Here is a 56912-nt window from a genome sequence, read left to right on the forward strand (position 1 = left end):
CTCCGAGTCGACAAATCGAATTGGTCGATATTGTGATACGGATTTGTACGATTGTGCCAAAATTCTGAGCATCAACTGCGCCCCCGGCGTCCGCAAGGAACATGAGGACCTGAACGTGGCATCTCCGTTGGAAGTTCAAAACGCCATACTCAACGGCTCGACTGCCTTTGGCTGGTCGTACAAGGGCACTGGAAAGGTAGACCTTGAGCAAGTCCCTCTGCGGGGATACGTCCGTCGTCATGAAGAAGGGCATATTGAGTTCGAGGCGCTCGATGAAAATCCGATCAAGGAGGGCCCACTGCTATTGAACGCCGAGGCCCCTCCGATGCTCGTTCTGTCGACGCCGCACGGCGCCGCCATCTTGCTGGATGTTCACCCGCAAACCGGTGGCTCCTTTAACTTCGGTGGAGGGAGTGCTTCAGTGGTCCGGTTTCGTGCGGACTCGGTCGCTTCGGGAATCGACATTTATGAGATTAAGACGGCCCGGATGAAGTCGTTGGCATTGCGATTCCCAGGCTTCGGAGGATGGGCAGGGATGAACTCGTTCACAAGACCGACCACCGCGTCGGCCAGGCATGGCGGTGCAACACTTGAACTGCGTCCTACTCGGCGTGAGGTCTCGAAGCGCAGTCTCCACTCCAGCCTGGCGCTCTCCGTCGAGGGCTATTGGGACTTCGTTGATTCTGGACCATCCGCGGTAACCGTGCACACTGGGCTGGACGTGGAGGTCTCGGCAGTCCGAGCGCGCGCCTTTGGGCAGTTCATCGAACCTCTACTCGATTTTCAGGACCTGCTAAGCCTGGTCAACCGCGGATTCGTCGCATCCGCACCCGCACCGACCGGCCTGCTTGGGGTCGGTGGAGGAAGCCCCCTTCTGTGGAATCGGCGGGCAATGTACACCCCGAAAGGGGCAATACTGGCGAGCGGCCGACCCCGTCCCTTGGTTTCTCTAGCAGATCTCGGAGGAGTAGCCGGCCTGGCGCGGTGGTCCAATCTCCGGCGAGATCATCGTGTCGTTGTCGATACTGTGTCGACGCCCTACCGCAACGGCCCGGACACGATCGAAACTGCGATAATTCGAGTGGGTTCTGCCATCGAATTGTGGGTTGCTGCACACCGGCGAGTTGCGGCTTGGGCGGAGAAGGGAAGGAGCAAGAGCTTCGCCGAGGCCCTTGCGCTCCATGTCGGAGGTCCATTCGAGAAGTGGGTCGGCTCGACGGCCAACTGGGCCGAACAGTTCACGCTTCACTACAATGGGACCAAGCATCACACGCCGCACGTCATCGATCCCGAAGCGCTTCGCGCCTTTGCGACGACTGGCAGGTGGCTTCTCGTTTGCGCTCTGCTGAATCGCATCGCCGGAACGAAGCAGCCGAGTCGTTCCATTCTCAATTCGTACCAACTTGAGCACACCGGCGAGTCTGTGCGCCAAGTCCTTAGTCGCATCTAACATGCACGCCGAATAGACGCGTAGTCAGTCACGAGATGTTGACGACGTATGGCTTGAGGGCCTGTCGAGGCCGTCGGCCGAAGGGGGCATTTGCGACGGAACCATACTCGCCCCGACTGCGTCCAACCGGGCATGGACGAACTGATCGACATCACGATGTGGAACTGCGAGATGGTCGAGTGCTTCTTCGACCACGGCATTGAATATCTTGAGGACTTGTGGTGTGTGCGGGGGGAGCGGCCTGCGTACTCGGCCTGGCCGTACGATCGCTAGATGGCCAGGGGCAGAGCGGATATTGCGAACACGGCATTGCGGATCTTCCTTCAAGAGATGGGCGCCGAGTATGACCGGGAACGCGAATTGCTGCCATACCGGGGGCCAAGGATTTCGCGACGGTCAAGGAGTTCTTCGGTGGGCGCTGTTGCTACTGCGACGTCGAGCCGGCGACAGCTCAAGATCATCTGATCCCGATGAATAAGAGTGGGCTCGGACTACACGCGTGGGGGAACGTCGTTCCCGCGTGCGGCCCGTGCAACGCGAAGAAACAGGGCGGCGACTGGCGCGAGTTCATCCTTCAGCGGGCGGGTGAACATGCGTCCGAGCGGCACAGGCGCATGAAAGCGTTCCTCGAGCAGTACGGCTATCGGCCCGAGGGAGATCTGCGAGAGGTCGCTGAATCGTTATACGACGAAGTGGGAGCAATCGCCATGGCGTTGATCGATGCGAAGATAAAGCGGCTTCGGCCGAAGCTGTAAACAATGGCGGTGGCGGGACTTCAGGGGGCTACGGATGGTGGGCATTGCTGCTATCACGCGAGAGTTGACGAGGGCCGGCGTGCTCGCGGCCATCGCGGAGTGCGACCGAGTGGGGAGGGATGCCTTCCTGAAGATGCACGGCTTCAGTGAAGCGTACGACTACTTCTTGCTGTATGGGGGTCAGGCGTACGACTCGAAGGCGATCGCGGGTATTGCATACGGCGATGCCACGGGACACGAAGTCCGTTCGGGTGACTTCTCGGGTGGAGTTCGCATCGCGAATCGACTCCGTGAGCTTGAGTTCGAGGTCACTGGCAAAGCCGATTGGGAATGGGACGAAACGGTCCTCGCCTGTGGCCTGCTTTACGAGAACGCGTGGCGTGAGATCAAGGAACACGATCCGCGGGTCTCCGAATTGTCAACCTTCTTGCGATCGCAGTGGGACTACGCGATCTATGTGCCCAGATTCCGGAGCACCAGCAGTGTGCACCGTAAGTTGGAAGACCTTCGGACCGTCCATCCGGAGTACGCCAGAACCGCGACTAGGGGTGGCGGACTCGCTCCGCGCGTCGTCGACGCCTTTGTTGCCGACCCTTACAAGATGCACTCGTTAGCACTGGCCCTACGCGGCAGCGGTACCCTTGCCCGGTCTGGCGAGGTTGGAGACGCGGACCTGAATGACGAGGATCTGAAACGAACCGGAATGAGCGAGTTTGTCGCCGCTGTGGAGGGCCGTGTCCTCCAGCGCCTGGTCAAAGTGCGCGAGCGCAACCCGCGTCTTCGTGCCGACAAAATTGCACAGTCGAGGAGGATCCGCGGTGACATCTCATGCGAAGTCTGTGGCTTTGACTTTGAAGCGACATATGAGTCGCTCGGCGATGGCTATATCCAGGTCCATCATGTAGTTCCATTGCACTTTTCGGGGGAAACCGAGAGCAGCCTCAATGACCTCGTGCTGTTGTGCGCAAACTGTCACCAAATGATCCATCGCGCTCGTCCCGTCTGGCTCACTCCAGACGAACTGCGAATAGTCGTCAATCACCGAGGGGGAGCTTCAGCGGCGTCGCCGTAGTCGACGCGAGTCAGCTACATCGATGGAGGTGGTCTCCAAACCTGCGAGGCGCCACCTGGTGGACTGCAGCGAGCGACGCATGCGGCCACGAGTGGGCGGGAGCATCAGTAGCGAGGAGGTCGGATCGTCCGTCTACTGGAAAGTTATCCGCGTCCCATTCGAGAACATCGAGTCGTGCACTTCTAGAGCCACTGGTACGGTTCCGACTGGAATGTCGAACACGACTCGCGTCGAGCGTGTGATGCCTGGGTTGATATCCCCGTCGCCTTCGTCGTCGCCGTCGAGACTGAACTCAGCCGAGCTGTCGTTGGTGAACTCGCGTCCCTGGTCGTCGACCAATACCTGATTCAGGCTGGAGTAGTACTGGGGCTGCTTCGAGATATTCGTGACGTCCACGTGCACGACCACGAACTGGCCCTCGGCCTTCTCGCTGAACATCGACGATTCGCGTCCGATGGTGGACAGCCCAGATTCCATGTCGGTCAACACAAACGCGAACTTGCCATCACGGACTTCGGTTCCGAACCCGTGCGCGGGCGCAGCCGTCGACGTCGCTGCCCCGGTAGTCGGCGGGATGGCATCCGTACCAGCTGGCTGGACTTGAGTGGTGGTTGATGTGCGCGCCGAATTGGACGAGGGTTCATCCCCTCCTGTGAGGGCTGTGCCGATGATGACAACACCGACCAGAGCCCCCGACACACCAAGTACTGCGTTTCTAAATGGCTTGGGGTTCTTCGGAGGCGTAGCAGCGAAAGGCTGCGCTTGCATGCGCGGTGGAGCAGGCTGCGTAGCCCCGGTCCAACGGAATCCATCCCAGTACCGAAGGGTCGCTGGATTCGAGGGATCCGGATACCAGCCTGGGGGAGTCGGAGTCGTCACCCGCGCATCATCCCAGGCGAACTGGAACCTCGGTATCGATCGTTTGAATGTATCGCTGCGTACGACCTATCCGCACGCTATCAACTACTCCGTAACCACTGTCCAAGTCTTCAGCTCTGCGGTAGGCGACGGTTTGCCGTTCCAGAGATGGAGCTGGAAGTCGGGATCCTTCACTTTGACCTCGCCAACTACCTTGTCGTTCTCCATGTAGTAGCTCGCGACGTAGACCGCGAACAGCGATTCGGAAATCGGCGAGGCCTTGAGCGCCTTGGCGTACAGCGTTGCGATCTGCCGGATTCCATCTGCTGACTTGACCGAGGGATCGCAAATGTCGATCGCGGCAGCCTGCATTCCCGGGTGACCACTGTCTTTGCTCAGTCGTCCGGTCGTGACGCGCGCACCGTTCGGAAGTTGAACCGACGCAACCGCTGAGGCGAATACTGGGTCAGTGATAGCCAGCGGGTTGGGGCATTTGTCGACTGGCGCTGCCTGCACAGTCGTGGTCGATGTCGACGCTGCCGTCGACGCGGCCGGGGCAGCCGATGTGACCGACGAACTCTGCGTCGAGGAGCCGTTGCTTGAACTACATCCGGCCACAGCAAGGGTGCACATGGCGGCACCGACCGTAATCATCTTCCTCACTCGCGCATCAAACCAGACGAACCGGACGCGCGGTATAGGTTGTCTGAATGTATCGGCGAGTATCGCGAATCCCACGACGATGCGACCCGACTACGTACTCCGAACATGAGTGACGAACGACTCAAGCTAGTTGAACCCATCGGTGGCACTCGATCATCTGCTAGTACAGATTGTCTCGTGAACGGCGACAACGACACAGCGCGTCGCGGTGATCAGTCTCGCTATCGGTGATCTAATCTAACGCCCAGCGAAGCGTCGAGCGGAGAGGGCCAGGCACACACAGTGGATCAGTTTGACGAGGGATTGCGGTGTCAAGACGTTCATGCTGGACTCCGGAATGTCAATCCGAACTCGGGAGTGCTGGTTCCACTCGCCGACACCCAAATGATCGGAATGGCTGCCAGCGTGGCCGCGCTCGTTCGTGGCTTGGACGTCGTTAGCGACGCGCAGGCACTTCGAGCAGTCGCCGCGGAGCAGTTGGATGTGAATCCGTACGCGTTTGACAAAGTGGTCAAATCCCTTGCGGACGTCGGCTTCCTTCAGGGCGTGGTGTACGACTCCGACAGGGTTGTCCGATTTACTGAAACGGTTCCGTTCTACGATGACTTGTATGCGCGCCTAGGGGAGGCTTGGCGAGACAAGAAGCCGACGGACTTAGAGCAGCAAATGGTAATCGCTGTGGATCGCTTGGCAGACGCTCCAATCCCCGTTGAGGAGCTTGCGAGCCGAGCTGGCCTCGATTCTGCGGACATCCCGAAGCTCATTGAAATCGGATCTCAGTCGCAGTTGATAAAGACAATCGAAGTTTCGGGAGGATTAGTTGCCTACTCGCCCTTCTTTGGTTTCGAGAATCCGGCGCTGCTGGCTGAGTTGATACGCGACCACGGACCCGCGCTGATAGCGGACGCTTTCGCGGCTGTTGGTGGCGAGCAGGGCCTCCCTGTTGACGCGACAAACACAGTGCTGATTGATGCGGTTAGCAGGGGGCTGATACTCGCGCCCGCCGTCGAATTGCCGGGAGGGGCATTGCAGCCCTTTGCGACCCTCCCCTACAGCCTCGACCCAAAGTTGTTGAAGTCGAGAAAACCGGTTCTAGAGAAGGCTCTCGCGGTAGTCGCATGCCTCCGTTGTGGGCAGTATTTCGGCGGTTACAATAACCTTTCGCTGAGCGGCTTGATCGATGTTATTGATAAACTTCTCGATCCAAATAGAGGGTTCCTCCAGCCACACTCAGGGCACGAACGACAGTATAGACTCATGCACCGCGCCGGCCTTATCGCTTTCGCGCCGGACTTGAGGCAAGGGGGAAGTTGGGTGACACCCATGTTTATCGACACCCCTGATAATAGGGAGGCGTTACTAATCGCACGAGACCTACTATCTAAAGGCCAGCAAATAGCAGGGCGAGGGGGCGGGGAAGAAGCGCGGAGGACTTTGGAACTGGGCCTTCCCTACACTGCGCCAATGCAGACACTCAATCACATGAAGGGTAAGCCGAAAGTCAACGATAAGTCATGGCAGGGCGTAGTTGACAAGGCTTTGGGGAGAGGTGCGCGGTGAGTGAACTCGATTTGGGGCTCAAAGTGGCGGCGCGTCGGTTGCTGTGGCGAATGGGGTATACGACGCGCATCGATGTTCAACTCCGCAGCGTAGGCGGGGTTGCAATTGCAAACACGTCGAACTCTCGTCGGTCGGCGGCTGCGGAGTCGTTTACGGATCTTGACGTTCTAGGTCTTACCATATCCGGTGGCTACCGAGTTGAAAGTGCCATCGTCGATTGTAAGACCACCGCGAAGGGGTCCACGGGTCGGATGTTTTGGGTCCGTGGAGTGGCGGATTTCTTCGCTGCCGATGCCGCATACATGTTGCGCGAGACTGATGTTACGCAAGCGGCGAAACAGCTCGCGAATCGCCTTCATATAACGGCATTGAATAGCAAGGAATTGGCTCAGGTAGAGGCGCTCCATCCCAGCGAATTTCCGCTGGATTCCGAACCGGTCGCATGGCTATTCGATCGTGACAAGACTGCAAAGGTGCTTCACGCCTTTAGTGATCTTGATGGACGACTGAGGGAATTGCGCGACTATCGAGAGTTTGACTATTGGGTTGGCGAAGAGTATCGAAGTCTCACGCAGATTGTGGAGCAACTGCGCCTGGCAAATAAACTGCTCTCACCGAGAAATCCTCGCCACGTTTCCTTGGTTATAGATTTCGCCTGGTTGTATACTCTAAGTCTTACTCATGCGATCGAGAATATTCGCAAAGCCTACATCAGCGATGTTGACCTCGGACTATCGCAATACATCCTGGGTGGGCCGATCGGGTTTGCTGAGAAGAAGGATTTGTCGGCGATGCTGAAACATCTGCGGCAGGAGGGGGCGATTCCGCAGGAGGTCTACGTTGATCCGCTTCCCACTTACTATCCCCGTTTGCTTGAACTCACTGCTCGCTTGCACCGTCGGCCTGCGCATTTGATTTCTGCAATGCGTTTGCTTGAGGTGGGTGCTTTTTCCACCGCTCTGAAGGAGAAAATCTCAGCGCCGACCGACACGGGTGCTCTATATGACGAACTCGCTGCTAAATTAGCAGCAGACGTGGTGGAATTTCTCGTGACTACTTCGGACCTCGATTCGGGATTTACCGCGCGCGCACGTTCTATTCTCCTCGGTGAGGAGTTCATCGATCCTGAAAGCGTCAAGTCGAGTTAGTCGTCGTGAGTGAGGGTTAGGCGATCTACGTCGTATCCAGACGGGCCTCCGAGGATGAACTCGCATCCCAGTGTTTGGAGATGAATTGCTCCTCGGCGCGACGCTCTTCTTCGGCGCCACGCAAAAGGGGCAAGTATCGCCGTACTGTCTCTAGGGCATTGTGCTGGCGGGCGATGATCCTGCCGAAAGCATCGTCGATCTCCCGCTTAGCATCGATGCTTCGAACCTCAGGAAGGTTATGCAACCGCTCACGCAGCGCATCGATCTGCGCCTCGAGAATTCTTAACTCCGCGATTAGGTGCGGTTCAAGAGCGATCGCTTTGGCATAGAAAAGTTTGGCCTCAAAGGACATGAATGCGTCGTCCAGACGAAGCCTGGCGTCATGCTCCTTGTCGTGTCCGGTCTCAATAAGTTCCATGAGGGGTTGACCTGTCAGCACCTGGGCGGAATATCTTGAGAGTGGCGCATCTAGCGCCCTCGTGGTTGCCCAAAGCTCCGCTACCGCCTTCGTTGTTTCGCGGCGATGACTATACTTCCTTTCTTCCTCGGCGCGATCATCAGCTGTCGTGATTGCTCGCTCGGACGAGATCCTGGCGACGTGGCTACTTCTTAACGCCACCACAACAGCCGCAGTCGTCGTGATCGCGGCGAACCAACTCGACGCGGATCCGATTTCTGAGGCACCCCATCCATTCGATATCGCCACGACGGCGGCCAGAACGAAGATTGCCACTACTAGGATGGCGGTCGCTGTATATGTCACCTTGCGTGTTTATGGGACCCGGATCACGGGTGCTTCATACCACGCGACGCTCTAGACAACAAAAGGGCCCGCGTAAACATCGAACAGGCTTGAAAGTGCCGGCACCCTAGAGCTTCGAGCCCACTGTCCGGACCGATACTCCAACGGCGCCGGCTCTCCCCGGATGCCTACCGTAAGGCCAGCGAGTTCTATGGGAGCGCGACCGCAGCTTGTGGTGGGCACCCGCACGCACTGTCGCCACGTATAGCGGAAACAATCCCAGTAGGAAATATCAATGATCAGTGGCGCCGAGTCCAAGTGCCCACCAAGCCCGGCCTGCGGCACGAAGGTCCTCCACGGCCACCTCGCGAAGGCGGGGTATCAGCACTTCTACTATCGCGGCATCGAAACCGAATGCAGGCGCCGATTGACGCTCACCGGCTTCAATTTCGTCACCTCCTCGCCGAAGTAGTCGACGGATAGCCTCTCCGGCGTGACCACCAAGAGTTTTTCCAGTTCCTCACGCGTGTATCCGAACGAGTCTTCGTACGTACCGAGGATGTGCCGGAGGAGCCGGGGCTCTTCGGCTGCGAGTTCGCCGGGTTCGTGACGCCGACCGCCAGGGAGCGTGGAGAGTTGGATGTTGAGATTTCGATATCGGCGTTCGTCGACCGCGCCTATCTCGTGTGCCCGATAGATAAGCGCGGACATCGCCACCCGCCACTTCATTTTCAGGCTCCCCAAGGATGAGAAGCGAAGATCGCGGAGGTCGTGCCTTATGTCGTCGCGCGGCATCAGAAGTGCACCCGCGAAACGATCCGCCTCACGCTCCATTTCGTCGCTGGATAGGCCATTGTGCATCGTGAGGTGGCCCAGTTCGTGTGCGAGCGCGAACCGCTGTGCAGATGCTGGAAGGCGATTATTGATGACGATTACGTGGCGGCCGACGGTGCCGGGCATTGACATTGCGAATAACTTGTCGTGACCAAGATCGACGGTATACACCGGTACGCCCGTCGCCTCGATCAGCGAAATCAGATCTGGAAGCGGTCCCGCTGGTACTCGCCACAGTGCGCGCGTTGCGTTCGCGACGTGTTCGGGTGAGCCGAACTCGTCAACACTGAACTCGGGAAAAGGTGTTGCGTCCTCGAAGTCGACAGTGTGGAGAAGTCTGATTGCCTCCAGTCGACAGATATTGGCGGTCGCGTTGGCCTTCTTCAGCGGTTTGACGGGGAGCGTCAGTCGCTTCTTGTGGTAGAGGTCGACAAGTCCTTCGCCGAGAGTGTGCTCCTCCTGTTGAAAGAAAGCAGCGGGGACGCCACAGGCATCTGCGAACCGTTCGAGCAACTCGTCGGTCGGGATTTCGAGACCGTTCTCGATCTTCGAGATGAAGGCTTGAGAAACACCGACCTGGTGGGCCAGAGCCGTCTGCGTCAACCCGACGGCGTCTCTCGCGAGGGTCACCATGCGGAAGTTGAACGTCATTAGCCCTGGTCACCCTCTTCCCTGCGACGCTGCGGACGAATTGTCGGAAGTGCACGTGGGACGGCCACACCGGGATCGATGTCTTCGAAGATCGGCGATGCGGGGGCGAGGACGCCGGCCGCGAGTTCCTCGAGGTCGATGCTCCACTCCAGTGCGTTATTCACGTGGCGAACCGCACGGATAGTGCGAATCTCCGATTCGGTTGCATCGAGCCGATAACCGCACGTGACGACCGCGAGATCTTCTGGCATGTCGTCGAAGTAGCCAGACTCCGCCAGGCGCTGTCGGGTTCGCGTCTGGATATTCCGCGGCCGGAAGTTCTGATCGAGCAACTTGAATTGGAGGAGCAGGCGTTCCTTCAGGACAAACGCCTGTGACTGGTTTCTCGGAACGATTCGAACATCGTCTCGCGCGGCGAACCCAGACTCGGCGAGATCCATCATGTTGTCCCAGACAACGTTCGCACGGGGCGTCGACCGGCGTGCGCGTCCGTCCTTGATGTACTCCTTCCATCCGCCCTGAATGATCTCGATGAGTTGCTCGGCACCATCAGATCCGATGATGCGACGAGCTTCCGACTCGCTGCACATATAGCCTCCAATTTTCGGCGGAAAATTATTATAACCTACCGATGCGACTGTTCGGGCGAACGGGCATCATCTAGGAGGTTGCCATGTTCGTACCGCGTTTCGTGGTGTCGATCTGGCTGACCATGCCCTCTGGGCTGGAGGCGGGAGACGGTGGCGCCCCGGGCGGCTTCCCTCCGCGCCGGGGCAAGGCGCACCGTATCAAGTTTCGAACGCGTGTGCGAATGATTGCCAATGTGATCGACTGAGACTGCACCGTGCAGGTACCCCGAACGGGCATACGCTTGGGGTGAACGCGAGCATCGCCGGGTGGGAGGTGTGTGCCTGTGCCACCGCGATCAACGGTGGCCAACGGACGCACTATTGCCGAGAGTGTGGCGAGATGGTTCGAACGCCGCCATGCACGTGCGCCGCGCTGCAGACGGACCGTTGGTCTGGTCGTCCGTGATGTCTGGGGTGTAGGGGCGGGGGGTGCCCGGGAGGATCTCGGGTGCGCGCACGGCGCGCCGGAGACATGCGCCGCCAGCCCCCGACCGTATGCGGTCGGGGGCCAAGTGGCAACGCGTCGGGTTTACCGGCCGGGCGGTTTCAAGCGGCGGCGAGCAGCTCCTCGTCGGTCTCCTCTGAGATCGGCTCGGGTGCCGCGGACGTCATGGGGGTGCGACGCGATTCCTCGTGCGCGAGCGTGATGGCGAGGTGGATGCTGGCGAGCTGGACGAGCGGCGGGATGACGGAAATGGCGACCGCGATCGGGCCACCTCCGTTGGTGACGGCGTGTGCCGAGTTCCCAGCGACGGAGACCGCGGTGCCGAGCACTAGCAGCATCCACGCGTAGGCCTGCGGCCAACCTTTGGTGAGGGTGGCGGCGGCGACGGTCGACACGATCGTGAGGCCGTCGACGATCAGGGGAAATGCTGCGCTCTGGTTGTCCGCGATTCCGTTGTGCGTGGCGAGATCGGACAGCGCGGTGAAGCTCATCCACGATGCGAGAGCGGTGACGGCGACTGCGCCAACGGCGGTAGCTCGCGCGGGAGTGGCGTCAGGCAGGCGTGAAAGAATTCTCATGGCCGGGGTGATCTCCTGGCTGGTAGATCCCCTCGTTGGTCTGACCACCTTCGAGGGGATTTCTGCGCGCGGGAGCTGGTCGCTCCTCGCCGGACGGCGTGCGCACAATTTGCCCACTTTCTGCCCACAATCGCCCGTGAAGTACGGGTGAATCGGGGTGAAGGCGGTGGACGTTATCCCAGTTCAGAGTGGGTCAAGCTGGGAAACTGCAGGTACGTAGGGTGCGGGAAGAGGGTTCGAAACCCTCCGCGCCCACCGAAGAATTCAAACCCCGATCTGCATGTCGATGCAGATCGGGGTTTTTCGTTTTCGACAACGAATTGTCCGCGATACGACATTCTGGACGTATGTCCAGTTCTGTGATCGAAGTAGCCGTCGACCCGACGCGCGTGCATCCCACCCGTCCGCACATACACATCGCCGAGATGCCCAGTCTCAGTGTTGCGTTGTTCGCGGGGCAGACGATCCGGGTTCGTTCCCAGAGCGACGCACTCGCGACCGGGATTGCCCGTGTCTGGGAAATCAACCGAATGCACCGCTTGATCTACCTGACGATCGACTGGGACGGGTAGAGATCGGCTCGTGCAGACACGTGACGGTTGGCCAGAGAACGAGCGTCGCTGCTACAACTACGCTCGTGCAGATTTCGGTTCGTTCGTCCCAGTCTCGATTCAATGCGCGAGCTGCCGGGCTTCTCCTCGGCTTCGTCGCGGATCGGGTCTTCGCCGATCCGGGGCGGTTCCATCCGGTTGCCGGCTTCGGAACCGCGGCTATCGCGCTGCAGAAGATGTCCTACCGGGACTCGCGCGCGGCCGGAACACTTCATGTTGCCGTGCTCTTGGCCGGCACCGCAGGACTTGGGCTCGCAGCCGAAAAAGTGTCGCGCCGGGCCGGTTGGGTGGCCGTCACGGGTACGACAGCGATGGCTACCTGGGCTGTGCTCGGCGGGACGTCGCTTGCACGCACCGGCATCGACATGGCCGCTCGATTGGAGGCGTCACAGGTCGATCGCGACCTGACGAAAGCGCGCGAGCTTCTCCCTTCACTGTGTGGACGCGATCCATCGGTACTGAGCGAGGAGGGCCTCACGCGTGCAGCGCTGGAGTCGGTCGCCGAAAACACCTCGGATGCAAGCGTCGGTGCAATGTTCTGGGGTGCAATTGCGGGCGTGCCGGGTCTGTTCGTCTACCGCGCCGCCAACACCCTCGACGCGATGATCGGCTACCGCTCCGAGAAATACCGCAGATTCGGGTGGGCTGCGGCGAGGTTCGACGACCTGGTCAACATCGTCCCCGCTCGGCTGACCGGTGCGCTGACGGCTGCGTGTGCACCGGTGGTAGGCGGCTCGGTTCAGGAATCACTGGCAGCGTGGAAACGCGACGCAGCGGCTCATCCAAGCCCCAATGCGGGCGTCGCGGAAGCGTCGGCGGCAGGGGCGTTGGGCATTTCGTTGGGTGGTCGGACCGAGTACGCGCACGGGGTGGAGATGCGTCCCGTCCTCGGCCGCGGGGCTGTGCCGACGCCGAACGATCTGCGCCGCGCGTCGAGGCTTTCGTCGGCGGTGCAGATCAGTGCAGTTGTGGTGTCAGCGGGTATTTCAGCGGGTGTTGCCGTATCGATCGGCAAGTTTGGCTTCCTGCGCCGTCAGCGGCACTGATTCCGGCTCCGGCTTCTTGCGACGGCTGAAGGTACGAGTCGGTTCGGCGGGGGGTGCGGCAGGCGCGGATACCGGCGCTTCCGGGGTCGTCTCGGTAGCGGCGTCGTCCGCTGCGAAGCCGTCGACAGCTGCTTGAGCTGCCTTCTCCTTGCGACGTTCGCGCCACTCCGCGCGAATGAAGTAGGCCAGTCCGAGCGGCGCCATGATGCCGAACGCCAGCCACTGGAACCCGTACGAGAGGTAGGGGCCTGCATCGAGTTGGGGGAGAGGGATCGTCCCCAGGCCGCCGGGCTGGTCGGGTTCGAGTTGGATGTACGCGTCGATCAGGTCCGTTCCGATGAACTCGCCGATAGGTTGTGCGTCGATCGAGTAGACCTGTTTCGCGCCGTTCTCGAACATCGGAACTCGGCCGGGCGCGGTGCCTTCCGACAGACGCACGCGACCGTTGAGAGTGACCGGATCGGTCGGCGGCGCGGCGATGGGCGGTGCCTCGGCGCCGTTGATCGGCCGAACGTATCCGCGATTGACGAGGATCGTGCGGCCGTCGTCGAGAAGGAAAGGCGTCAGGATCTCGTACGACGGTGCGCCCTCGATGGACTGCAGTCGAACGAGGATGTCGGCGTCGGGCAGATAGGTGCCTGCCGCGGTGATGTTTCGCCATTCGTCGTCCGGTGCGATCGTCGAATCGGCGATGACGTCACCGATCGGCACGGTCTCCGCGTTGATCGAGTTCGAGATCAGATCATTGCGGTGCTCGGTCTTTGTGTTCTTGCCGAGTTGCCATGGGGCGAGCACGGTGAAGCACAGGTAGGCGAAGAGCCCGACCACAGCTGCCAGTACCAACCAACCGGGCCGCAACAGGAATTTCAGTCTTCGCACACGTCCACGGTATCCGTTGCCCGAACGGGAGTGAATTTTGCTCCGGGTTCAGGCCCGCTCGCGGATCCAGTCGAGTATGTCGGGAATGGCTGCTTCGATCTGGTCTCGCACCAGTTCGAAGTCCTCCTGATCCCCGTAGTACGGGTCCGGAACCGATTCTCCGTCAGCCTCGGGGTCGAACGATCGCAGTAGGCGCCGACGCTCGGTGGGCACGCCGAGATGAGCAAGCTCACGTTCATGGCCGGTGTCGAGGGCGACGACCAGATCGGCCGCGAGATGATCTGCATTGACCTGCGCGGCACTGTGGCCCGTCGGATATCCGGCCGCTCGGAGCACGACGTTGGTCCGCTCGTCGGCCTCGCTACCGGTGTGAAACCCCTCGGTACCTGCACTGCTGACACGGACTCGGTCGGCGAGGCCTTCACGGTCCAGATGCGCGAGCAAGATCTTTTCGGCCATCGGTGACCGGCAGATATTGCCGGTGCACACAAACGTCACATGAAGTGGTTCAGTCACGTGGAGTGGTTCAGTGGCGGCCATCGAGAAGTCCTCCCAGTTCGGATGCCGACGATACGGAGCGAAACGCTTGCCGCGCTTCCTCGGCGGAACCGTAGCCCCATTCGACGACGACGGTGGGGATGCCGTACTTCGCGGCGCCGAGCACGTCGTGATCACGGTCGCCGATCATGAGAACGTCGGGGGTTCCGCCGTCGGATGCGAGGACGGGAGTGATCCCGAGTGAGGTCAGCGAATGCGCGATCACATCGGGTTTCGCCCGACGAGTTCCGTCGTCACTCGCGCCGCCGATGAACTCGAAGTGCTCGGCCAGGCCGAAATGCTCGAGGATTCGAATGGCGAATCGCTCCGACTTGGAGGTGGCGACGGCCAGTCGGGTGCCGCTCGCGCGAGCCTTACCCAGGACGACGTCCATGCCTTCGTACACCGAGTTCTCCTGCCACCCGGTCGCGTCGTAACGCTCGATGTACGCGGCGATCGCCCGATCCACGTCCGCCGGGGCCATACCGAGTGACCTGAAGGTATCGACCATCGGCGGGCCGATCACCGATGCCAACATCGCTTCCGTCGGCTCCGGATGGCCGACAGTTGCCAACGCATGTCGGAAGCCGCCGTGAATGCCGGGAGCGGAATCGGTGATGGTGCCGTCCAGATCGAACAGAACTACAGGAAAACGGTCGAGGGGTGGTGTCGTCACGGCACTCATTGTCCCGGACGGCAGGGGTGATGTCCGCGCACGGTGCTCGACCGTAGGCTGACCGGGTGAGTACCGGAACGGTTGACCTGGAGAGCTTGCGACATCACGGCGATGTCGAAGTGGAGCCCGGGTTACTCGATTTTGCCGTCAACGTTCAAGGCTCGGGCCCACCGGAGTGGTTGCGGGATCGGCTGGCCGCAGGGCTGTCGACGCTCGGTTCGTACCCGTCGGCCGCAGCGGAACTGAAGGCCCGCGAAACCGTCGCGCAGCGGCACGGGCGCCGGCCCGAAGAGGTGTTGTTGCTCTCGGGCGGTGCCGAGGGATTCGCGATGCTGCCGCGCCTGGGCGCTCGTTCGGCAGCGCTGATCCATCCGTCGTTCACCGAGCCGGAACTGGCACTGCGAGAGGCCGGAGTGCCGGTGACGCAGGTGATTCTGGAGCCGCCATTCGAGCTTCGGACCGCGCAGGTACCCGAATCCGCGGACCTTGTCGTTCTGGGCAATCCGACCAACCCGACGTCCGTGCTTCACCCCAAGGCCGATGTGTTGGCATTGCGTCAGCCGGGCCGGATCCTGGTGGTGGACGAGGCCTTCGGCGACGCGGTCCCCGGCGAAACGGAGAGCATCGCCGGTGTCGAGTCGGCGGATGTACTGGTCCTTCGGAGCCTGACCAAGACGTGGGCGCTCGCCGGATTGCGGTGTGGATACGCGATCGGCTCTCCCGATCTTCTGGCTCGACTCAGTCACGGCCGAGCCCACTGGCCATTGGGCAGTCTGCAGATCGAGGCCATCACGGCGTGCTGCGAACCGTTCGCCGTCGAGCAGTCGAGGATCAAAGCCGACGCGATTGCCGCAGACCGCCAAGACATGTCCCGGCGACTGACCGAGATCGGGATTGCCGTGCACGAACCCGCTGCGGGGCCGTTCGTGCTCATCGACGTCCGCGACGGCGCCTCGATGCGAGAGCACCTGCGTGCCCGCGGTATCGCCGTCCGCCGGTGCGACACCTTTCCCGGACTCGGGCCCGATCAGTTGCGCGTGGCCGTCCGTCCAGCCGAGCAGGTCTCGGTACTGATCGAAGCGATGAAGGAGATCTTGTGAGCGGCCCAATTCTTGCGGACGTCATAGCCGTGCTGGAATCTGCTTATCCGCCCGCCCTGGCGGAATCGTGGGATTCGGTCGGTCTGGTCTGCGGCGATCCTGCGGACGCGGTGACGAGAGTGGTTTTCGCGGTGGATCCGACCGAGGCAGTGGTCGACGACGCCATCGCCTCCGGTGCCGACCTTCTGGTCGTTCACCATCCACTTCTGCTGCGTGGGGTGGACACCGTCGGTGCTCACACACCCAAAGGTGCGTTGGTCCACAAGCTGATCAAGGCGGGGTGCGCACTGTTCTCGGCGCACACCAATGCGGACTCCGCCGACCCCGGAGTTTCCGACGCGTTGGCGCAGGCTCTGGGCCTGACCGTGCTGCGCCCGATCGAACCCAAGCCGACGCAGCCGCTCGACAAGTGGGTCGTCATGGTTCCGGTGGAGAATGCATCGGCCGTGCAGGATGCACTTTTCGAGGCCGGGGCTGGGCGGATCGGTGACTACAGCCAGTGCAGTTGGACCGTCACCGGTACGGGTCAGTTCCTGCCCGCCGACGGAGCGAATCCGACGATCGGGACCGTCGGCGCTGTGGAGCAGGTTCGCGAGAATCGTGTGGAAGTGATTGCCCCTCGCGGAAAGCGAAGCGCAGTGCTGGGCGCATTGCGTGCCTCCCATCCTTACGAGGAACCGGCCTTCGATGTCTTCGAACTCGCAGCGTTCCCCAGTTCACTCGGACTGGGGCGGTTGGGTGAGCTCGACCACCCCGAAACCTTGCGGGAATTCACCGCGCGAGTGGCGCGCTCACTGCCCTCGACCGAGTGGGGTGTTCGCGCGGCCGGAGATCCAGACGCGACCGTTCGTACCGTGGCGGTGTGCGGCGGTTCCGGCGACTCGTATCTCGACGTGGTGGCGGCACTGGGCGCCGACGTCTACGTCACTGCGGACCTGCGGCATCATCCCGCGGACGAGCATCTACGCTCCGGTGGCCCGGCTCTGGTCGATGTCGCGCACTGGGCGAGTGAATACCCGTGGTGCGCACAGGCGAAATCGGTGCTCGACGCCGCGTTTGCCGACAATCCGGAGTGGGAAAGCCGGGTTTCGACAATTCGCACCGATCCGTGGTGTTTGAGTGCGCATTAGTGCAGCGCTCTGCAAGGTACGGTTGCACGAACAATTCAAGAGCAGTTCTTCGAGAGCCGTCCTTCGCGAGCACTGCCGACATCGGACTTACAGCAGGAGTTATACAGCGTGAACGTCGAACCACAGGTGCAATCCAAGCTTCTCGACCTCGCCGGGGTGGATGCTGAGCTCACTCGGATCACCCACCGACGCGGAGCGCTTCCCGAGCAGCAGGAAGTCGAACGTCTCGAGGCCGAGCGAATCAGCCGTAAAGACGCGTCCGTAGCCGTCGAAATCCAGATCGACGACATCGATCGCGACATTCGCAAGCTCGAAGGCGAGGTCGACGCGGTTCGTCAGCGCGAGGATCGTGACCGCACACTCTTGCAGAGCGGGTCGGTCGGGGCGAAGCAGCTCACCGAACTCGAACACGAACTCGGCAGCCTGGTCCGGCGTCAGGGGCTTCTCGAAGACGAGTTGCTCGAAGTGATGGAGCAGCGTGAGGCGTTGCAGGCCGATCACGATCACGCCGGTGCCCAGCTGTCCCAGGCCGAAGAAGAGCTGGTCGACGCCAAGCGTCGCCGCGACGATGCCGTCGCTGATCTGGACAAGGCGCAGGAGCGTTGTGCCGCCGATCGTGAACGACTCGTCGGTGAATTCCCCGCCGATTTCCTTGCTGTCTACGAGAAGCAGCGCAGCCTGGGCGGACCGGGCGCGGCGCTTCTGCAGGCACGCCGATGCGGTGCTTGCCGGATCGAGATCGACCGCGGCGAGATCTCGCGAATCGCCGCGACGCCGGCCGACGTCGTAGTTCGTTGCCCAGAGTGCAATGCAATCATGGTGCGTACCAAGGAGTCCGGTCTGTGACTCTCTCGCAGGTCATCGTCGAGGCCGACGGTGGATCGCGGGGCAATCCCGGTCCGGCCGGCTACGGAGCGGTGGTGTTCGACGCCTCGCGCTCGGTGTTGGCCGAACGCAAGGAAAGCATCGGTATCGCGACCAACAACGTCGCCGAGTACCGCGGACTGATCGCCGGGTTGACCGCTGCCGGTGAACTCGGCGCGTCGAAGGTCGACGTCCGCATGGATTCCAAGTTGGTCGTCGAGCAGATGTCCGGGCGCTGGAAGGTCAAGCACCCGGACATGATTCCGCTGCAGCGGCGCGCTGCCGAGCTGGCGACGCAGTTCTCGCGAGTGACCTACACGTGGATTCCTCGCGGCGAGAACTCTCATGCCGATCGTCTTGCCAACGAGGCGATGGACGCGGCTGCCGGCATCGAAACCGGCCCAGTCGCACCTTCGGCCCCCGCACCTGCTGCACCTGCCGCGCCGTCCGAAGAGACGTCGGAGCCGCAGATCGCCGGCTCTCCGGGATGGATCGCCACCACCGGCAAGCCGACACGAATGTTGTTGCTACGTCACGGACAGACAGCGATGTCGGTCGATCGCCGGTACTCCGGACGCGGGAATCCGGAGCTCACGGAACTGGGCCGCGCGCAGGCTGCCGGCGCAGCCGGACGCTTCGGGAACCGAGGCGGTATCGACGCCATCGTCTGCTCACCCCTCGGCAGAACCCGTGAGACGGCAGAGGCATCGGCCCGCGTGCTCGGTTTACCCGTCGTCGAGCACAAGGGTTTGATCGAAACCGATTTCGGCGACTGGGACGGACTCACGTTCCGCGAGGCAGCCGAGCGTGACCCGGACCTGCATCGCGAATGGCTCTCGGACACTTCGGTGCGTCCACCGGGCGGCGAGAGTTTCGACGAGGTACGCGAACGAGTCGTCGCCGCGCGTGACGACCTGATCTCGACCTACGGCGGCGCGACGCTGTTGGTCGTCTCTCACGTCACCCCGATCAAGACTTTGGTGCAGCTGGCCCTCGATGCCGGGCCGTCGTTGCTGTATCGGTTGCATCTGGATCTGGCGTCGCTGAGTATCACCGAGTTCTATCCCGACGGGGGAGCCTCGGTCCGGTTGGTCAACGACACGTCACACCTTCGCTGAAAGAGCCCCGACGGCTGATCAGCCTCTGATCAGATCACCAACCACAGGGCACTCACGGCGGCGAGCAATGTCAGTGGCGTCGTGATGACCCCGAGCAGAGTGAATGTCGCCAGCGTGGGCGGTGCGCCCGCGCTGGTGGCGACTCGTCGCCAGAGCATCGTTGCCAGTGAGCCCACGTAGGTGAGGTTGGGGCCGAGGTTGACGCCGATCAACATCGCAAGCACCAGAGCTGGAGGTGCCGCCGTTCCGAGCGCTGCGATCATCAGCAAGGTTGCCGGCAGGTTGTTGACGAGATTGGACGCAACCGCCGCTACCGCGGCGACAAAGAGCAGTGAGCCGTAGCTGGTGTCGCCTGGCAGGATCTGCGCAATCCATTCGCCCACCGGCCCGTTCGCGACTCCGGCGACGATGATTCCGAGAACCAGGACGAACGCGCAGAACCAGAGGTCGGCAGCGTAGAGCATCTTGGCGGCGGTCGTACGGTGCCGAGCCAGAGCGATCGCTCCCAGGGCACTCGCACCCACCACCGCGATCCAGGCGGGCTCGATCCCGAAGAAACCCGAAACCGCGAAACCGAGCAGCGTCATTCCGATCACCGTCAGCGGCAGAATCGGCGCAGGCGCAGATCTGGCTGCCACCGGCGGTTCGGCGCTGTCGCCCCGCGCGAGTTCCGAACGGAAGAACAGTCGAAAAATCAGGTACTCGACAGCGATCGTCATGACCCACGGCAACGCCATCAATGCGGTGAAGTGCAAGAACGTCAAACCTGTTGCGGCAAACGCGATGAGGTTGGTCAGGTTGGACACCGGCAGGAGCGTCGACGCCGAGTTCGACAGGTGCGCACTGGCATAGGAATGGGGCCGCGTACTTGCTCCGATGGATCGTGCGGCCGCGATCACCGCGGGTGTCAACAGCACGACGGTGGCGTCGAGGCTCAGGACCGCCGTGGTCAGGGCAGCGGCGCCGAATACGTAAATCAGCAACCGGTGTGGATCCGCGAGGGATCTTTGCTGCAGGATCTGGCTGACCCAGCGAAAGACGCCGAGAGCGTCCGCGGCATGAGCGAGAACCAGCACGGCAACCAGGAAGACGACGGTGGGTGCCATGCTCGTCAGTTCTTCGCGGGCTTCGTCGAGAGTTACGACGCCGGTCAGGAGAACGACGACAGCTGCCGGCCCGGCGATGACGATCTCGGGAAGCCCGCGTGGACGCACTATCGCGAAGACGAGGACGAGGGCGACGAGCAGGATCGGTAGAAGAGTCACGCGTTGGTGCTCCGTGTCGGGGCGAGCGTCATTTGAGCAGTTTGTAGAGCGTGTTCAGGTTTCGGGTTGTGGTGAACGCCTTGAACTTCGGTTTTCCGGTGTTCCTGCCGAACGCGCTCTTGACGGTCTGCCCCTTCTCGACCTCCCAGTACAGGACTCCGTCGCCTGCCGCCACACGCTCGACCGAGGCATCGAGTTGCGCTGCTGCAGTGCTCAATTCCTCCAGGATTTCCGGCTCGGAGGCAACCATCGCATAAGCGTGCCAACCCTCGCGTTCGCGCTCGAACGGGTAGTTGTCCACGATCGCCTGCAGTGTCGGAAGGTCGAGGACGAACACCCAAGCCTCGTAGCCGAACTCGCGGGCAAGGGCGGATTCGATCTGTTTCTTCAGCGTCGGGATGTCGGTGCTCGGACTGTCGAACAGAACGTTGCCTGAGGCCAACACGGTTTTCACCCCTTGGAATCCGAGGTCACCGAAGACTCTCGCCAGGTCCGCCATCTTGATGTTGATGCCGCCCACGTTGATACCGCGTAGCAGGGCCACGTACCGAGTCATACGGTGACCATAGTGCCGGCCACCGACAGGCGCCCGGTAGCATACGGGGGCGGACGAGTTGGCCGGGCGGCCGCGGCTTCTGGAACCAGCGCGTATCGCGCACAGGCCTGGGGCCGAGGAAAGTCCGGACTCCACAGAGCAGGGCGGTTGTTAACGGCAACCCGAGGCAACTCGCGGGACAGTGCCACAGAAAACAGACCGCCTGCCTTTCGAGGCAGGTAAGGGTGAAACGGTGCGGTAAGAGCGCACCAGCACCTCGGGTGACCGGGGTGGCTAGGTAAACCCCGCCCGGAGCAAGGTTGAAGGTCGCATCGCTCGCGGTGCGGCTGCGCAGGTGTTCGAGGGCTGCTCGCCCGAGCCTGCGGGTGAACCGCTCGAGGCACCCGGCGACGGTGTGCCCAGATGGATGGTCGCCACTCGGCACTTCGGTGCCGCAGGACAGGATCCGGCTTACACGCCGACTCGTCCGCCCGCGATCTGCACAGTGAGAAAAAGAAGACCCCCACCGGATCGGTGGGGGTCTTCTTTGTTCGAAAAGCTGTCAGACAGGCTTGATGACCAGCAGCGTAGCCCAGTACGTTGCCGCGTCATGGCCCATGAGCGGGAGGAGGTAATCGTAAAGAATTGCGGACATGCGCACTCCATTTTCTGTTCGTAGCTTGTGTTGGGCATTCAAGCAGAACTCACCGTTCGAATGTCCGGTTCTCACCTGCCAGGCCAAGTAGAAAGAATATCAGTCTCACAGCGATCTACAAGCTTCTATCTCACTCTGATGTCACACTGTGGATATGACTGATGAAGATCGACTCTGGTACTTCGACGTGTCCGACGGTTCCGTCACGCAGGGAAAGGGTGCGTCCTCGCTGACGAGGATGGGGCCGTACCCTGATCGGGACTCTGCCGAGCATGCATTGAAGATCGCTGCCGAACGCAACAAAGCCGCCGATCGGGCAGACGAAGACTGGAACAACTGAGCCTTGGAATAATTGAGCCTTGGAACAGCCGGGACTCGAACAACTGGGACCGGTACTGCTGCTACACCGGCCCGAACCGATCATGGAGGATGCGTGCCCGCAAGTCGAATGATGGTGCAGGGAATCGACTTCGGAGTGGTTCGGGCGGAGTTCGACTTGCCAGGAGCATTCTCGGCTGCGGCGCAGGCCGAGGCCGAGAATGCCGTGGATCGTTTCGGTGCCGGGCGTGTCGACGAAACGGGTATCGCCTTCGTGACCATCGACCCTCCCGGATCGATGGACCTCGACCAGGCAGTGCACATCGAGAAGATCTCGACCGGGTACGTCGTGCACTACGCGATCGCCGACGTCGCGGCGGTGGTGACGCCGGGTGGCGCTCTCGACATCGAAACCCGCAAGCGGGGCCAAACCTTCTATCTCCCGGACGGTTCCGTCCCGCTGCATCCCCGAGCGTTGTCGGAGGGATCGGCGAGTCTGCTGCCGGACGTGGTTCGTCCCGCCGCGCTGTGGCGGATCGAACTCGACGCGCAGGCCGAGCCGACGTCGTGGCAGGTGAGACGCGCTCTGGTGAAATCGGTGGCACGTCTGGACTATTCGACCGTGCAGCGCGATGCCGACGCGGGAACCTTGCATCCGTCCATCGCCGCACTACCGGAGTTCGGACGATTGCGCAGTGTCTCGGCGGTTGCCAGGGGTGCCATCGAGCTGAAACTGCCCGAGCAGTCAGTGGTTCGGGATCAGCCGGAGGACGAGTCCTCGGCTCGCTGGCGGATCGAACTGGAGCCACGCACCGAAGCGGACGACTGGAACGCAGAAGTGTCGCTGCTGACCGGGATGTGTGCCGGCCGCATGATGATCGACGCAGGTATCGGGTTGCTTCGCACGCTGCCGCCGGCCGAGGAGTCCGCGGTTCGGACCTTGCGGAGAACTGCAGTGGCGCTGGGTATCACGTGGCCGGAGGGGCAAAGCGTCGGGCAGATTCTTGCCGGACTCGATTCCAACGAGCCGTCGACTATGGCGCTGATGTCGGTTGCGCCGTCGTTGCTGCGCGGGGCAGACTACGCGGCCTTCGACGGCCGACTACCGGAGTTGACGGTGCATGCGGGGATCGGAGCGCCCTACGCTCACGTGACTGCTCCGCTGCGCCGGCTGTCCGATCGTTTCAGCACCGAGGTGTGTCTGGCGATCACAGCTGGTACGCCGGTACCGGAATGGGCGCGCACTGCACTTCCCGAGCTGCCCGACATCATGAGTGGGTCCGACTCGCTGGCGAACAAGGTCGACCGTGCGTGCATCGATCTGACCGAGTCCACGCTGCTCGACGGCCGGGTCGGCGAGGTCTTCGACGCAGTGGTGATGCGCGCCAAGGACGGAAAGCGCTCGGCGGAAGTGTTTGTCCCGTCGGTCGCCGTGATTGCGAAATGCGTCGGAACGCCCGACGACGGTGAGCGCGCAAAGGTGCGACTCACCGCCGTCGACACCGTCAAACGGACGGTGGAGTTCACGTTCCCGGCGTAGCGAGCTACCGGTACGAATCGGTGGCTTCCACCAAGTGATGTGCGATGCCGGGCTCCATGGCGGAGTGTCCGGCGTCGTCGACGATCACGAACTTGGATTCGGGCCACGCCTTGTGCAGCGCCCACGCGCTGGTGGCGGGGCAGACGACGTCGTAGCGGCCCTGGACGATCGTCCCCGGAATGCCGTGCAGTGCGGAGCTTTCGCGTAGGAGTTGACCCTCGTCGAAGAATCCGCCGTTGACGAAGTAGTGGTTCTCGATACGAGCGAAGGCCAAGGCGAACCTGGTCTCGGAGTTCTGTTCGATCTTGTCCGCCTGTGGGTACAGGTAGCTCGTCGATCCTTCCCAGGCCGACCAGGCGATGGCTGCCCGGGCTGCGACGGCGGGGTCTTCGGAATGGAGCAGTTGGTGATAGACCGCGACGAGGTCTTCGCCGCGCTGCGCCTCGGGTACCGGTTCGAGGAATTTGTCCCAGCGCTCCGGGAAGATGTTTCCCGCGCCGCCGTTGTAGTACCAGTCGATCTCGCTACGACGCAGGAGGAAGATCCCGCGCAGGACCAGCTCAGTGACGCGCGTAGGAAATGTTTCGGCGTAGGCGATGGACAGCGTGGAACCCCAGGACCCGCCGAAGACCATCCACTTGTCGATCGAAAGATGTTCACGCAGGGCTTCGATGTCGGCCAGCAGCTTGTCCGTCGTGTTCACCGACAGGTCGGCGCCGTCGGCAACGTGAGGGGTGGACCGCCCGCAGCCGCGCTGGTCGAGTAGAACGATGCGGTATGCGGCCGGATCGAAGAACTGGCGTACCGCCGGTTGCGCACCACCGCCGGGGCCACCGTGCAGGAACACCACCGGCTTGCCGTCCGGATTTCCGCTGACTTCCCAGTACATGCTCTGGCCGTCACCGACATCGAGGAAGCCGGTGACGAAAGGCTCGATCGGGGGATACGGACTCCGGAGAGCCGACGGCTGCGCGGAAGTGTCGGTCATCAGAAGCCCACCAGGCCGGAAGCGAGATCGGGGATCTCGAGTGCGGAAATCGCGCCGCTCCGGACGTCGGGGCACGCGGCTGAGGTTGCCGCGTCGATGCTTTCGCGGTTCTGAGCGAGATCGAGCAGGTTGATGCCGTTCTGCGTCGCCCACGTGATGACGATCGTGTTCAGTCCGCCCTTGCCGAGCGTCGGGGTGACGGTCCGCCAGTTCTGCAGCTGCCCTTCCATATCCGAGCACAACTGCTGGATTTGAGCGTCGGTGAACGTCGAACCGGACGCGGTTGTTGCCGGCGCCGTCGTGGTGGAACTCGCGGGCGTAGTGCTGCTGGGCGCGGGAGAGTTGGTGGACCCTCCCGCGCATCCGCTCAGCACCGTGACGAGAGCTGCCGCGCCGACTACAGCTGCGGCAGTAGAACTTCGACGGTTACCGATCATTGAACGCACCCCTGGCTGGTTGAGAGACAGGCGGCGTTCGCCGGTCTCGGATCAGAAACTGTGTTCTGCGGCCGGGAAAGCGCCAGTGCGAACTTCTGATGCATAGGCTGCGGCTGCGGAACGCAGTTCGTCACCGACGTTACCGAAACGCTTGACGAACTTGGCTGTCTTACCACTCGTGTAACCCGCCATGTCCTGCCATACGAGTACCTGAGCGTCGCATTCGGAACCGGCCCCGATGCCGACGGTGGGGATGGTGAGTTTGCGGCTGACCTGGCCCGCGATCTCGGCCGGAACCATTTCCATGACGACGGAGAACGCCCCGGCTTCCTGGACTGCAATGGCGTCCGCCACAAGCTGCTCGGCCGCGTCGCCGCGACCCTGGACGCGGAATCCGCCGAGCGAGTTCACGCTCTGCGGGGTGAATCCGACGTGAGCCATGACGGGGATGCCGGCCGAGGTGATAGCCGCGATCTGCTTACTCATCCGCTCACCGCCCTCGAGTTTGACGGCGTGCGCGAGGCCTTCCTTCATGAACCGTGTCGCAGTCGCCAGGGCCTGCTCGGCGGAACCCTCGTACGTGCCGAAGGGGAGGTCGGCGACGACGAGTGCGTGCGGGGCGCCGCGAACCACGCCACGCACGAGCGGGAGCAGTTCGTCGACGGTGATCGGCACGGTGGTGTCGTAGCCGTAGACGACGTTGGCGGCAGAGTCGCCGACGAGCAGCACCGGGATGCCTGCGTCTTCGAAGATGCGTGCCGTGGAGTAGTCGTAAGCGGTGAGCATCGACCAGCGTTCGCCGTTCTGCTTCATCTCGGCGAGGTGGTGAATGCGCGTCTTACGCTTCGGTGCATCGGTAGAGCTTGCAGTGGGTACAGAAACTGCACTGGGTACAGAACCGTAGAGAGGTGTTTCGGACATCGTTGTCCCTTTCTGGCCTCGAGGCCCTGAGCGTTGATCGCCTTCGGGTCCCCGGGTGTGGGTGATGACGTGTTCAGTCTGCCACCGGACATCGCCGACACGAATAGTTGACGGGGTGCAATGGGTCACATCACCGCGCGCGTATCAGGTAGGTGCCGAGACGAGGCGAACCGCTGGCTATCGCGGTTTCCTGGCACCATCGATGGCATGTCGAAGTTCGTTCGCCTCTCCGGTGCCCTCGCCGGAAGCGCAGCAGTGCTCGTGTTGGTTGTCGGTTGCACCAGTTCGGAAGGCACGCCCGAATCAGTGGAACCTGCTGGTTCTGCCGCGTCCGCGGTGCCGTCCGGCCTCGCGAAATTCTACGAGCAGACGCTCGACTGGGGTTCGTGCGACCAATTTGTCGAAGAAGGAACTGCGCCGCTGGGGCGTGGGGTCGACTGCGCCGAGGTGAGCGTTCCCGTCGACTACGCGAATCCGAACGGCGACACCGCGAAGGTGGTGATCTCGCGTTCGAAGGCAACCGGCGACCGCATCGGCTCACTGTTGCTGAACCCCGGCGGGCCGGGTGGGTCCGGGCTGTCGATGGCGACCTCGGGTTCGGGCACCGAATTGCAGGAACGTTTCGACATGATCGGCTTCGATCCGCGGGGGATCGGGGCGTCGACCCCGCAGGTTCGGTGTTTGACGCCGGAGGAGACCGACGCGGAGCGTGCGGAGGTCAACGTCGACATGACGCCGGAGGGCATCGCTCTCGCCGAGGCGGACAGCAAGGACTACGCCGCCAAGTGCGCTGAGCGGACCGGTACGGAGTTCCTCGCTCATGTCGGTACCTACGAGGTGGTGCGAGATATGGACGTCATTCGGGGCGTTCTCGGCGATCCGAAGATGAACTACCTCGGGTTCTCGTACGGGACCCGGCTCGGATCCACGTACGCGGAAACCTTTCCGCAGAACGTCCGAGCGATGGTCCTCGACGGCGCGCTCGACCCCGAGCAGGATCCGGTCGACGAAGTGGTCTTGCAGGGGCAGGGCTTCCAAGGCGCGTTCGACGCCTTTGTCGCCGACTGTGTCTCGCGAACGGATTGCCCGCTGGGTGATGATCCGGCGCAGGCGCAGGCACGCTTTCAGGCACTCGTCGATCCGTTGATCGAGAAGCCGGCACAGACCACCGATCCGCGCGGGCTGAGTTATTCCGACGCGATCACGGGCGTGCAGCAAGCTCTGTACTCGCCACAGTTGTGGACGCCGCTGCGTGGGGGTCTGTCGAGTCTGGCCGACGGACGCGGCGACTCGCTGCTCAATCTCGCCGACATGTACGAAGGCCGTGAGGATGACGGCAGCTACTCCAACATCAACGACGCGTTCAACGCCATTCGCTGCGTGGACGATCCGGCAACCACCGACCGCGCCGAGGCCGGCGAATCCGACACTCGGTACCGCGAGGCGGCGCCGTTCCTCGACGACGGCCGCGGGACGGGTCAAGCGCCGCTGGACCTGTGCGCGTTCTGGCCCGTTCCGGCTACCGGCAGCCCTCACGCGCTCGACCCCCAGGCACTCGCTGACGCCGGTCTGCCGCAGCTGGTCGTCGTGTCCACGACGCAGGATCCGGCGACCCCGTATCAGGCCGGAGTGGATCTCGCGAAGCAGTTGGGCGCTGCTCTGATCACGTTCGACGGAACCCAACACACGGTGGTTCTGGACGGAAACTCCTGCGTCGACGATGCCGTCGTCGACTACTTCGTTTACTTGAAGGCTCCGGGAGAGGGTCTGACATGTTAGCCGGCGCGACGCCGTACGCTGCGCCTATTCGATGGTGACCAATCACTCTGTTAACCGGGACCACTGATGTAACACAGATTTAACGTGGCTTGCTTAGTCTCGCGTGCATGGATCGCCAAAAAGAATTCGTGCTTCGTACCCTGGAAGAGCGCGACATTCGGTTTGTCCGCTTGTGGTTCACCGATGTTCTCGGGTACCTCAAATCGGTGGCGATCGCCCCCGCCGAACTCGAAGGCGCCTTCGAGGAGGGAATCGGATTCGACGGTTCCGCCATCGAGGGATTCTCTCGAGTCTCCGAAGCCGACACCGTCGCTCGGCCCGACGCTTCGACATTCCAGATCCTGCCGTGGGCCCACAAGGACGGTGCGCAGCATTCCGCGCGCATGTTCTGTGACATCACGATGCCCGACGGTTCGCCGTCGTGGGCAGATCCGCGCCACGTCCTGCGTCGCCAGTTGAGCAAGGCCAGCGATTTGGGCTTCAGCTGCTACGTTCACCCGGAAATCGAGTTCTTCCTGCTGGAGAACGGTCCGATCGACGGCACTCCGCCGATCCCGGCCGACTCGGGTGGATACTTCGACCAGGCCGTCCACGATTCGGCTCCGAACTTCCGCCGCCATGCCATCGACGCACTCGAGTCGATGGGTATCTCGGTCGAGTTCAGCCACCACGAGGCCGCGCCGGGTCAGCAGGAGATCGATCTGCGCTACGCCGACGCACTCTCGATGGCCGACAACGTCATGACGTTCCGGTACGTCGTCAAGGAGGTCGCGATCGGTGAAGGCGTTCGGGCGAGCTTCATGCCCAAGCCGTTCAGCGATCAGGCCGGCTCCGCGATGCACACCCACATGAGCTTGTTCGAAGGCGATACCAACGCCTTCCACAATCCTGACGATCCGATGCAGCTCTCCGAGACCGGCAAGGCATTCATCGCCGGCATCCTCGAGCACGCCAACGAGATCAGTGCGGTCACGAACCAGTGGGTCAACTCGTACAAGCGACTCGTTCACGGGGGAGAGGCGCCCACTGCCGCGTCGTGGGGCCCGTCCAACCGATCGGCTCTCATCCGCGTCCCGATGTACACCCCCAACAAGGCGTCGTCACGTCGCGTCGAGATCCGTAGCCCAGACTCGGCTTGCAACCCGTACCTGACTTTCGCGGTCCTGCTTGCTGCCGGTCTTCGCGGCATCGAGAAGGGCTACACCTTGCCGCCCGAGGCAGAAGACGACGTGTGGTCGTTGACCTCCGCCGAGCGTCGCGCCATGGGTTACAAGGAACTGCCGAGCAACCTGGACAGCGCTCTGCGCGAGATGGAGAAGTCGGAACTGGTGGCCGAAGCACTCGGCGAACACGTCTTCGATTTCTTCCTGCGCAACAAGCGTCGTGAGTGGGAGGAATACCGCAGCCACGTGACGCCGTTCGAGCTCAAGACCTACCTCGGTCTGTGACGGTGAAACCGCCCGCTGCGAGATCAGCAGTTCCAGGACCGGGTCGACTCGGGCTGGTCGAGCCCACCGCTGCCGACGAGTTGCGTCAGCTCGGTTGGGTCGACGCCGAGAGCATCGAACTCTTGTGGTCGCTGTCGCGTGCCGCGAACGCCGACCTCGCTCTGCGCACCCTTGTGCGGATCAAGGACGGGCTCGGCGACGGGTGGCGCGAACTCGATCAGGCCCTGCGCAAGGACAAGAGCCTGCGCGGCCGTTTGTTCGCACTCGTGGGTGCGTCGTCGGCCTTCGGCGACCACCTGGCCGCGGATCCGATCGGCTGGAAACTGCTCGACGGCACCGCTCTGCCGACCAAGGACGAGGCGACTGCAGCCTTGCTGGAGGTCGTGGGTGCAACTGTCGACGAGGGTGCCACCGAAGGTTCACTGACCTACCGCGCCACGGTGACCGGGCCGGAAGCTGTTGTTGCTCTGCGTAAGAGCTACAAGGACCAGTTGATGCTGCTGGCCGCGGCTGATCTTGCGGCGACCGTCGAGAACGAACCCGTAGTTCCGTATCAGACTGTGGGGCACCAGCTTTCCGATCTGGCCGACGCCGCGCTGACCGCTGCACTTGCGGTGGCCATCGCAACGGTGTGTCCCGAGGGCAGCTGTCCGATCCGGCTCGCCGTGATCGCCATGGGCAAATGTGGTGCGCGCGAGCTGAACTACGTCTCCGACGTCGACGTGGTGTTCGTCGCCGAACCGGCCGATGCGACGGCCAGTCGCGTTGCCGGTGAGATGATGCGTATCGGTACCTCCGCATTCTTCGAGGTCGATGCTGCGCTGCGGCCCGAAGGCAAGCGCGGAGAACTGGTTCGCTCCCTCGAATCCCACATCACGTACTACAAGCGCTGGGCCAAGACCTGGGAGTTCCAGGCACTGCTCAAGGCTCGTCCGATGACCGGCGACATGGAGCTCGGTCGCCAGTACTCCGAGGCGATGAGCCCGATGGTGTGGATCGCCTCCGAGCGCGAGGACTTCGTCCCCGAAGTCCAGGCCATGCGTCGACGCGTCGAGGAAATGGTTCCCCCCGAACTGCGTGAGCGTGAACTCAAACTCGGCCGCGGAAGTTTGCGCGACGTCGAATTCGCCGTCCAACTCCTGCAATTGGTGCACGGGCGCGCCGACAGTTCGTTGCATGTCCAGAGCACCGTCGATGCACTGACTGCATTGGCGGCGGGTGGATACGTCGGCCGCGACGACGCCGCCAACCTGACTGCGTCATACGAATTCCTGCGCCTGCTCGAGCACCGTCTGCAGTTGCAGAAGCTCAAGCGCACACACACCCTGCCGCCGCCGGACGACGAGGAAGCGCTGCGTTGGCTGGCCCGCGCCGCGCACATGCGGCCAGACGGTCGTCTGGATTCCCTGGGAGTCCTGCGCGCCGAGATCAAGCGGAATTCGCATCGGATTCGCCGCCTGCACGCCAAGTTGTTCTACCGCCCGCTTCTCGAATCGGTGGCGCGGATGGACAAGGAAGCACTGGTCCTGGGACCAGAAGCCGCGGTTCGGCAGTTGGCCGCTCTGGGTTACACGGCACCCGAGCATGCTCTCGGGCATCTGACTGCACTGACGAGTGGCGCTTCACGCAAGGGGCGCATTCAAGCGCTCCTGTTGCCGACTCTGCTCGAATCACTCGCGGACACACCGGATCCCGATGCAGGTCTGCTCGCTTACCGCAGGCTCTCGGACGCGCTCGTCGACCAGACGTGGTTCCTGCGCCTGCTCCGCGACGAGGCTGCGGTGGCCGAGCGTCTGATGACCGTGCTGGGCTCGTCGGCGTACCTACCCGACCTGCTCATCAAGGCTCCCGACGTGATTCGCTTGTTCGCGGATTCGCCGAGTGGACCGCGCCTTGTCGAGCCGAAGCCCGAGGACGTCGCTCGCGGAATCCTCACCGCCTCCGGCCGACACAGTGATCCCAATCGTGCTGTTGCTGCGGCCCGCTCGTTGCGGCGACACGAACTTGCGCGAATCGCGTCGGCCGACATCCTCGGCATGCTCGATGTTCCTGCAGTCTGCAAGGCGCTGTCCTCCGTGTGGGCTGCGGTGCTCAACGCATCGCTCTCCGCGGTGATCAAGGCCAGCGTCGCCGAACTCGGGACCGAGGCGCCGGCCAGTTTCTCCGTCATCGGCATGGGTCGACTCGGCGGTGGCGAACTCGGCTATGGATCCGATGCGGACGTTCTGTTCGTGTGCGAACCCCGCGAGGGCGTCGACGAGACCGTTGCGGTCAAGTGGGCCAACAGCATTGCCGACAAGGTGCGCAAGCTTCTCGGGGCACCGAGTACAGATCCACCGCTCGAAGTCGACACCGGATTGCGTCCGGAAGGCCGTAACGGTCCGATGGTGCGCACTCTCGAGTCCTACGACGCGTACTACGCGAAGTGGGCTCAGGCGTGGGAGATTCAAGCGCTGCTTCGTGCGCACCCGGTTGCCGGTGATCCTGAACTGGGACTGCGGTTCCTGCACATGATCGACAAGACCCGCTACCCCGAGGGCGGCGTCAGTGATGCGGCGGTGCGCGAGATCCGGCGCATCAAGGCGCGAGTCGATTCCGAAAGGCTCCCGCGCGGAGCCGATCCGGCGACGCACACCAAACTGGGTCGCGGCGGCTTGGCCGACATCGAGTGGACTGTGCAATTGCTGCAGCTGCGCCACGCCGACAAGATCGAGTCGCTGCACAACACGTCGACCCTCGAGACTCTCGACGCCATCGGCGCCGCGGAACTGCTCAGCGAAGGTGACGTCGAACTGCTGCGTGACGCCTGGATCACCGCGACGAAGGCACGCAACTGCCTCGTTCTGGTGCGAGGCAAGCCGACCGATCAGCTTCCCGGCCCGGGCCGTGTTCTCGCGGCGGTGGCGCAGGTCGCTGGATACGGCGACGACGCAGGGGAGTTCCTCGACAACTACCTGCGCATCACGCGTCGGGCAAAAGCTGTGGTGGAGAGGGTCTTCGGCGGCGAGTAGCGCTCTCGGTCAGTCCTGCCGAATCGCCGCGTTCGCGGCAAACCTGCGGACTTCGGCGTTCTGCCACACGTGGGCGGGAACTCCGCCGCCGAGTAGCTCGCGCGCGAGCGCGGGTTGCCCGCCGATCGGTACGTCGCTGCCCGCGATGATCATGTTGCCGTAGCGGCGGCCCTTGAGCATCGCGGGATCGGCGATGATCGCCATGTGTTCGAACTGTGCGCCGATGGTTGCGGCCTCGCTGCGCGCGCCCTGGAGATCCGGGGTGTCGCCGCAGTTGACGATGTAGATGCCGCCCGGTGCGAGCACGCGTCGTACGTGGGTGGTGAATTGCGCCGTCGTCAGTGGTGTCGGAGTTGTGCTGCCGGCGAAGACATCTCGAATCACGATGTCCCGGGTGGACTCGGTGAGAGTTTCGGTGACGGCGCGGGCTTCTCCGACGCGGATGCGCAGAAGAGGCGCGCGCGGGAGGTCGAACCAATCGCGTACGAGTTCCGCCAGAGCACCGTCGATTTCGACCACCACTTGACGCGCGTCAGGGTAGGTGGCGGCGAAGTATCTGGCCATGGAGCAGGCGCCACCGCCGAGATGAAGCACCCGCAGGCGCTCGGCCTTGTCACGTTCGGAATCGACCAGATGCGCGATCCACCGCATGTACTCGAAATCGAGCACCGTGGGATCCGCGACGTTCACGTGGGAACTGGGCACTCCGTTGATCTGGATGATCCAACTGTCATCGGAGTACTGATCGCGGACTAGTTCGCACGTCCCGGTATCGATCGGAAAAGTGCCGGCGACGGGACCGGACTCGCCTCGCTCGGGAGTACTGCTGCGAGTTCTGGTCTTGCGAGTTCCCTTGGCCACTGTGTCCATGTTAGCCGTGCGCCTTTTTGGTAGTGCCCACTACCAAAAAGGCACACGGACCGACGGTATTCTCGGGCTACTTCAGGCACACTCGTACATGGAGTGTGATCGGCGACACAAATGCCGGCGCGTTCTTTCGTCGTCCGTGCATCACGAAGAATTTCGAGGAGTGCAGGTGAAGGTCAAGGCAGCGGTAGTCAAGGCGCCAGGTCAGGCGTGGGAGATCGAAGAGGTCGAGCTGGGGGACCCGGTCTCGGGTGAGGTGCAGGTCCGACTCGCCGCATCGGGGCTGTGCCATTCGGACGAACATTTGCGTACGGGCGCCAGCCCGCTGCCCTTCTACCCGGCCCTGGGCGGGCACGAAGGCGCCGGAGTGGTGACGAAGGTCGGACCGGGTGTCGCGAGCGTCGAAGAAGGCGACCACGTGGTTCTCGCCTTCATCCCGGCGTGCGGACGTTGTCCGTCCTGTGCGAAGGGTCTGCAGAACATCTGCGACGAAGGAGCCGGCCTGTTGACCGGGCAGGCGATCTCCGACAAGACGTACCGCGTCACCCTCGACGACGAGCCGGTCATCCAGATGTGCCTGCTCGGAACATTTTCGCCGTACGTGACCGTCAACGAGGCGTCGGTGATCAAGATCGAGAAGGACATCCCGCTCGACAAGGCGGCCTTGCTCGGCTGCGGTGTTGCCACCGGTTGGGGATCGGCCACCGCAATCGGTGGAGCCAAGGTCGGCGACACGGTGGTGGTCGTCGGCGTCGGCGGCGTCGGAATCAACTCGGTGCAGGGTGCGGCGTCCGCCGGAGCACGATTTGTGATCGCGATCGATCCCGTCGAGTTCAAGCGCGACAAGGCAAAGGAATTCGGCGCCACACACACTTTTGCCTCCCTCGAGGAAGCGCTACCGGTGATCGGCGAGATCACCTGGGGCAAGATGGCCGACGTCACCGTGATCACCGTGGGCGAGATTCACGGCGACATCATTCAGCCCGCGCTCAGCGCGACGGGCAAGGGTGGCCAGGTCGTGGTCGTCGGAATGGGGCATTACGCAGATTCGCAGGTGACGCTCAGCCTCTTCGAGCTGACCCTTCTGCAGAAGCGTTTGCAGGGAGCCATCTTCGGCGGGGTAGGGCCACGGTCCCAGATTCCCAAGTTGCTCGATCACTACCGAAGCGGCGCACTCAAACTCGACGAGTTGGTGACCAAGACTTACAAGCTCGAGGAGATCAACGAGGGGTACGCCGACATGCTCGAAGGAAAGAATCTGCGCGGGATGATCGTCTACACGGAGGACGATTACTGATCGTTTCCCTTTGACTGAAGGCTCCGGCCCGGCACCACGCTTCGTGGTGTCGGGCCGGAGTCTTCTGCCCCCACGCACATTTCTGTCGATCGATGAGTCGACTGCCCCCGTAGTGGGCACTCGCAGAGTGAGGAAACCGGGCACCGTGTCCGGATCTCAGTCCACGACTCGACAGAGAAGAGCAGAGCATGCCCTACATCACCACCTCCGACGGAACCGAGATCTACTACACCGAGCACGGCGTCGGCCGGCCGATCGTCCTCAGCCACGGGTGGCCGCTGAGTTCTGACGCGTGGCAGGTCGAGATGAAGTTGTTCGCCGACGCCGGATACCGGACCATCGCGCACGATCGTCGAGGACACGGTCGCTCGTCGAAGACGTACACCGGCAACGACATGGATACATATGCCAAGGACCTGGCTGAGCTGATCGACACACTCGACCTGAAAGACCTGGTCCTGGTTGGCCATTCGACCGGCGGCGGGGAAGTGGTCCGGTACGCGGCGCAGCACGGCAAAGGGCGCGTGGCGAAGGTGATCACCGCCGGCGCCGTACCGCCGATCATGGTCAAGTCGGACGGCAACCCCGAAGGCACACCGATCGAGGTCTTCGACGGCATCCGTGAGGGAGTTCTGCGAGACCGATCGCAGTTCTACAAGGATCTCAGCGAGAGCTTTTACGGCGCGAACCGCGAAGGTGCCGACGTCTCGCAAGGGGCGAAGGACGACTTCTGGCGGCAAGGTATGTTGGTCAACCTCGCCGCGGCCTACGACTGCGTCAAGGCATTCTCGGAGACGGACCAGACCTCCGATCTCGAAGCCATCGACGTTCCGTTCCTCATCGCTCAGGGCGACGACGATCAGATCGTGCCGATCGGCGCAGCGGCCGAGAAGGCGATCAAGCTGGTGAAGAAGGGCACGCTGAAGGTGTATCCGGGCGCACCTCACGGTATCTACGGCTCATATCAGAAGACACTGGACCAGGACATTCTCGCGTTCATCGAGGACTGACGTCAGCGAGGCGGAAGGGAGCGGAGTCGAAAGGACCAGAGTGGGAAGGATAAAATTGCCATGTCTACACACGTTGCCTCACTACGCAATGGCCCCAGTGTCTTCGAGAACGAACTCGGGTCGATCTCGCAGCTCGACACGAGTTCGTTGCCGATCCTGTCCGGTCTGTCGATCAAACGAATTGTTCTCGGTCCCGGCGCGATCCGTGAACCACAATGGAACGTCAACGCGAACCAGATCGCCTACATCACCAGCGGAACCGTGCTCGTCTCGATGCTGGGCAATGCCGACGAGTTCGCCAGTTTCGTGGTGCGAGCGGGGCAGATGTATCACGTCGAATCCGGCGCGATTTATCACATCGAGAATGTCGGAGAGGAGGAGGCGGAGATCATCGCTGCCCTGCGTACTTCACTCCCGCAGCACTTTTCGTTGCAGAGTAGCGTCAGCGCAATGTCGAACGCGGTGCTCGGCAATACCTACGACCTCGCCGCGTCAGCCTTCGACGTCTTCGGTAGGGCCGATGCGTCCCAGATAGTTCGGCGGGACGGCGCCGCCGTCGTTCCCGATACCGCCGGCTTTCCCAACGCGCATCTCTTCGATCTCGAAGGCCAGATCGCGCCTCTCGCATATCCGTACGGACAGGCGAAAGTGGCGCGAAAGCAGTATTGGGCGGCGCTGGAAGATCTTTCGATGTACTCGTTGACTATTCGCGAGAGTGGAATGCGTGAGCCACACTGGCATCCCGTCACTGCCGAAATGGGATACGTGCATCGTGGTCATGGGCGGATGACGGTTCTCGATCCCGACGGATCACTCGACACCTACCTACTGGAGCCCGGTCAGGTGTATTTCGTTCCGCGTGCCTATCCCCATCATATCGAGGTTCTAGGCGACGAGGACATCAATTTCCTCATCTTCTTCGACCAGCCGACGCCGGGCGACATAGGCTACCGTGCAACGGCTTCCGCGTTCTCGCGCAGCGTTCTCTCGGCCTCGTTCGGCGTTCCGGAGCGGGAGCTGCCGCACTTCCCTTTCACCCCGATCGATCCGCTCATCGTCTCGCGGATCAATCCGATCGACCGCCAGCACTGACCGGCAAGGACGCCCATCATGACCACCACGCTCACCGTGACCGATCACGGGACGACGCTCGACTTCACGTACGAGGACGCCCTCCGCTATCACGGTCCGCAGGCCCCGGGCGGCGTGGCCCATGCCTACAAGGTTCTCGAGCGTGCTCTCGGTGTGTTCGGCGCGGAGGGCTCCGTCGAGCGTCGTGACCTGGTCGTGGCCACCGCACACGGCGGACCAGGAGTGCGCGATGCGTTCGAGTTGGTCACGCGCGCGGTGACCGAAGGGCGGTACACCGTTGACAGATCCTTGGCCAGGCGTGAACGTGGAAACACGCTCGCGCTGTATGTATTTCGGATCACCTATCGCGGCGCGAGCGTCACGCTGACTGTTCGGGAGGGGTTCGTCGTCGACGAGTTCATCACTCTGTCCCGTAAGTCCGACCGGACGGCCGAAGACGAGTCACGGCTGACAGAGCTCAAGCAGGAGATGGCGGATCGAGTGATGTCGAGCCCGGCCGAGAGCGTGTACGACGTCGACACCGGCACGCTCCCCGTCTGAGCGACGGCGGCGCAGGCGTCGGCGTGCAGAAATCTGGGCTGTCTGAAGTCAGCGGCTGGCGAACATCCTTATTCGTTGGTCGCGGCTGCGCTCGAGATGGTTGCGCATGTGACCACGTGCGGACGATTCGTCCCGGGCGCGGATGGCGTTCAGGATCTCTTGATGCTCCGAATTGAGCAGGTCAGGTTCGCCGTAGTTCGACGGCGGGCCGCTGTCGTAGATTCGCAGTTGGGTGGTGAGGCGGATCAGCAATGAGGTGATCGTGGAATTGTGGGCGGCCTGCCAGAGGGCCTTGTGAAACTTGAAGTTTCCGGCACGAACCTCGGTACCTTCTGTTGCAGTGCAGCAGAACTCGTGCAATCCGTCCAGGCGGGCAAGGTCGAGATCGCTGTGGCGGAGTGCGGCGGCGCCGGCGGCTTCCGATTCGAGGGCAACCCGCGCTGCGTAGATTTCGATGACGTCCTCGGGTGTGCCGGAACGGACACGAAAACCGCGGGCGGCTCGTTCGAGTAGACCGTCGTGCGCGAGCCAGTTGAGTGCCTCGCGGATCGGGGTACGCGATGCGCCGTACGATTCGCACAATTGAGTCTCGTGCAGCGGAGAGCCCTGGGGGAACTTGCCGGCCAGGATGTCGGCTCGCAGGCGCAGGTACTGCCGCGAGGTCTGATCGGACCGGCCCAGCGCAGCCTCCGGCACCAGCAGATCGGTGGTGCTCGTATCGGCGTCGAGATCCATGTGTCCTCATTCCTGTGCATGCAAGTAGAGCGCGTTCGATTATGCCATCGGCGACGAGTGAGTACTTGCGTATACGCTAGTACTCATTTAGATTCGTGCTTGTTCGTTTCCGAGGGAGAGGGTCTGAAGTGGCTGGAGAGACCGCGTCGCCGCTGGTGAGTGCTGCTGAACTCGACGCGATGCTGCGCGAGGGAGGCGTCGCTGTGCTCGACGCGACGGTTCATTTTCCTCCCGCGCGATTCGACGGCGACTATCGCCCGGAGTCCGGGTACGACGGCTGGGTTTCCTCGCACATCCCGGGTTCCCGACACGTCGACCTCATGGACGTCTTTTCCGAAAGGGAAGCGGCGCTGCATTTCACACGCCCGTCAACGGAGCAGTTGATTTCCGATCTCCAATCCAGTGGTATCGAACCGGGTGCGACAATCGTGATCTACGACCAGGGTTCGACCACTTGGGCATCACGGCTCTGGTGGGTGTTTCGCAACGCCGGCATCGAAGCAAGGGTCCTCGACGGTGGCCTCGCCGAATGGACTCGATGCGGCTTCGCCCTCGCGAGCGGCGACGACGTCACCCACACGTCGGCGTCGAAGCGTTGGAGTGTGACGGACCTCGGCCTGTGGGTCGATCTACCTCGCGTTGCCTCACTGTCCTCAGGAGAAGAAGCCGGAACGCTGGTGTGCGCGCTGGCGCCTGAGCAGTACGAGGGAACGGAGAAGACGCGATATTCGCGACGCGGACATATTCCGTCAAGTGTGAATCTGTCTGCGAAGGGTCTTCTCGACGCCGATGCCCGGATGCTTCCGGCGGACGATGTTCGGTCGAAATCTGCTGACGTTCTACCAGCCGCCGCTGAACCTGTCGTGATCTATTGCGGCGGTGGAGTTTCGGCGTGCCTGACAGCACTCGCACTGATCCGCGGCGGCTATGAGGACGTCAAGGTCTATGACGGTTCGTTGGAGGAATGGACTGCAGATCCGACTTTGCCGATGGTTGTCGGCGGTGAGCCCGGCGGCGCGCTTGCGGATGTTCGATGTCCGCGGTCCTGAATCGCCGCAGTCCTCAATTACCTCCCGTCCTGAAGGAATTCTCATGTCTGACACTGTCTCTGTCGAAACCGTCGCGTCGGCGATCGACGCACTCCGCGATCAGGTACCGCTCGTCCAGTCGCTGACCAACATCGTTTCTGCGAACTTCTTGACCAATGTTCTGCTCGCCGCCGGCGCAAGCAACGCTCACATCGACAACGTCCACGAAGCGGGTGGGTTCGCTGCCATCGCCGGGGGAGTGCTCGTCAACCTCGGAACGCCGGACGACGGGACAGCCGAAGCTTTCCTGATAGCAGCAGAAGCGGCCCGAACTGCCGGTACGCCATGGGTTTTGGATCCCGTCGGTGTCGGCGGACTACCCTGGCGGAGCGGTATCGCTGTGGACTTGTTGCGCTTTCACCCCAGCGCAATCCGGGGGAACGCGTCGGAGATCATCGCTCTGGCCGGACTCGGCGGTGACACCCGCGGCGTCGACAGTGCCTCCGATTCCGCCGACGCAGTGCCCGCCGCTCTGTCACTCTTGAAGCATGCAGATGCCGTGTCGGCATCCGGACCGGTCGACTACATCGTCGGCCGCGATGCGGGCGGTGACGTTCGGGGCATCCGAGTCTCCGGTGGCAGCGCACTGTTGCCGCGCGTGACCAGTACCGGTTGCTCTCTGGGCGGTCTTGTCGCCGCCTACCTCGCCGTCACGTCGACCGCGCTGGACGGATTGGTTGCCGCGCACACGCATGTTGCCGTGGCATCGGAGATCGCCGAGGAAAATGCCTCGGGCCCCGGTTCTTTCGCGGTCGCGTACCTCGACGCGCTCTACAACGTGAATGCGGACACCATCCGCTCACGTGCCCGAATCGAATCGTTCGACCTGCCGGCTGGAGTGCAGAACTGATGGGCATCAAGACATTCTGGTATCTCACCCAGGCCGACGGGGACTACCCGTGGAGCCCCGGTGGGCTGTTCCCCGTGGACGGGGCCAGGCAGATCGAGCTCGCGAAGACCATCGACGACGGCGGATTCGAAGGTGCGCTTGTTGCCACCTGGCCGAACGATCCGTTCATCTCGGCGACGTGGGCGGCAGCGCACACCACGCGCATGAAGTTCCTCGTCGCCGTCTACGCGAACATGACGCCGGCGCGACTGCTGGCGGAGAAGGCATTGACTTTCGACGCCTTCAGCGGCGGCCGACTGTTGATCAACTCGGTCAACGGACGCGAGAACATCCTGACCAAGTACGACATGAACGTGCCCCACGACGAGCGTTACGAGTTGGGGGAGCAGTACTGGGCGGACTTCCGCCGCATCTACGCCGAAGGCACGGAGTCGAACTTTCCCAACACACCACTGCGTATCGATGCGCCCGCTGGGCATCAGGTTCCGCTGTGGGGTACCGGTGATTCGCCTGCAGGCCTGGCGAATTCAGGCAAGGTGCTCGACACCTACTTGGCGATGCTGCGCGAGACTTCGTTCATCGAAGACAAATTCTCTGCCGCACGGGCGGCGGCGGAGGCAGCCGGGCGCGAGTTCACCGACTTCGGTGCGCTCACCGGTGTGATCGTTCGCCCCACCAAGGCGCAGGCGCACGACCGGTTCCGTTCGTTGTTCGAGAAGACGGGCGTCGAGCAGATCGCTCATGTCTTGGACAACGCAGTGCGTCGTCGTACTCAGGGGAAGCAAGACCTCAAGACCTTCACCGCCCGCGACGCTCAGCGACAGGGTTGGGCGGACAAGATTGCCTCCGGCCGACTTCCGGAACCGGAGGAGTTGTACGTCGGTGACGGGCTGTACGCGGGTATCACGGCGTGGTCACCCCTCGACATCTTCGGCACCGGGTCATCGGCCGTGTACTACGTCGGCGATCCGGATTCGATCACGGACTCGGTACGCACGCTTCGCAGCCGAACCGGTTTGACTGCACTGATCCTGGCAGGTTGGCCTCTGATCGAGGAAGCGAAGTGGGTTGCGGAGCATCTTGTTCCGCGATTCGACGAACTCAGCTGACGGCGCGCCGCAAGACAGTGGCACCGAGACCTAGAACGTCGCGGAGAAATGCTGTGGCAGTGTCGATTTCAGACGCAGTACATTCGAGAAGGATCTTGACTTCCACGTCCTTCTTGACGATGTCGGCAACAACGGCCACGGCGACAACACCGTTGCCGACGGCCGAGCCTCGGAACAGATCGATCCCGTCGCCGTCCGCGCTGACCGTGCCGTCGAGATAACCGTAGTCGAGCGGATAGATCGCATCGGGGTACCGCGGGTGTGCCGACCCTCGGGGGCGATCGATCACGACAGCTGACGTGGCAGCCAGGTGATCGAGGGCGGCGAACAGTTCTTCACTCATCGTTACCGGTGCTCGCGCAGTAGCTGAGTCGGTGTCAGGCCTGCCAGTGCACGCGTATCGCGTGCGAGGTGGGCTTGGTCGGCGTAGCCGGCGCGACCGGCCAGCGACGACAGCGTGAGATTTGCGCCGCGGCTGAGAGTCAACACGTCCTGCATTCGTTGCACCTTCTGAATCAGTTTGGGGGACAGCCCGACCGCCGATGTGATCGATCGTCTGAAATGACGTTCGGAAACACCGAGGTCTGCAGCAATCTCTCGTATCGGCGTGGAAGGGGAGGAGATGAGCGCGGAGTAACCACGCTCGATTCCGTGGTCGGGTTCCAGTCCGCGCCACAACTGGCCCAGTAGGTGAGCGTCGACTGCCTCGTGGCTCAGGGCGTCGGCAAGTACCCGCGCTTGTCTGGAAGTGAGGATGTCGTCGAAGGAGATCTTCGAATCCTGCACCGCGTCGGCAGCTGTGCCGAGCAGGCTCCGCAGAGCCGGTGGATTGATCCGGATGCCCCACATGGTTGTACCGGCGGCGACCGAAACCAGATCGGCACCGGTGGCAGGTCCGACGAGCCACGACTTTCCGGTGCTGTCGACGATGAAGTCGGCGCAGAGATCGGGAAGAATCCGCTTTGCTTCCGTGGGCGTATGGGCTTCGCTGGTGCTTTTCCACGTGCAACTGAAGAGGCCGGCCGAACCGGTGATCCGAGTCTCGACATAGGTGTGGCCGTTTTGTTCAAGACTCGACGCTACCGTCCGACTACCGTCGAGAGCGAGGGTGTCAGTGCCGGTCATCAGATCATCGTCACACACTCGCCGATCACTTCTCGACCCGAAACAGGAGAAATACCGTGTCCGTCTCTCCGAGACTCGATCTCGTCGAAATCGTCACCAACGATCTCGCGCGTTCCCTCGCGTTCTACCGAACCCTCGGGCTCGACATTCCGGAAACACCCGCTGACGCTCCGCATGTGGAGTTCACTTTCGACGGTGGGCTTCGGCTGGCCTGGGACGCGCTGTCCACCATCGCGAGCTTCGATCCGGACTTCGCTGTCGGGGAAGGTCGACACCCCGTCGCTTTGGCCTTCGATTTCGGGACTCCCGCCGCAGTAGACGAGGCGTATCAGCGCATGACAGCCGACTTCCCCGGGCACAAGGCGCCCTTCGACGCCGTATGGGGGCAGCGTTACGCCGTTCTTCTCGATCCCGACGGCAATACCGTGGATCTCTTTGCCGCGCTCTGAATTCGAACGACGCAGGCCCCGAACGAATATCGGTCGGGGCCTGCGGTTGTCGGTGATCGAGTCGTTGTCAGTTCACCAAGCGTTCAGGGTGTCGAGGATCTGGCCTCGGGCCTTCCACAGTTCTGCACCCCAGTACGGCCACGAATGAGTGCCGTTGGCCGGGAAGCTGTACGTTGCCGGAATTCCCAGGGAGTTCATGCGCAGTTGGAATGCCCGTGAGTTCATCAAGGCAAGGGCCTCGAGCCCGATGGCGCTACCGGTATTCACGAAGTCGACGGGCCGACGCGGTTGATCGAACTGCCCGGGCAGGCCGCTCGCAGCGGATATGTACAGCGAGAGCCCAGCCAGTTCGGGTGCAAACACGAAGGGATCGTTGCGGAGCCAAGCGGGGTTCCACGGCGGTCCCCACATTGCATCGACATTGAAGGACCCGGCGCTGACCATGGCCACCCGGATCGCCTCACGCATGCCTGGAGCTGAGATGTTGAGGTATCCCGAGAGCGAACCGGCGAACTTGAACTGATCGCGGTGGTAGGCGGCTAGCGTCAGTGCCGCGCTGCCACCCATGGACAGTCCGAGCACGCCGTTGTTGGTTCGGGAGACGCCGCGCGATTCCAGATAGGCGGGAAGTTCCTGGGTGAGGAAGGTTTCCCATTTGTACGTGACCGGCTGGCGATTCAAATTGCTGTTCGCATACCAGTCGGAGTAAAAGCTGGACTGCCCGCCGACCGGCATGACCAGGGTGACGTTGTCGCCGCGATACTGCTCGAGAGCGTTGGTCTCGAAACTCCATGCGTTTCGGTCGTCGCGTGCTCGTAGGCCATCGAGAAGATAGAGCGCCGCGTTGCCGCCGCGCGAAGCCCACTGGATCTGAACCTTGATCTGTCCCATCGACGAGTCTACGAACACTTCCTCGTAGCCACCGGCCGGGGCGGTACGCGCGGGCGCTGCGGTCGCTACCGATCCGCTGATCAGGCCTGCGGTCAGGGGGAGTGCGAGTGCTGTCGCTGCGAGGCCCAGGATCCGACGCTTGATTCGTTTCGAAATACGGTTTCTCGAAAGATCCGGGTTCGAAATATCTGGGTTCTTCGCCAAATCTGTGTGAGCCTCGTGCATGTATCACTCCCGCCCCAAAGGTGCTTGCACACCGAAATCCGACCGAGCCCCCCGAGGCGCGGAATTCCTTATGACACTAAGTGGTCTGTATTGACCTCGACGGCACCGTTACCGGTTCGTTATCAAACTGGTCCGATTTACCGTAATGCCGTCAGGCGTCGTCGACCGGAGGTTGTGCCACGATTTGCCAACCTCCACGAATCAGGTGTTCACGTACCCGAGCGACGTCCGATTCGTGCGGAATATCGTCGGTGACCTTGGTGATGAGGACGCCGATGTCGATCGGATCGACCGAACCGGGAAAGTCGATCGGATCGACCGGAAGCGGAAAGCCGGCGACGAGATCGTCAGCAAGAACGGCGATCTCGTCGCCGGACAGTTGTCGCCGGAGCAGGGCCATCAAAGGGACGTAGTCCTGCTCCGGCACACCGTTCGGATACCCGGCACGCAGCCAGCCGAGTATCGAAGCCAGAAGTGGTGGAAGACTCAACGAATCGAGCTTCAGTGGCTGTCGAGATCAGCGAGGGGCCACCCGGCGGCAGCAAGGACGGAGGCAACGCGCGCGATGTCCTCGTCCGAGGGAGTCTGGCTCGTCAGATCGGCGATCTGAGCGCTGATCTCGTCGCTCGAGATCACCTGGTCGCTGTTGACGTCGCTCAGTTCTGCGAGTGCAGCGCCGATGGCAATGTCTCGAATTTGCGCGTCCGAGAGTTTGCGTCGTAGCAATGCGACCAGCGGAATGCGGTCCTTGGGCGGTATGCCTTCGGGGTAGCCGGCGCGAAGCCAGTCAAGAATGGATTGAGGAAGGGATGGAGTCGGTGCAGTCACGGTGATGTCTTTCCGCTCGTGAGGGCGCACGGGATCAGAAGATCTCGATGCCGAATGTGTGGCTGAGGAAGCCCTGCATGATGAAGAGGATTCCGGTGACGATCGCGATGAGCACGACCGCGAAGCACACCACTGCGCCTGCCACGGCCAACGGACTGCGAGCCGCGACGGCAGTGCTCCCGCCGCCACTGCCACGTTGTCCGGCGTCGAGCGACTTCAGGCCGATTGCGAAGATCGCCGGTAGTCCGGCGCCCAGCAGGAGGCCGACCAGTACGACCTGCCAGAGCGAGTCGACGGTGTTTTTCAAGATATCCATGTCGATTCCCTCTTTCAGGCTTTGACGTCGGTGGTGACGCGGGCGTCCGGACCGGGGACCTCTGCAGGCACCAGGCCGCCGTCCCACTCGGCGTTGACGTTGCTCGGATCGATGGGCTCCTTGCGGGAGCGCAGGTACATCCAGCCGGCCAACGCGATGAGCACGGCGAAGACGACCAGGACACCGGGCAGGCCGCCGACGATGTCGGCCAGTCCCCAGCACAGAGCGCCGACGATTGCAGCGGACGGAAGAGTGATCAACCAGGCGACCGCCATACGTCCGGCTACACCCCAACGAACTTCGGCGCCCTTGCGTCCCAGACCGGTTCCCATGATGGAACCCGTCGCCACATGGGTGGTGGAGAGCGGAAGGCCGAGGTGGCTGGAAGTGAGAATGATTGCAGCAGAGGATGCTTCGGCTGCCATGCCTTGTGGTGCGGCAATCTCGACAAGTCCCTTGCCGAGAGTGCGGATGACTCGCCAACCGCCGAGGTAGGTTCCGGCAGCGATCGCGAGCGCGCAGGTGAGCTTGACCCAGAACGGCATGTCCGCGTCGGCGGAGATGGTTCCGTGGGCTACCAGGGCGAGGAAGATGACGCCCATGGTCTTCTGTGCGTCGTTGGTGCCGTGGGCAAGGGAAACGAGTGAAGCCGAACCGATCTGGCCGAGTCGGAAACCTTTGTCCTTGGTTTCTTCTCCGACGTTGGAGGTGATGCGGTAGATGAGCCAGGTGCCGGCCGCGGCAACCAAGCCGGCCACGACGGGCGCGAGAACTGCGGGGATGACAACCTTGCTGAGGACGCCGCTCCAGGCGACACCGCTCATTCCGAGGGACGCGATTGCGGCGCCGATCAGTCCGCCGAACAGCGCGTGTGAGGAACTCGAGGGGATGCCGAGCAACCACGTTGCCAGGTTCCAGATGATGCCGCCGACAAGGCCGGCGAAGACGATGGTGAGCAGCGCTTGGCCACCCACATTTCCGAGGTTCACCACACCCTTGGCCACGGTGGCAGCAACCTCTACCGAGAGGAAAGCTCCGACCAGGTTCAAGGAAGCAGACAGAGCGACTGCCACCTTGGGCTTGAGGGCGCCGGTTGCAATCGACGTGGCCATAGCGTTGCCAGTGTCATGAAAACCGTTGGTGAAGTCGAACCCCAGAGCGGTTACGACGACGACGAGGAGAACGATGAGTTCCGCATTCACGAGAAGTCATGTTCCAACACCGGCGGGCCACAAATCGACCTGAGACGGGGTCGTTCCGCGACATTTCCACCACTGGGCACCTGTTGTTCACCTTCGTCCGGATAATTGCCCGTTTTGAAACGCCTGAGGCAGAGAAAATTCATTCGCGTGCATGGTCGTGGAGGTTGTGGAGGCATACGCTCGTCTCATGTCCCTGGGCGAAGAGAAGACGATCGCGGTCACCACATTCCGTAAGAGCGGTGACGGCGTAGCCACGCCGACGTGGGTCGTGCCTCTGCCTGACGGACGTATCGGCTTCTGGACTTCCTCGAAGTCGGGTAAGGCCAAGCGTCTGCGGAACAACCCACGCGTCACCGTGGTGCCGTGCAACAACCGCGGAAAGGTTGCCGACGGTGCGTCGCCGGTCGCCGGGACCGCTCAGTTGGTGAGCGGTGGAGCAGAATTCGACGAGATCCGCAGCAAAGTCAAAGCGAAATACGGTGTGATGGTGCCTATTTCGAAATTCTTCAACACCCTCGGTCACATCGGTAATGGTCCGTTCCCGTACGGCGACACCGGCGTGATCATTTCCGTCGATGCGTAGTCGGGATTGCGTAGCGGAGTAGTCTGAAGGTATGGAACCCACGACCGGGCACCTCTGCCTGACGGTTCCATGAATCCTCCGTCAAGGAGCCTCGTCATGGCGCACATCAGCACTCTCGACTATGCAATGGAAGCGCCGCAGCGCCATGTCGGGCAACCTTTCCCGTCGCCGACGCGGACTCCGCGATTCCTGCTTCGTGGGCAAGGTGCCGTCAAGGCATCGGTTGACGGCGCGTGGTTCCCGTGGACCACGAACGTCACGGCGGAGCTTCACGATCTGATATCCGCACTTTCGCTGAGGTTGGGGCCGATCGCGCGGGTTGCGTTCGACTGGAACACGATCAGCAGCGCGCAGCGTCGTATCGACGAGGTCGACGGACTGGAAGTGCGGGGTCCGTACCCTGGCCAGCCCCACGATTTGATGTATCTCGACGACATCTATGGTCGTCAACTCGTTCTGATGATGATTCCGCCGTACACGGATCCGGACCGCGAGTACGAGGTCATGCGGCGGTTGGTGGATCCTGTCCGCAGCGAAACCTATCGGGTGCAGTGAGATCTTTCTGACGTGCGGGGGTCGAATCTCGCGATTCCTGAACATGCGTCCAGTTTGTCTGGTTTGATGGTTCTCGTAACCACGATCTCAGGCGCATTCCTTCAGGTCAGCGCTTGGGCGCGGCAGCTTGACTCCCTGCCGTGTCGTCGGTCCGGCATGTCCACCACCCTCCCACTGTGCGTGAGCGCCGGACCAGAGGAAGCCCCGCCCTCCCCACGGGGGTGGGGCTTCTACTCTGTTCGGGCTGAGCGGCGTTCGCATCGCCGAATCCGCCCGCTTGTTCGGCAGTTCGGGACGCCCTGGCCCGTAGCATCGCCACCGTGAACATTTCCCTACTCGGTGCGGCTGGGCTTCAGGACTGCGCCGACAGTGGAATGGACTGCATGGACGGATTCGAAGCATTCTTTCTTCTTACGGCGGCGGATTCATTCTCGCCTTGATTTGGCTTTCCCTGTGTCTTGTCGGAACGGCCGATGTGGTTTCTGTGTCCGGGCGAGTCGGTGTGTGGCGCGCTGTCGCCTTCTCTGTCGGGATTTGGCTTGTGCCCATCGTCGGGTTGAGTGCATGGTTTGTTTACCGCCGCTCTCGCCAAATCTCGAAGACGGTCGGTCCGGATCAAGCCCCCTACTGGACTTGAATGAGACTGACATTTTCACTGAGACCGCACCTAGCCTTGAAACTATGTGGCATCCTGCCGCTGCAGCCAGTTCAAGATCGCTTGGTTGGTCTCTTCGGGTCTTTCTTGTTGGATCCAGTGACCGCAGTCGAGATTGACTACTTCCACATTGGGCACGAACTCTGTCAGGTTCTCAGCTCTCGCGATCGCGTCACGGTCGCCGTAGATCATGAGTGCGGGCTGTTGGATGATCGGGTCCACCTCCGCCAGCAAATGCCAGTTGCGGTCAAGGTTCCTGTACCAGTTCACACTGCCCGTGAATCCTGCCGATTCGAAGGCGGAGACGAAAACGGCCAATTCGCTATCGCTCATCAGAGGCTCACCGAGTGGTGTCTCTGCTCTGGCGAGATCGATTAGCGCCATACCCGGCTGAGGTTCCCTGAGGGGTTCGTTCTTCCGGTACAGGTTGCGGAGGAACCGGAAGGTGTTGTCTTCGAACACCGCGTCCGCAACGCCCGGCTGTCGATTGAAATGGACGAAGTAGAAATCACCGCCAAGCACGGCTTCCATGAACTCAATCCACGGCTGCTCTCCTCGATCCTGGTAGGGCAGGCTCAGGTTGATCACTTTGTTTACCCGGTCCGGGTGCAACAGGGTCAGGCCCCACACGACAAAGGCGCCCCAATCGTGACCGACAAAGGTGGCATCGTCGTAGCCGTAGGGATCGAGTAGTGCGATGAGATCACCCGCCAAATGTTCGATGTCATAGTCCGTCACTTCGGTCGGACGTGACGAATTGCCGTAGCCGCGTTGGTTCGGGACGATGACGTGGTAGCCCGCCTCGACAAGGGCGGGCATCAGGTATCGCCAGGAATAGGCGTGCTCTGGCCATCCGTGACACAACACGATGGGTTTCCCGGCATTGTGTCGCCCTGCTTCGAAGACTTCGAGTTCCACGCCGTTCACTGGGATGAGGACGGGCCTGGGGAAGTCGGATGGATTCACGGATGCTCCTTTGAGTTCGAGTACCGATCTCGTGTCTGGATCGACCGGTTGCTCCGACGATAGGGAGCATCGTGGACACATAAAGTCCTAGATCGCTGGCAATCTGAAGAAATGCGGAACGATCCCACAGGCCGAGCACTGCAACTGCTCTCGCTCCTTCAGACTCATCGCTTCTGGCACTGTGCCGAACTTGCCGCACGACTCGATGTCACGCAGCGGACGGTACGCCGCGACATCGATCGCCTACGCGACCTCGGCTATCCGGTCGATTCCACGTCCGGAAAATACGGGGGCTACCGACTTGCAACGGGGGCGCACGTGCCGCCCCTGATCCTCGACGATGACGAGTCCGTGGCGGTAGCCGTCGGACTGCGCTACGCCGCCGAGGCCGCCATCGGAGGCATCGAAGAAACGGCGCTGCGCGCGCTGACGAAGATCGAAACACTCCTGCCCCATCGACTACGCCGACGTGTGTCGGCACTGCATTCGAGCGTCAGTTCCATGCGGCGGGCAAATGACGACATCGTCGATCCCGAAGCACTCAGTGTGCTCGCTGCGGCATGTCGCGACCACGAGCACGTTCGTTTCGACTATCGGCGAGGTGATGGCGAGAGCAGCAGACGACTCGTCGAGTCGCACCGCCTTGTCACGGCGGGGCGTCGTTGGTATCTCGTAGCATGGGACCACCATCGTTCGGATTGGCGAACATTTCGACTGGACCGGCTCTCGGAGCCCTGGCTGGCAGGCAGTCATTTCACGCCACGCGAGATCCCGGGCGGTGACGCGGCAGGCTTCGTCGCGAGATCAGTTGGCTCGCCACCCCGTCACCACGATGCAAAACTCGCCATCGAAGCTACGTTCGCCGACCTCGAGGGCGTACTCAGATGGATTGACCACACACCGATCGAGGTGGCAGCGGACCGCTGCCTTGTCGAGATCCGCAGCGAAGATCTCGGCAGGCTCGCCATGACGGTTGCGCGCATTGCGCTCACCGCCCCAGTGGTCGTCATCGAACCAACCGAGCTTGCCGACACCGTCAGTCGGCTCGCCCTTCACCTCAGGGTCTCGCCACCATGACAGTCAGAAGAGGATTGCGCGACAAGACCATTCACGTCCAAGTTGCCGCGGGGACGTGTTCCCTGCGCAGGCCCCTCGTCTATCGAGACACGTATCCGTTTCCCTCTAGGCTTGGAGAGTAAGTGACCGATTCGAAATCATCGCCGCCGGCTTCCGTCCACCCCCCGACGTGGAAGTCCGACTACCCGATCATCCACGCCGAGACTCGCGAACAGTGGCGAACTTGGTTGACGGACAATCACACTGCAGGCCGTGGAGTGTGGTTGTGCTCCTGGCGCACCACCACCAGCCGACCACGCTGCCCCTACCCTCAGGCCGTTGAGGAAGCGATCTGCTTTGGGTGGATCGATTCCACCAACACCATCTTCGACGAAGAGCGCAATTTGCAACTGTTCACACCGCGGAGACGCAAGAGTTCCTGGACCCGACTCAACCGCGAACGCGCAGCTGATATGGAGGCGCGTGGCCTCATGACCGCTGCTGGTCGTGGTGCCATTGCTGCCGCGAAATCCACTGGTTGGTGGACGATTCTCGACCAAGTCGAAGACCTCGAGGAACCATCTGACTTGCAGGCGGCGCTGGACCTGGACACGCAAGCGCGAAGCAACTGGGACAGTTTTCCGCCCAGCGCCCGCAAACAGATGCTGTGGTGGATCGTCAGTGCCGCTCGAGACGCAACACGGGCAGGTCGAATCGCCCATATCGTCAACAATGCGGCCATCGGTCAACGTGCCCGCAGCTGATCCGCGATTCGACCGCGTCCGGTATGAAGGCCGGTCATCATCTGTCCGAGGGGTTTCCCTCGGACCGAAACAAGTCCACCCGCCCCGCAGAAGCGGGACGGGTGGACTCGGTACTCGCAGGTCTGACTTACGTCAGGATGCGGATCACACGTCGTAGTAGAGCTCGAACTCGTACGGGTGCGGACGCAGGTTGACCGGAGCGATTTCCTGCTCACGCTTGAGCGAGATCCAGGTCTCGATCAGGTCGGTGGTGAAGACGCCACCCTCGGTCAGGTACTCGTGATCGGCTTCGAGGCGGTTGATGACCGTCTCGAGGCTGGTCGGAGCCTGCGGGATGTTGCGAGCCTCCTCCGGGGGAAGCTCGTAGAGGTCCTTGTCGACCGGAGCCATCGGCTCGATCTTGTTCTTGATGCCGTCCAGGCCGGCCATCATCTGTGCAGCGAAGTTGAGGTACGGGTTACCCGAGGAGTCGGGTGCGCGGAACTCGAGACGCTTTGCCTTCGGGTTGTTGCCCGTGATCGGGATACGGACAGCTGCCGAGCGGTTGCGCTGGCTGTACACGAGGTTGATGGGGGCTTCGTAGCCCGGCACCAGACGGTGGTACGAGTTGATCGTCGGGTTGGTGAAGGCCAACAGCGACGGAGCGTGGTGCAGGATGCCGCCGATGTAGTGGCGCGCCATGTCCGAGAGGCCCGCGTAGCCGGACTCGTCGTGGAAGAGGGGCTTGCCGTCCTTCCACAGGGACTGGTGGACGTGCATGCCCGAGCCGTTGTCACCGAAGAGCGGCTTCGGCATGAAGGTTGCGGACTTGCCGTGCTGCCAGCAGGTGTTCTTGACGATGTACTTGAACAGCTGCAGGTCGTCAGCAGCTGCGAGCAGCGTGTTGAACTTGTAGTTGATCTCCTGCTGTCCGCCGGTGCCGACCTCGTGGTGGCCGCGCTCGAGCTCGAAGCCTGCGTTGGTCAGGTTGGTGGAGATTTCGTCGCGCAGGTCCACGTAGTGGTCGTACGGAGCGACGGGGAAGTAGCCACCCTTGGCGCGAACCTTGTAGCCGAGGTTCGGGGAGCCGTCGGCGTTGGTCTCTGCGCCGGTGTTCCAGGAACCGGAGATGGAATCCAATTCGTAGAAAGCGGAGTTCATGCCGGAGTCGTAGCGAACCGAGTCGAAGATGTAGAACTCGGCCTCGGCGCCGAAGAATGCGGTGTCCGCGATGCCGGTGCTGACCAAGTACTCCTCGGCCTTGCGGGCAACGTTGCGCGGGTCGCGGCTGTAGGACTCACGGGTGAACGGGTCGTGCACGAAGAAGTTGATGTTGAGGGTCTTCGCCTTGCGGAAGGGGTCGATCTGCGCCGTGGTGACGTCGGGAAGCAACATCATGTCGGACTCGTGGATCGACTGGAATCCGCGGACCGAAGATCCGTCGAATGCGAGGCCGTCCTCGAACACGTCCTGGTTGAAAGCAGACGCCGGGATCGAGAAGTGCTGCTGGACGCCGGGCAGGTCGCTGAACCGAATGTCGACGTACTCGATGTTCTCGTCCGCGATGTACTTGATGACCTCTTCGGCCGTGGTGAACGCCACGCTTGTGCTCCTTAAGTCGCTTCAGCCAAGTGATGTCGGTTGAATCCGTCGAGGCAGACGGTAGGGAGCTGGTGTTGCCCGCTCGTCAACCCTTTGTTTCGGCAGTGTTACGCGTCGCAGCATCCTGGGGATTTCCGAAGTCCATGTGACCGGCCACACAGTTAAAACCCGGCAAATCTGGACTACGGTGCTGCGACGCCTATCCTGGACAGCATGGCACGTATCACCGGAACTTGGCTCTCTGGGCCGCAAGCAGCTTTGCCGAAGAGCGCGGACGGCCGTGAGCAGTCGTACCGTGGCGAGCTCCTCGGTTTCCCTCAGGAGGGTCCGGGTTCGCTGGTCGGTTCGGGCCGTCGTATCGCGGCACTGTTGGTGGATTGGGTGATGGCTGTGGGAGTGGCCTCGCTCATCACCGGCGACTTCTTCGACGGTATGACCTCGACTGTCACGCTGATGGTGTGGTTCGCCGTCGGTGTCGTCACCGTGGCTCTGTTCAACTTCACCCCGGGGCAGTTCGTCCTCGGACTTCAGGTTGCGCGTATCGAAGGCCCGATCCGAGTGGGCTTCGTGCGCGCGCTCGGACGTCAGGCACTGCTTGTGTTCGTGATTCCCGCGACCATCACCGACATCGACGGTCGCGGTATGCAGGACCGCGCGACCGGCACTTTGCTCGTGAAGTCGCGCTGACACAAATTTCTCGAAGTAAAGAAAGACCCGGGTCCGTGTGGGCCCGGGTCTTTCGTTTTGCTGTGGGGGAGTGTCAGCGACGACGAATGGTTCGCTGCATTCCCTTCATCTTCGCGCCTCCGGGCATCGGGCCCTTGGGAAGCGCTGCTCCGCCGCCGCGTGCGCTCAGTGCAGCGAGGCGACCCTCGATGTTGTCCATGCGCTTGGTGTCGATGTTGCGGGGCAACTTGTTCAAGTAGCGCTGGAGCTGCGAGAGCGGAACCTGGCCCTCGTCGTTGCCGATGATGATGTCGTAGATCGGGGTGTCGCCGATGAGGCGGGCGGTCTTCTTCTTCTCCTGCGCGAGGAGGCCCTTGACGCGTTGCGGCGAACCCTCGGCGACGAGGATGACACCCGGCCGTCCGACGACGCGGTGAACGGCATCGAGTTGGGTAGTGCCGGCGACGGCATTCGTGACGCGCCACGCACCCTGCATGTTGTCGAGCGCCCACGCAGCGGCACCGGCCTGACCTTCAGCCTTCTTGTACACCGATTTCTGGACGCGACGACCGAAGATGATGAAGGCGCCGAGGAGACCGAGAACGATGCCGATCGGCAGCAGGAACCACTGAAGGCCCCAGATGAGGCCGACAAGGAAGAAGACCAGAGCCGCACCGACGAGGGTGCCGATCATCAGCGGCAGGAGGAGCTTGTCGTCCTTGCGCTGCATCTGGAATGCCTGCCAGAGCTGAGTTCTACGTTCCTTGGAAGCCTGCTTGCGGGCAGCCTTCGCTGCAGCCTTTGCCTCTTTGGTGGGTTTGCCCTTACCGGATTTGCTGCCGTTCGCCATGTACCCAGGATACGTCCATTGCTGTGCGCCTTTACTAACCGCCCGCGGTTAATAAGGCGCACAGCAAAAAAGTGGATCAGCGATTCAGGCGCGCCATGAGTGAGCTGGCTTCCTGGGAAGCGTCGCCGCCCTCGGTCAGATGACGCTGCGCCTCGGGAAGTTCACGGCCGTGATGTGCCATGGCCTGCGCATACAGGCGGCCGGCGCGGTACGACGAGCGAACCAACGGACCGGCCATGACGCCGGCGAAGCCCATCTCTTCTGCAGCCTTCGAGTGTGCGACGAACTCCTCGGGCTTGACCCACCGCTCGACGGGGTGGTGCCGGGGCGAGGGGCGCAGGTACTGGGTGATGGTGAGGATGTCGCAACCGGCGGCGTGGAGATCTGCCATCGCCTCGGTGACCTCTTCAGGGGTTTCGCCCATGCCGAGGATCAGGTTGGACTTGGTGACCAGTCCGTAGTCGCGTGCTGCGGTGATGACGTCGAGGCTGCGCTGGTACCGGAATGCCGGACGGATCCGCTTGAAGATGCGGGGGACGGTCTCGAGGTTGTGTGCGAGGACCTCGGGGCGTGAGGCGAAGACCTCGTCGAGCAGTTCGGGCTTGCCGTTGAAGTCCGGAACCAGGTTCTCGACGCCGGTGCCCGGGTTGAGTTCGTGGATCTTGCGGACGGTCTCGGCGTAGAGCCAGGCGCCGCCGTCGGGGAGGTCGTCGCGGGCGACGCCGGTGATCGTGGAGTACCGAAGGCCCATGGCCTGAACGCTTTCCGCGACGCGACGGGGCTCGTCGCGGTCGAGGGCTTCGGGCTTGCCGGTGTCGATCTGGCAGAAGTCGCAGCGGCGTGTGCACTGCTCACCGCCGATCAGGAAGGTGGCTTCGCGGTCTTCCCAGCATTCGTAGATGTTGGGGCAGCCCGCTTCCTCGCAGACGGTGTGCAAACCTTCACGCTTGACCAGGCCCTTGAGCTCCGTGTACTCGGGGCCCATCTTTGCTCGGGTCTTGATCCAGTTGGGTTTGCGTTCGATGGGCGTCTCCGCGTTTCGGATCTCGAGACGGAGCAGCTTACGTCCTTCTGGGGCGATAGTCACGACAGTGATCCTACGCCCGGTGATTACTGCAACGGGGTTCGGGCGAGCCCGTCAGCTGTACTGAACGGTAGTAAAAGTCGGAGTAGGCGAAGCGCTTTCGAAGGTGACGCGCTCGACGTTCCGTTCGGTGACGGGCATGGTTCCGTCGAGAGCAGCGATCACTGCCTCGGTCACAGCGGGAGTGACTTCGTCCACGGTGACGTCGCGACCGAGTTCATGCGACAGCGTCGTGACCCCGGCGTCACGGATGCCGCAGGGAATGATGTTGTCGAATCCGGTCAGGACCGAATTGCAGTTCAGGGAGAAGCCGTGCAGTGCCACGCCCCGTTGGACGCGCACGCCGATGGCAGAAACCTTGCGCTCGGGCTTCCATTGCCCGTTTGCGAGTTCGGCAGGCAGCCAGACGCCGGAGCGGCCTTCGATGCGCCCGCAGTTCAGGCCGAGGTCCGTGCACACCGTGATCAGTGCTTCCTCGATGCGTCGGACATACCGCACCACGTCGATGGGCTCGGCCAGTTTCACGATCGGATATCCCACCAGCTGGCCGGGGCCGTGCCAGGTGATCTTCCCGCCGCGGTCGACGTCGATGACAGGCGTGCCGTCGACGGGACGATCTTCGGGTTCCGTGCGTCGTCCTGCCGTGTACACCGGCGGGTGTTCGAGGAGCAGTAGCGTGTCCGGTCCGATGTCGTCCGCCCGCGCAGCCGCGAGCTCACGCTGGCGGTCCCACGCGGCGTTGTAGTCGATCGAACCGAGTTGCTCGACGGCGATCGGCAGTTTCGAGAACCGGGCGGAAACGGCAGCGCTGCTCATGGACGTAGAGATTACGCCCGACTTCGGAATCAACCGAGTGCGGCCGCCAGCGCTTCGCCGATCGTGTTGTGGCGGAAAGAGAATCCCGCCCTTTCCAAAGCTGCGGGAATGGCGCGCTGGCCACCGAGGATGCCGCTCTTGGCGAATTCTCCGATCAACGCTTCGAGTGCGAACCCGGGAACGATCCAGGGAGCCGGGCGGTGGACCGCCCGGGACATGGCGTCATTGAACTGGGCATTGGTGACAGGGGCCGGACCGGTCAGGTTGACGGGACCGGAGAGTTCGGAAGTCGTGAGCGCGAACTTGATCGCGTCGCACTCGTCCTCGAGTGAGATCCACGGAAAGTACTGGCGACCGTTGCCCAGGCGCCCGCCGAGGCCGAACGAATAAAGGCGCCGAAGCCGACCGAGCATGCCCCCATGAGGTGAAATCACGACGCCGGACCGCAGATTGACGACGCGGGCACCCGCCGCACGCGCCGGTTCGGTGGCAAGTTCCCAATCGCGACACGTCGTGGCGAGAAAGTCTGTGCCTGCCGGCGAATCCTCGTCGACGATCTTGTCGCCGGTGTCGCCGTAATAGCCGACGGCGCTCGCGTTGGCGAGGACGGGAACCTTCTGACTCGCGACCGCTTCGGCCAAGACGTCGGTCGCGACGATGCGGCTGTCACGGATCGCTTGCTTGTAGGAACCCGACCACCGTTTGTCGCCGATGCCGACGCCGCAGAGGTTCACGACGGCGTCGGCGCCCTGCAGGACGGAGAGGTCCAGACGGTCGTGGTCCGGGTCCCAACGCGATTCGTCGGGGCCGGCGGTCGAGCGTCGCACCAGACGCACCACGTCGTGGTTGTCGGAGCGCAACGATGACACCAAGGCCGTTCCGATCAAACCGGACGAGCCGGCGATGACTACTCGCATTCGGAAAGCCTCCTTCGATTCAGCGTGCTTCGATATCCGAACGTATATCTCCGACCGTACTGAAAAAGCCGGGGCGCCACCTCCTGATGGAGATGACGCCCCGGCCGGCCGAGCAGTTGCTTACAGGCCCAGATCAGCTTCGAACGAGGCTTCTTCCAACCGCTGCTTCACAGTGGTGAGGAATCGGCCGGCGTCGGCGCCGTCGACCAGACGGTGATCGTAGGTCAGCGGCAAGTAGATCATCGAGCGAACGCCGATGGACTCGTTGCCGTTCTCGTCGGTGACCACCATCGGGCGCTTGACGATCGCGCCGGTTCCGAGCATGGCCGCCTGCGGCGGTACCAGGATCGGGGTGTCGAACAGCGCGCCCTGGCTGCCGATGTTGGTGATGGTGAAGGTGCCACCCGAGAGCTCGTCCGGCTTCAGGCCACCCGAGCGTGCACGCTTGGCGATGTCGGCGATGGCGCGGGCCAGGCCGGCCAGGCCGAGATCGCCGGCGTTGTGGATGACGGGGGAGAGCAAGCCCTGATCGGTGTCCACTGCGATGCCGAG

General features: G+C 62.4%; 59 protein-coding genes and 1 other RNA gene (2 of these 60 cut by a window edge). 30 read left to right on the forward strand and 30 right to left on the reverse strand.

Annotated elements, in window-relative coordinates; genetic code table 11:
* The 3 genes from G4D79_RS17130 to G4D79_RS35250 all read left to right on the forward strand — a co-directional run.
* On the forward strand, window positions 1-1450 hold the 3' portion of the coding sequence (locus tag G4D79_RS17130) for a hypothetical protein (RefSeq protein ID WP_214514262.1). 65 nt of this gene lie to the left of the window's left edge; the window shows 1450 of its 1515 coding nt (coding positions 66-1515); the start codon falls outside the window, past its left edge; its stop codon occupies window positions 1448-1450.
* Between the two features lie 470 nt (window positions 1451-1920).
* Window positions 1921-2205 carry a hypothetical protein gene (locus tag G4D79_RS17135; protein WP_083059162.1) on the forward strand — a complete coding sequence of 95 codons (285 nt, stop codon included), beginning with the start codon at window positions 1921-1923 and terminating at the stop codon, window positions 2203-2205.
* 79 nt (window positions 2206-2284) lie between these two features.
* Entirely contained in the window at window positions 2285-3277 is a 993-nt protein-coding gene (locus G4D79_RS35250; RefSeq protein WP_214514263.1) for an HNH endonuclease, read from the forward strand.
* A gap of 132 nt (window positions 3278-3409) precedes the next feature.
* Here the strand turns inward: G4D79_RS35250 and G4D79_RS34985 are convergent, their stop codons facing one another.
* Together G4D79_RS34985 and G4D79_RS17150 are read right to left on the reverse strand one after the other, a co-directional pair.
* Window positions 3410-4156 (reverse strand): DUF4352 domain-containing protein, encoded by a 747-nt coding sequence (locus G4D79_RS34985; RefSeq protein WP_083059158.1) that lies wholly within the window; start codon window positions 4154-4156, stop codon window positions 3410-3412.
* A gap of 84 nt (window positions 4157-4240) precedes the next feature.
* The gene (locus tag G4D79_RS17150; RefSeq protein WP_139799854.1) at window positions 4241-4798 is read right to left on the reverse strand and encodes a hypothetical protein; all 558 of its coding nucleotides are present in this window, start codon (window positions 4796-4798) and stop codon (window positions 4241-4243) included.
* 282 nt (window positions 4799-5080) lie between these two features.
* Between G4D79_RS17150 and G4D79_RS17155 the strand changes: the two genes are divergently transcribed.
* Both G4D79_RS17155 and G4D79_RS17160 read left to right on the forward strand, forming a co-directional pair.
* The gene (locus tag G4D79_RS17155; protein ID WP_083059152.1) at window positions 5081-6358 is read left to right on the forward strand and encodes a hypothetical protein; all 1278 of its coding nucleotides are present in this window, start codon (window positions 5081-5083) and stop codon (window positions 6356-6358) included.
* Window positions 6355-7506, forward strand: a complete 1152-nt coding sequence (locus G4D79_RS17160) for a hypothetical protein (RefSeq protein ID WP_083059150.1) — start codon at window positions 6355-6357, stop codon at window positions 7504-7506. The genes G4D79_RS17155 and G4D79_RS17160 overlap by 4 nt, the downstream gene beginning before the upstream one ends.
* A 25-nt stretch (window positions 7507-7531) precedes the next feature.
* On the opposite strand, the gene G4D79_RS17165 is transcribed toward G4D79_RS17160, so the two are convergent.
* From G4D79_RS17165 to G4D79_RS17180, 4 genes are all read right to left on the reverse strand, one after another.
* Complete coding sequence (locus tag G4D79_RS17165; protein ID WP_139799853.1) at window positions 7532-8269, reverse strand: hypothetical protein; 738 nt, start codon at window positions 8267-8269, stop codon at window positions 7532-7534.
* A gap of 372 nt (window positions 8270-8641) precedes the next feature.
* Window positions 8642-9733: an ImmA/IrrE family metallo-endopeptidase gene (locus tag G4D79_RS17170; RefSeq protein ID WP_083059146.1), complete on the reverse strand. Its 1092-nt coding sequence runs from the start codon at window positions 9731-9733 to the stop codon at window positions 8642-8644.
* Window positions 9733-10323: a hypothetical protein gene (locus G4D79_RS17175; protein ID WP_083059143.1), complete on the reverse strand. Its 591-nt coding sequence runs from the start codon at window positions 10321-10323 to the stop codon at window positions 9733-9735. Before G4D79_RS17175 ends, G4D79_RS17170 begins: the two co-directional genes overlap by 1 nt.
* Before the next feature lie 585 nt (window positions 10324-10908).
* Entirely contained in the window at window positions 10909-11385 is a 477-nt protein-coding gene (locus G4D79_RS17180; protein ID WP_083059141.1) for a DUF2637 domain-containing protein, read from the reverse strand.
* A 347-nt stretch (window positions 11386-11732) separates the two neighbouring features.
* Between G4D79_RS17180 and G4D79_RS17185 the strand changes: the two genes are divergently transcribed.
* Together G4D79_RS17185 and G4D79_RS17190 are read left to right on the forward strand one after the other, a co-directional pair.
* Window positions 11733-11957, forward strand: a complete 225-nt coding sequence (locus tag G4D79_RS17185; RefSeq protein WP_050656439.1) for a hypothetical protein — start codon at window positions 11733-11735, stop codon at window positions 11955-11957.
* Window positions 11958-12022: 65 nt separating this feature from the next.
* Complete coding sequence (locus tag G4D79_RS17190; protein ID WP_083059260.1) at window positions 12023-13042, forward strand: cobalamin biosynthesis protein; 1020 nt, start codon at window positions 12023-12025, stop codon at window positions 13040-13042.
* Here the strand turns inward: G4D79_RS17190 and G4D79_RS17195 are convergent.
* The 3 genes from G4D79_RS17195 to G4D79_RS17205 are packed head-to-tail and all read right to left on the reverse strand — an operon-like array spanning window position 12983 to window position 15143.
* Entirely contained in the window at window positions 12983-13921 is a 939-nt protein-coding gene (locus G4D79_RS17195) for an SURF1 family protein (RefSeq protein WP_081558010.1), read from the reverse strand. The genes G4D79_RS17190 and G4D79_RS17195 overlap by 60 nt on opposite strands.
* A 48-nt stretch (window positions 13922-13969) precedes the next feature.
* A complete protein-coding gene (locus tag G4D79_RS17200; protein ID WP_007735468.1) occupies window positions 13970-14461 on the reverse strand; it encodes a low molecular weight protein-tyrosine-phosphatase in 492 nt (163 codons plus the stop codon).
* Window positions 14448-15143 (reverse strand): HAD hydrolase-like protein, encoded by a 696-nt coding sequence (locus tag G4D79_RS17205; protein WP_042445748.1) that lies wholly within the window; start codon window positions 15141-15143, stop codon window positions 14448-14450. Before G4D79_RS17205 ends, G4D79_RS17200 begins: the two co-directional genes overlap by 14 nt.
* Window positions 15144-15199: 56 nt before the next feature.
* Between G4D79_RS17205 and cobC the strand changes: the two genes are divergently transcribed.
* From cobC to G4D79_RS17225, 4 genes are all read left to right on the forward strand, one after another.
* Complete coding sequence (gene cobC, locus G4D79_RS17210; RefSeq protein ID WP_042921900.1) at window positions 15200-16234, forward strand: Rv2231c family pyridoxal phosphate-dependent protein CobC; 1035 nt, start codon at window positions 15200-15202, stop codon at window positions 16232-16234.
* Entirely contained in the window at window positions 16231-17364 is a 1134-nt protein-coding gene (locus G4D79_RS17215) for a Nif3-like dinuclear metal center hexameric protein (protein ID WP_083059139.1), read from the forward strand. The genes cobC and G4D79_RS17215 overlap by 4 nt, the downstream gene beginning before the upstream one ends.
* Window positions 17365-17472: 108 nt before the next feature.
* Complete coding sequence (locus G4D79_RS17220) at window positions 17473-18210, forward strand: zinc ribbon domain-containing protein (protein ID WP_083059137.1); 738 nt, start codon at window positions 17473-17475, stop codon at window positions 18208-18210.
* Window positions 18207-19346, forward strand: coding sequence for a bifunctional RNase H/acid phosphatase (locus G4D79_RS17225; protein WP_083059135.1), 1140 nt, complete (start codon window positions 18207-18209; stop codon window positions 19344-19346). The genes G4D79_RS17220 and G4D79_RS17225 overlap by 4 nt, the downstream gene beginning before the upstream one ends.
* Window positions 19347-19375: 29 nt before the next feature.
* Here G4D79_RS17225 and G4D79_RS17230 read toward each other — a convergent pair whose 3' ends face one another.
* Window positions 19376-20611, reverse strand: a complete 1236-nt coding sequence (locus tag G4D79_RS17230; RefSeq protein WP_214514264.1) for an SLC13 family permease — start codon at window positions 20609-20611, stop codon at window positions 19376-19378.
* 28 nt (window positions 20612-20639) lie between these two features.
* On the reverse strand, window positions 20640-21167 hold the full coding sequence (locus G4D79_RS17235; protein WP_007735458.1) for a DUF1697 domain-containing protein: 528 nt from the start codon (window positions 21165-21167) through the stop codon (window positions 20640-20642).
* A 54-nt stretch (window positions 21168-21221) separates the two neighbouring features.
* Between G4D79_RS17235 and rnpB the strand changes: the two genes are divergently transcribed.
* The 3 genes from rnpB to G4D79_RS17250 all read left to right on the forward strand — a co-directional run bounded on the left by rnpB (window position 21222) and on the right by G4D79_RS17250 (window position 23659).
* An RNA gene (gene rnpB / locus G4D79_RS17240) (RNase P RNA component class A) lies at window positions 21222-21636 on the forward strand.
* A 319-nt stretch (window positions 21637-21955) separates the two neighbouring features.
* Entirely contained in the window at window positions 21956-22141 is a 186-nt protein-coding gene (locus G4D79_RS17245; protein WP_007735457.1) for a hypothetical protein, read from the forward strand.
* A 108-nt stretch (window positions 22142-22249) separates the two neighbouring features.
* Complete coding sequence (locus G4D79_RS17250) at window positions 22250-23659, forward strand: RNB domain-containing ribonuclease (protein WP_007735456.1); 1410 nt, start codon at window positions 22250-22252, stop codon at window positions 23657-23659.
* Between the two features lie 4 nt (window positions 23660-23663).
* Here G4D79_RS17250 and pip read toward each other — a convergent pair whose 3' ends face one another.
* The 3 genes from pip to panB are packed head-to-tail and all read right to left on the reverse strand — an operon-like array spanning window position 23664 to window position 26005.
* Window positions 23664-24647 carry a prolyl aminopeptidase gene (gene pip / locus G4D79_RS17255; protein WP_083059131.1) on the reverse strand — a complete coding sequence of 328 codons (984 nt, stop codon included), beginning with the start codon at window positions 24645-24647 and terminating at the stop codon, window positions 23664-23666.
* Entirely contained in the window at window positions 24647-25084 is a 438-nt protein-coding gene (locus G4D79_RS17260) for a hypothetical protein (RefSeq protein WP_172403512.1), read from the reverse strand. The genes pip and G4D79_RS17260 overlap by 1 nt, the downstream gene beginning before the upstream one ends.
* Window positions 25085-25135: 51 nt before the next feature.
* Window positions 25136-26005, reverse strand: coding sequence for a 3-methyl-2-oxobutanoate hydroxymethyltransferase (panB, locus tag G4D79_RS17265; RefSeq protein WP_007735454.1), 870 nt, complete (start codon window positions 26003-26005; stop codon window positions 25136-25138).
* A gap of 207 nt (window positions 26006-26212) precedes the next feature.
* Between panB and G4D79_RS17270 the strand changes: the two genes are divergently transcribed.
* From G4D79_RS17270 to G4D79_RS17280, 3 genes are all read left to right on the forward strand, one after another.
* A complete protein-coding gene (locus tag G4D79_RS17270) occupies window positions 26213-27784 on the forward strand; it encodes an alpha/beta hydrolase (protein WP_214514265.1) in 1572 nt (523 codons plus the stop codon).
* Window positions 27785-27891: 107 nt separating this feature from the next.
* Window positions 27892-29232 carry a glutamine synthetase family protein gene (locus G4D79_RS17275; RefSeq protein ID WP_003941637.1) on the forward strand — a complete coding sequence of 447 codons (1341 nt, stop codon included), beginning with the start codon at window positions 27892-27894 and terminating at the stop codon, window positions 29230-29232.
* Window positions 29229-32243 (forward strand): bifunctional [glutamine synthetase] adenylyltransferase/[glutamine synthetase]-adenylyl-L-tyrosine phosphorylase, encoded by a 3015-nt coding sequence (locus tag G4D79_RS17280; RefSeq protein WP_083059125.1) that lies wholly within the window; start codon window positions 29229-29231, stop codon window positions 32241-32243. The genes G4D79_RS17275 and G4D79_RS17280 overlap by 4 nt, the downstream gene beginning before the upstream one ends.
* 9 nt (window positions 32244-32252) lie before the next feature.
* Here G4D79_RS17280 and G4D79_RS17285 read toward each other — a convergent pair whose 3' ends face one another.
* Window positions 32253-33113: a spermidine synthase gene (locus G4D79_RS17285; RefSeq protein ID WP_083059123.1), complete on the reverse strand. Its 861-nt coding sequence runs from the start codon at window positions 33111-33113 to the stop codon at window positions 32253-32255.
* A gap of 166 nt (window positions 33114-33279) precedes the next feature.
* Between G4D79_RS17285 and G4D79_RS17290 the strand changes: the two genes are divergently transcribed.
* From G4D79_RS17290 to G4D79_RS17305, 4 genes are all read left to right on the forward strand, one after another.
* Window positions 33280-34407: an NDMA-dependent alcohol dehydrogenase gene (locus tag G4D79_RS17290; protein WP_003941634.1), complete on the forward strand. Its 1128-nt coding sequence runs from the start codon at window positions 33280-33282 to the stop codon at window positions 34405-34407.
* Window positions 34408-34595: 188 nt separating this feature from the next.
* Window positions 34596-35417: an alpha/beta fold hydrolase gene (locus G4D79_RS17295; protein ID WP_003941629.1), complete on the forward strand. Its 822-nt coding sequence runs from the start codon at window positions 34596-34598 to the stop codon at window positions 35415-35417.
* 60 nt (window positions 35418-35477) lie between these two features.
* Window positions 35478-36509 (forward strand): cupin domain-containing protein, encoded by a 1032-nt coding sequence (locus G4D79_RS17300; RefSeq protein ID WP_214514266.1) that lies wholly within the window; start codon window positions 35478-35480, stop codon window positions 36507-36509.
* Window positions 36510-36527: 18 nt separating this feature from the next.
* Window positions 36528-37049: a hypothetical protein gene (locus G4D79_RS17305; RefSeq protein ID WP_003941639.1), complete on the forward strand. Its 522-nt coding sequence runs from the start codon at window positions 36528-36530 to the stop codon at window positions 37047-37049.
* A gap of 48 nt (window positions 37050-37097) precedes the next feature.
* Here G4D79_RS17305 and G4D79_RS17310 read toward each other — a convergent pair whose 3' ends face one another.
* On the reverse strand, window positions 37098-37784 hold the full coding sequence (locus G4D79_RS17310) for a GntR family transcriptional regulator (protein WP_214514267.1): 687 nt from the start codon (window positions 37782-37784) through the stop codon (window positions 37098-37100).
* A gap of 128 nt (window positions 37785-37912) precedes the next feature.
* Between G4D79_RS17310 and G4D79_RS17315 the strand changes: the two genes are divergently transcribed.
* From G4D79_RS17315 to G4D79_RS17325, 3 genes are read left to right on the forward strand one after another with little or no spacing between them, the layout of a single operon-like run.
* Window positions 37913-38833: a sulfurtransferase gene (locus tag G4D79_RS17315; RefSeq protein WP_214514268.1), complete on the forward strand. Its 921-nt coding sequence runs from the start codon at window positions 37913-37915 to the stop codon at window positions 38831-38833.
* Window positions 38834-38876: 43 nt separating this feature from the next.
* The gene (gene thiM / locus G4D79_RS17320) at window positions 38877-39722 is read left to right on the forward strand and encodes a hydroxyethylthiazole kinase (RefSeq protein WP_214514269.1); all 846 of its coding nucleotides are present in this window, start codon (window positions 38877-38879) and stop codon (window positions 39720-39722) included.
* Entirely contained in the window at window positions 39722-40831 is a 1110-nt protein-coding gene (locus G4D79_RS17325) for an LLM class flavin-dependent oxidoreductase (RefSeq protein WP_007735443.1), read from the forward strand. Before thiM ends, G4D79_RS17325 begins: the two co-directional genes overlap by 1 nt.
* Here the strand turns inward: G4D79_RS17325 and G4D79_RS17330 are convergent.
* Window positions 40824-41174, reverse strand: a complete 351-nt coding sequence (locus G4D79_RS17330) for an inorganic pyrophosphatase (protein WP_047270827.1) — start codon at window positions 41172-41174, stop codon at window positions 40824-40826. The genes G4D79_RS17325 and G4D79_RS17330 overlap by 8 nt on opposite strands.
* A 2-nt stretch (window positions 41175-41176) precedes the next feature.
* Window positions 41177-41956 (reverse strand): AraC family transcriptional regulator, encoded by a 780-nt coding sequence (locus tag G4D79_RS17335; protein WP_250887540.1) that lies wholly within the window; start codon window positions 41954-41956, stop codon window positions 41177-41179.
* A 56-nt stretch (window positions 41957-42012) separates the two neighbouring features.
* Here G4D79_RS17335 and G4D79_RS17340 point away from each other — a divergent pair, with 56 nt between their 5' ends.
* Window positions 42013-42405 (forward strand): VOC family protein, encoded by a 393-nt coding sequence (locus G4D79_RS17340; RefSeq protein ID WP_214514271.1) that lies wholly within the window; start codon window positions 42013-42015, stop codon window positions 42403-42405.
* A gap of 72 nt (window positions 42406-42477) precedes the next feature.
* Here the strand turns inward: G4D79_RS17340 and G4D79_RS17345 are convergent, their stop codons facing one another.
* The 5 genes from G4D79_RS17345 to G4D79_RS17365 form a co-directional block, all read right to left on the reverse strand.
* Window positions 42478-43521: an alpha/beta hydrolase family protein gene (locus G4D79_RS17345; RefSeq protein WP_214514272.1), complete on the reverse strand. Its 1044-nt coding sequence runs from the start codon at window positions 43519-43521 to the stop codon at window positions 42478-42480.
* A 151-nt stretch (window positions 43522-43672) separates the two neighbouring features.
* Window positions 43673-44011, reverse strand: coding sequence for a DUF3349 domain-containing protein (locus tag G4D79_RS17350; protein ID WP_214514273.1), 339 nt, complete (start codon window positions 44009-44011; stop codon window positions 43673-43675).
* Between the two features lie 11 nt (window positions 44012-44022).
* Window positions 44023-44349 (reverse strand): DUF3349 domain-containing protein, encoded by a 327-nt coding sequence (locus tag G4D79_RS17355; RefSeq protein ID WP_308252590.1) that lies wholly within the window; start codon window positions 44347-44349, stop codon window positions 44023-44025.
* Between the two features lie 34 nt (window positions 44350-44383).
* Complete coding sequence (locus G4D79_RS17360; protein ID WP_003941641.1) at window positions 44384-44665, reverse strand: hypothetical protein; 282 nt, start codon at window positions 44663-44665, stop codon at window positions 44384-44386.
* A gap of 14 nt (window positions 44666-44679) precedes the next feature.
* A complete protein-coding gene (locus G4D79_RS17365; protein WP_047270833.1) occupies window positions 44680-45867 on the reverse strand; it encodes an inorganic phosphate transporter in 1188 nt (395 codons plus the stop codon).
* Between the two features lie 187 nt (window positions 45868-46054).
* Between G4D79_RS17365 and G4D79_RS17370 the strand changes: the two genes are divergently transcribed.
* Window positions 46055-46450 (forward strand): PPOX class F420-dependent oxidoreductase, encoded by a 396-nt coding sequence (locus G4D79_RS17370; RefSeq protein WP_250887541.1) that lies wholly within the window; start codon window positions 46055-46057, stop codon window positions 46448-46450.
* A gap of 96 nt (window positions 46451-46546) precedes the next feature.
* A complete protein-coding gene (locus G4D79_RS17375; RefSeq protein ID WP_214514276.1) occupies window positions 46547-47005 on the forward strand; it encodes a DUF5994 family protein in 459 nt (152 codons plus the stop codon).
* A gap of 679 nt (window positions 47006-47684) precedes the next feature.
* On the opposite strand, the gene G4D79_RS17380 is transcribed toward G4D79_RS17375, so the two are convergent.
* Window positions 47685-48626: an alpha/beta hydrolase gene (locus tag G4D79_RS17380; RefSeq protein ID WP_308252591.1), complete on the reverse strand. Its 942-nt coding sequence runs from the start codon at window positions 48624-48626 to the stop codon at window positions 47685-47687.
* A gap of 111 nt (window positions 48627-48737) precedes the next feature.
* On the opposite strand from G4D79_RS17380, the gene G4D79_RS17385 reads away from it, so the two are divergent.
* Window positions 48738-49703: a YafY family protein gene (locus tag G4D79_RS17385; RefSeq protein ID WP_007735427.1), complete on the forward strand. Its 966-nt coding sequence runs from the start codon at window positions 48738-48740 to the stop codon at window positions 49701-49703.
* Between the two features lie 122 nt (window positions 49704-49825).
* Window positions 49826-50446 carry a YdeI family protein gene (locus G4D79_RS35255; protein WP_214514277.1) on the forward strand — a complete coding sequence of 207 codons (621 nt, stop codon included), beginning with the start codon at window positions 49826-49828 and terminating at the stop codon, window positions 50444-50446.
* Between the two features lie 144 nt (window positions 50447-50590).
* Here G4D79_RS35255 and glnA read toward each other — a convergent pair whose 3' ends face one another.
* Window positions 50591-52027, reverse strand: coding sequence for a type I glutamate--ammonia ligase (glnA, locus tag G4D79_RS17395; RefSeq protein WP_003941609.1), 1437 nt, complete (start codon window positions 52025-52027; stop codon window positions 50591-50593).
* 213 nt (window positions 52028-52240) lie between these two features.
* Between glnA and G4D79_RS17400 the strand changes: the two genes are divergently transcribed.
* The gene (locus tag G4D79_RS17400) at window positions 52241-52714 is read left to right on the forward strand and encodes an RDD family protein (protein ID WP_003941579.1); all 474 of its coding nucleotides are present in this window, start codon (window positions 52241-52243) and stop codon (window positions 52712-52714) included.
* A gap of 73 nt (window positions 52715-52787) precedes the next feature.
* Here the strand turns inward: G4D79_RS17400 and G4D79_RS17405 are convergent, their stop codons facing one another.
* The 5 genes from G4D79_RS17405 to sucB all read right to left on the reverse strand — a co-directional run.
* Window positions 52788-53543, reverse strand: coding sequence for a DUF4191 domain-containing protein (locus G4D79_RS17405; RefSeq protein WP_003941625.1), 756 nt, complete (start codon window positions 53541-53543; stop codon window positions 52788-52790).
* Window positions 53544-53619: 76 nt separating this feature from the next.
* Window positions 53620-54630: a lipoyl synthase gene (lipA, locus tag G4D79_RS17410; protein WP_003941610.1), complete on the reverse strand. Its 1011-nt coding sequence runs from the start codon at window positions 54628-54630 to the stop codon at window positions 53620-53622.
* Between the two features lie 51 nt (window positions 54631-54681).
* Window positions 54682-55443, reverse strand: a complete 762-nt coding sequence (gene lipB / locus G4D79_RS17415; RefSeq protein ID WP_083058833.1) for a lipoyl(octanoyl) transferase LipB — start codon at window positions 55441-55443, stop codon at window positions 54682-54684.
* A 29-nt stretch (window positions 55444-55472) separates the two neighbouring features.
* A complete protein-coding gene (locus tag G4D79_RS17420) occupies window positions 55473-56360 on the reverse strand; it encodes a TIGR01777 family oxidoreductase (protein WP_214514278.1) in 888 nt (295 codons plus the stop codon).
* 120 nt (window positions 56361-56480) lie between these two features.
* A protein-coding gene (gene sucB / locus G4D79_RS17425) for a 2-oxoglutarate dehydrogenase, E2 component, dihydrolipoamide succinyltransferase (protein WP_058039509.1) crosses the window boundary here: on the reverse strand, window positions 56481-56912 show its end. It continues 1317 nt past the right edge of the window; 432 of the gene's 1749 nt are visible here — the last part of the coding sequence; its start codon lies off the right edge, out of view — the gene reads right to left on this strand; the stop codon is at window positions 56481-56483.

The sequence above is a fragment of the Rhodococcus sp. WY5 genome, from assembly GCF_018588185.1.
Taxonomy (GTDB): domain Bacteria; phylum Actinomycetota; class Actinomycetes; order Mycobacteriales; family Mycobacteriaceae; genus Rhodococcus_F; species Rhodococcus_F qingshengii.

Excerpts from the sequence above, each read along its gene's own strand:
- G4D79_RS17330 (WP_047270827.1), bottom strand. The coding sequence starts at position 41,174 with ATGAGTGAAGAACTGTTCGCCGCCCTCGATCACCTGGCTGCCACGTCA.
- G4D79_RS17325 (WP_007735443.1), top strand. The coding sequence starts at position 39,722 with ATGGGCATCAAGACATTCTGGTATCTCACCCAGGCCGACGGGGACTAC.
- G4D79_RS17375 (WP_214514276.1), top strand. The coding sequence starts at position 46,547 with ATGGCGCACATCAGCACTCTCGACTATGCAATGGAAGCGCCGCAGCGC.
- G4D79_RS17360 (WP_003941641.1), bottom strand. The coding sequence starts at position 44,665 with ATGGATATCTTGAAAAACACCGTCGACTCGCTCTGGCAGGTCGTACTG.
- G4D79_RS17250 (WP_007735456.1), top strand. The coding sequence starts at position 22,250 with ATGATGGTGCAGGGAATCGACTTCGGAGTGGTTCGGGCGGAGTTCGAC.
- G4D79_RS17335 (WP_250887540.1), bottom strand. The coding sequence starts at position 41,956 with ATGACCGGCACTGACACCCTCGCTCTCGACGGTAGTCGGACGGTAGCG.
- G4D79_RS17200 (WP_007735468.1), bottom strand. The coding sequence starts at position 14,461 with ATGGCCGCCACTGAACCACTCCACGTGACTGAACCACTTCATGTGACG.
- G4D79_RS17300 (WP_214514266.1), top strand. The coding sequence starts at position 35,478 with ATGTCTACACACGTTGCCTCACTACGCAATGGCCCCAGTGTCTTCGAG.
- G4D79_RS17260 (WP_172403512.1), bottom strand. The coding sequence starts at position 25,084 with ATGATCGGTAACCGTCGAAGTTCTACTGCCGCAGCTGTAGTCGGCGCG.
- pip (WP_083059131.1), bottom strand. The coding sequence starts at position 24,647 with ATGACCGACACTTCCGCGCAGCCGTCGGCTCTCCGGAGTCCGTATCCC.
- G4D79_RS17170 (WP_083059146.1), bottom strand. The coding sequence starts at position 9,733 with ATGACGTTCAACTTCCGCATGGTGACCCTCGCGAGAGACGCCGTCGGG.
- thiM (WP_214514269.1), top strand. The coding sequence starts at position 38,877 with ATGTCTGACACTGTCTCTGTCGAAACCGTCGCGTCGGCGATCGACGCA.
- G4D79_RS17245 (WP_007735457.1), top strand. The coding sequence starts at position 21,956 with ATGACTGATGAAGATCGACTCTGGTACTTCGACGTGTCCGACGGTTCC.
- G4D79_RS17275 (WP_003941637.1), top strand. The coding sequence starts at position 27,892 with ATGGATCGCCAAAAAGAATTCGTGCTTCGTACCCTGGAAGAGCGCGAC.
- G4D79_RS17175 (WP_083059143.1), bottom strand. The coding sequence starts at position 10,323 with ATGTGCAGCGAGTCGGAAGCTCGTCGCATCATCGGATCTGATGGTGCC.
- G4D79_RS17400 (WP_003941579.1), top strand. The coding sequence starts at position 52,241 with ATGGCACGTATCACCGGAACTTGGCTCTCTGGGCCGCAAGCAGCTTTG.
- G4D79_RS17385 (WP_007735427.1), top strand. The coding sequence starts at position 48,738 with ATGCGGAACGATCCCACAGGCCGAGCACTGCAACTGCTCTCGCTCCTT.
- lipB (WP_083058833.1), bottom strand. The coding sequence starts at position 55,443 with ATGAGCAGCGCTGCCGTTTCCGCCCGGTTCTCGAAACTGCCGATCGCC.
- G4D79_RS17370 (WP_250887541.1), top strand. The coding sequence starts at position 46,055 with ATGTCCCTGGGCGAAGAGAAGACGATCGCGGTCACCACATTCCGTAAG.
- G4D79_RS17185 (WP_050656439.1), top strand. The coding sequence starts at position 11,733 with ATGTCCAGTTCTGTGATCGAAGTAGCCGTCGACCCGACGCGCGTGCAT.
- G4D79_RS17405 (WP_003941625.1), bottom strand. The coding sequence starts at position 53,543 with ATGGCGAACGGCAGCAAATCCGGTAAGGGCAAACCCACCAAAGAGGCA.
- G4D79_RS17420 (WP_214514278.1), bottom strand. The coding sequence starts at position 56,360 with ATGCGAGTAGTCATCGCCGGCTCGTCCGGTTTGATCGGAACGGCCTTG.
- G4D79_RS17205 (WP_042445748.1), bottom strand. The coding sequence starts at position 15,143 with ATGAGTGCCGTGACGACACCACCCCTCGACCGTTTTCCTGTAGTTCTG.
- G4D79_RS17135 (WP_083059162.1), top strand. The coding sequence starts at position 1,921 with ATGAATAAGAGTGGGCTCGGACTACACGCGTGGGGGAACGTCGTTCCC.
- G4D79_RS17235 (WP_007735458.1), bottom strand. The coding sequence starts at position 21,167 with ATGACTCGGTACGTGGCCCTGCTACGCGGTATCAACGTGGGCGGCATC.
- G4D79_RS17305 (WP_003941639.1), top strand. The coding sequence starts at position 36,528 with ATGACCACCACGCTCACCGTGACCGATCACGGGACGACGCTCGACTTC.
- G4D79_RS17180 (WP_083059141.1), bottom strand. The coding sequence starts at position 11,385 with ATGAGAATTCTTTCACGCCTGCCTGACGCCACTCCCGCGCGAGCTACC.
- G4D79_RS17295 (WP_003941629.1), top strand. The coding sequence starts at position 34,596 with ATGCCCTACATCACCACCTCCGACGGAACCGAGATCTACTACACCGAG.
- panB (WP_007735454.1), bottom strand. The coding sequence starts at position 26,005 with ATGTCCGAAACACCTCTCTACGGTTCTGTACCCAGTGCAGTTTCTGTA.
- G4D79_RS17285 (WP_083059123.1), bottom strand. The coding sequence starts at position 33,113 with ATGGACACAGTGGCCAAGGGAACTCGCAAGACCAGAACTCGCAGCAGT.
- G4D79_RS17345 (WP_214514272.1), bottom strand. The coding sequence starts at position 43,521 with ATGCACGAGGCTCACACAGATTTGGCGAAGAACCCAGATATTTCGAAC.
- G4D79_RS17270 (WP_214514265.1), top strand. The coding sequence starts at position 26,213 with ATGTCGAAGTTCGTTCGCCTCTCCGGTGCCCTCGCCGGAAGCGCAGCA.
- G4D79_RS17310 (WP_214514267.1), bottom strand. The coding sequence starts at position 37,784 with ATGGATCTCGACGCCGATACGAGCACCACCGATCTGCTGGTGCCGGAG.